At 73.0% G+C, this 57671-nt stretch carries 34 protein-coding genes, 2 pseudogenes and 2 riboswitches (1 of these 38 running past the window's edge); of the genes and pseudogenes, 21 read left to right on the top strand and 15 right to left on the bottom strand.

Translation table 11 applies throughout. The features are described from left to right. On the bottom strand, nt 1-490 hold the start of the coding sequence (locus I2W78_RS35625; protein ID WP_307784008.1) for a lysine N(6)-hydroxylase/L-ornithine N(5)-oxygenase family protein. Its footprint begins 848 nt before the window's first position; 490 of the gene's 1338 nt are visible here — the first part of the coding sequence; its start codon is at nt 488-490; its stop codon lies off the left edge, out of view. Nucleotides 491-610: 120 nt separating this feature from the next. Between I2W78_RS35625 and I2W78_RS35620 the strand changes: the two genes are divergently transcribed. Continuing rightward, entirely contained in the window at nt 611-1558 is a 948-nt protein-coding gene (locus I2W78_RS35620) for a methionyl-tRNA formyltransferase (protein WP_196464881.1), read from the top strand. A 47-nt stretch (nt 1559-1605) separates the two neighbouring features. Here the strand turns inward: I2W78_RS35620 and I2W78_RS35615 are convergent, their stop codons facing one another. From I2W78_RS35615 to I2W78_RS35605, 3 genes are read right to left on the bottom strand one after another with little or no spacing between them, the layout of a single operon-like run. Then, nucleotides 1606-2481 (bottom strand): ABC transporter ATP-binding protein, encoded by an 876-nt coding sequence (locus I2W78_RS35615; RefSeq protein ID WP_196464880.1) that lies wholly within the window; start codon nt 2479-2481, stop codon nt 1606-1608. Between the two features lie 4 nt (nt 2482-2485). Further along, nucleotides 2486-3595, bottom strand: a complete 1110-nt coding sequence (locus tag I2W78_RS35610; RefSeq protein WP_196464879.1) for a FecCD family ABC transporter permease — start codon at nt 3593-3595, stop codon at nt 2486-2488. Nucleotides 3596-3599: 4 nt separating this feature from the next. Continuing rightward, nucleotides 3600-4640, bottom strand: a complete 1041-nt coding sequence (locus I2W78_RS35605; protein ID WP_196464878.1) for a FecCD family ABC transporter permease — start codon at nt 4638-4640, stop codon at nt 3600-3602. A 171-nt stretch (nt 4641-4811) separates the two neighbouring features. Here I2W78_RS35605 and I2W78_RS35600 point away from each other — a divergent pair, with 171 nt between their 5' ends. Further along, the gene (locus I2W78_RS35600; protein WP_196464877.1) at nt 4812-23540 is read left to right on the top strand and encodes a non-ribosomal peptide synthetase; all 18729 of its coding nucleotides are present in this window, start codon (nt 4812-4814) and stop codon (nt 23538-23540) included. After that, nucleotides 23537-23749, top strand: coding sequence for an MbtH family protein (locus I2W78_RS35595; RefSeq protein WP_196464876.1), 213 nt, complete (start codon nt 23537-23539; stop codon nt 23747-23749). The genes I2W78_RS35600 and I2W78_RS35595 overlap by 4 nt, the downstream gene beginning before the upstream one ends. A gap of 50 nt (nt 23750-23799) precedes the next feature. Here I2W78_RS35595 and I2W78_RS35590 read toward each other — a convergent pair whose 3' ends face one another. The 4 genes from I2W78_RS35590 to I2W78_RS35575 form a co-directional block, all read right to left on the bottom strand. Further along, entirely contained in the window at nt 23800-24870 is a 1071-nt protein-coding gene (locus tag I2W78_RS35590) for an iron-siderophore ABC transporter substrate-binding protein (RefSeq protein ID WP_196464875.1), read from the bottom strand. A 66-nt stretch (nt 24871-24936) separates the two neighbouring features. Continuing rightward, on the bottom strand, nt 24937-26823 hold the full coding sequence (locus tag I2W78_RS35585) for an ABC transporter ATP-binding protein (protein ID WP_196464874.1): 1887 nt from the start codon (nt 26821-26823) through the stop codon (nt 24937-24939). After that, the gene (locus I2W78_RS35580; protein WP_196464873.1) at nt 26820-28529 is read right to left on the bottom strand and encodes an ABC transporter ATP-binding protein; all 1710 of its coding nucleotides are present in this window, start codon (nt 28527-28529) and stop codon (nt 26820-26822) included. Before I2W78_RS35580 ends, I2W78_RS35585 begins: the two co-directional genes overlap by 4 nt. A gap of 62 nt (nt 28530-28591) precedes the next feature. Beyond that, complete coding sequence (locus I2W78_RS35575; protein WP_196464872.1) at nt 28592-29206, bottom strand: hypothetical protein; 615 nt, start codon at nt 29204-29206, stop codon at nt 28592-28594. Between the two features lie 87 nt (nt 29207-29293). Between I2W78_RS35575 and I2W78_RS35570 the strand changes: the two genes are divergently transcribed. Further along, nucleotides 29294-30856 carry an amidohydrolase gene (locus I2W78_RS35570; RefSeq protein ID WP_196464871.1) on the top strand — a complete coding sequence of 521 codons (1563 nt, stop codon included), beginning with the start codon at nt 29294-29296 and terminating at the stop codon, nt 30854-30856. A 77-nt stretch (nt 30857-30933) separates the two neighbouring features. Beyond that, on the top strand, nt 30934-31764 hold the full coding sequence (locus tag I2W78_RS35565) for a hypothetical protein (RefSeq protein ID WP_196464870.1): 831 nt from the start codon (nt 30934-30936) through the stop codon (nt 31762-31764). 56 nt (nt 31765-31820) lie between these two features. Here I2W78_RS35565 and I2W78_RS40880 read toward each other — a convergent pair. Then, nucleotides 31821-32246 (bottom strand): annotated as a pseudogene (locus I2W78_RS40880) (carbohydrate kinase); the annotation flags it as partial. A gap of 35 nt (nt 32247-32281) precedes the next feature. Between I2W78_RS40880 and I2W78_RS41255 the strand changes: the two are divergent. Together I2W78_RS41255 and I2W78_RS35560 are read left to right on the top strand one after the other, a co-directional pair. Beyond that, a complete protein-coding gene (locus I2W78_RS41255; protein ID WP_269066968.1) occupies nt 32282-32404 on the top strand; it encodes a hypothetical protein in 123 nt (40 codons plus the stop codon). Between the two features lie 137 nt (nt 32405-32541). Next, the gene (locus I2W78_RS35560; protein WP_196464869.1) at nt 32542-33969 is read left to right on the top strand and encodes a Gfo/Idh/MocA family protein; all 1428 of its coding nucleotides are present in this window, start codon (nt 32542-32544) and stop codon (nt 33967-33969) included. 26 nt (nt 33970-33995) lie between these two features. On the opposite strand, the gene I2W78_RS35555 is transcribed toward I2W78_RS35560, so the two are convergent. Then, nucleotides 33996-35690, bottom strand: a complete 1695-nt coding sequence (locus tag I2W78_RS35555) for a BCCT family transporter (RefSeq protein ID WP_196464868.1) — start codon at nt 35688-35690, stop codon at nt 33996-33998. Between the two features lie 140 nt (nt 35691-35830). Then, a riboswitch (cobalamin riboswitch) is annotated at nt 35831-36026 on the top strand. A gap of 42 nt (nt 36027-36068) precedes the next feature. Here I2W78_RS35555 and I2W78_RS35550 point away from each other — a divergent pair. The 10 genes from I2W78_RS35550 to I2W78_RS35510 all read left to right on the top strand — a co-directional run bounded on the left by I2W78_RS35550 (nt 36069) and on the right by I2W78_RS35510 (nt 46389). Beyond that, entirely contained in the window at nt 36069-36458 is a 390-nt protein-coding gene (locus tag I2W78_RS35550) for a (2Fe-2S) ferredoxin domain-containing protein (protein WP_196464867.1), read from the top strand. A gap of 97 nt (nt 36459-36555) precedes the next feature. After that, nucleotides 36556-37548, top strand: coding sequence for an ABC transporter substrate-binding protein (locus I2W78_RS35545; RefSeq protein ID WP_196464866.1), 993 nt, complete (start codon nt 36556-36558; stop codon nt 37546-37548). A 41-nt stretch (nt 37549-37589) separates the two neighbouring features. Then, on the top strand, nt 37590-38651 hold the full coding sequence (locus I2W78_RS35540) for a FecCD family ABC transporter permease (protein WP_196465199.1): 1062 nt from the start codon (nt 37590-37592) through the stop codon (nt 38649-38651). Beyond that, nucleotides 38648-39487: an ABC transporter ATP-binding protein gene (locus tag I2W78_RS35535; RefSeq protein ID WP_196464865.1), complete on the top strand. Its 840-nt coding sequence runs from the start codon at nt 38648-38650 to the stop codon at nt 39485-39487. Before I2W78_RS35540 ends, I2W78_RS35535 begins: the two co-directional genes overlap by 4 nt. A gap of 144 nt (nt 39488-39631) precedes the next feature. Beyond that, nucleotides 39632-40321 carry a (2Fe-2S)-binding protein gene (locus I2W78_RS35530; protein WP_374222741.1) on the top strand — a complete coding sequence of 230 codons (690 nt, stop codon included), beginning with the start codon at nt 39632-39634 and terminating at the stop codon, nt 40319-40321. Between the two features lie 152 nt (nt 40322-40473). Continuing rightward, complete coding sequence (locus I2W78_RS41250) at nt 40474-40596, top strand: hypothetical protein (protein WP_260460595.1); 123 nt, start codon at nt 40474-40476, stop codon at nt 40594-40596. Between the two features lie 79 nt (nt 40597-40675). Next, nucleotides 40676-41989: a YcaO-like family protein gene (locus I2W78_RS35525; RefSeq protein WP_196464863.1), complete on the top strand. Its 1314-nt coding sequence runs from the start codon at nt 40676-40678 to the stop codon at nt 41987-41989. 50 nt (nt 41990-42039) lie between these two features. Then, the gene (locus I2W78_RS35520) at nt 42040-43062 is read left to right on the top strand and encodes an LLM class F420-dependent oxidoreductase (protein WP_196464862.1); all 1023 of its coding nucleotides are present in this window, start codon (nt 42040-42042) and stop codon (nt 43060-43062) included. A gap of 26 nt (nt 43063-43088) precedes the next feature. Next, complete coding sequence (locus I2W78_RS35515; RefSeq protein WP_196464861.1) at nt 43089-44435, top strand: MATE family efflux transporter; 1347 nt, start codon at nt 43089-43091, stop codon at nt 44433-44435. A gap of 160 nt (nt 44436-44595) precedes the next feature. Next, on the top strand, nt 44596-46389 hold the full coding sequence (locus I2W78_RS35510) for an FAD-binding dehydrogenase (protein WP_196464860.1): 1794 nt from the start codon (nt 44596-44598) through the stop codon (nt 46387-46389). A gap of 74 nt (nt 46390-46463) precedes the next feature. Here the strand turns inward: I2W78_RS35510 and metE are convergent, their stop codons facing one another. After that, a complete protein-coding gene (gene metE / locus I2W78_RS35505; protein ID WP_196464859.1) occupies nt 46464-48782 on the bottom strand; it encodes a 5-methyltetrahydropteroyltriglutamate--homocysteine S-methyltransferase in 2319 nt (772 codons plus the stop codon). Nucleotides 48783-48955: 173 nt separating this feature from the next. After that, a riboswitch (cobalamin riboswitch) is annotated at nt 48956-49179 on the bottom strand. Nucleotides 49180-49303: 124 nt separating this feature from the next. On the opposite strand from metE, the gene I2W78_RS35500 reads away from it, so the two are divergent. The 3 genes from I2W78_RS35500 to I2W78_RS35490 are packed head-to-tail and all read left to right on the top strand — an operon-like array spanning nt 49304 to nt 51575. Continuing rightward, a complete protein-coding gene (locus I2W78_RS35500; RefSeq protein WP_196464858.1) occupies nt 49304-49939 on the top strand; it encodes a metal ABC transporter ATP-binding protein in 636 nt (211 codons plus the stop codon). Continuing rightward, the gene (locus tag I2W78_RS35495; RefSeq protein WP_196464857.1) at nt 49936-50805 is read left to right on the top strand and encodes a metal ABC transporter permease; all 870 of its coding nucleotides are present in this window, start codon (nt 49936-49938) and stop codon (nt 50803-50805) included. The genes I2W78_RS35500 and I2W78_RS35495 overlap by 4 nt, the downstream gene beginning before the upstream one ends. Beyond that, the gene (locus I2W78_RS35490; protein WP_196464856.1) at nt 50763-51575 is read left to right on the top strand and encodes a metal ABC transporter solute-binding protein, Zn/Mn family; all 813 of its coding nucleotides are present in this window, start codon (nt 50763-50765) and stop codon (nt 51573-51575) included. Before I2W78_RS35495 ends, I2W78_RS35490 begins: the two co-directional genes overlap by 43 nt. A 58-nt stretch (nt 51576-51633) precedes the next feature. Here the strand turns inward: I2W78_RS35490 and I2W78_RS35485 are convergent, their stop codons facing one another. Continuing rightward, nucleotides 51634-53310 carry a class I adenylate-forming enzyme family protein gene (locus I2W78_RS35485; RefSeq protein ID WP_196464855.1) on the bottom strand — a complete coding sequence of 559 codons (1677 nt, stop codon included), beginning with the start codon at nt 53308-53310 and terminating at the stop codon, nt 51634-51636. After that, complete coding sequence (locus I2W78_RS35480; protein ID WP_196464854.1) at nt 53307-55049, bottom strand: CoA transferase; 1743 nt, start codon at nt 55047-55049, stop codon at nt 53307-53309. Before I2W78_RS35480 ends, I2W78_RS35485 begins: the two co-directional genes overlap by 4 nt. 118 nt (nt 55050-55167) lie before the next feature. Here I2W78_RS35480 and I2W78_RS35475 point away from each other — a divergent pair, with 118 nt between their 5' ends. Further along, nucleotides 55168-56331: an acyl-CoA dehydrogenase family protein gene (locus I2W78_RS35475; protein ID WP_374222740.1), complete on the top strand. Its 1164-nt coding sequence runs from the start codon at nt 55168-55170 to the stop codon at nt 56329-56331. On the opposite strand, the gene I2W78_RS35470 is transcribed toward I2W78_RS35475, so the two are convergent. Continuing rightward, entirely contained in the window at nt 56328-57302 is a 975-nt protein-coding gene (locus I2W78_RS35470; protein WP_196464852.1) for a sugar ABC transporter permease, read from the bottom strand. The two genes, I2W78_RS35475 and I2W78_RS35470, sit on opposite strands and share 4 nt — an antisense overlap. After that, nucleotides 57299-57671 (bottom strand): annotated as a pseudogene (locus I2W78_RS35465) (MFS transporter); the annotation flags it as partial. The pseudogene I2W78_RS35465 and the gene I2W78_RS35470, both read right to left, overlap by 4 nt.

Raw genomic sequence — 57671 nt, 5'->3', positions numbered from 1 at the left:
CCGTCACCCGCTCCGGGGCGGCCGGATCGCGGCTGGTGACGTCGAAGTACCGGATCTCGCCGTCCTCGGTGACGGGGCGAACGGAGACGACCTCGGCGGAGTACTCGACGAGGGGCGCGACCCGGCCGGCCGCCCACTCGAAGTAGTCGTGGAACTCGATACGCAGGGGGAACAGTGTCTTCTGGTTGAGGAAGTCGACCAGCCGTCCGCGTTCACGCAGGTAGCACAGGAAGCTGAAGTCGCTGGTGGGGTCGCGCATGGTCACCAGGTCCTTGAGGAACGACACCTGCATGGTGGCGTCGTCGATGAGCATGCCGCGATGCCAGCCGAACCGAGGCTGTTTCTCGAGGAACAGGGCCCGGAACCCGCCGTCTTCGCGTGCCGTCGCGCCGTGCTCCTGGAGCGCGATCGCCAGCGCGAGATTGGACGGTCCGAAGCCGATGCCCAGTAGGTCGTGGATGGAGTCCGGTCCGCTCTGCAGTGTCGTCACCGCTTCATCGCCTCCCATGAAGGGGGGACACAGCGTTCCCAAATCCGGAACACAGCCTCCCCCAAGCAGGCACATGCTAGATAAGGTAAGCCTTACCTAGCAATGCCTGAGGAGGCTCATATGCGGGTCGTCATGTTCGGCTATCAGACCTGGGGACACCGGACGTTGCGGGCTCTGCTCGACTCCCGGCACGAGGTGGTCCTGGTCGTCACCCACCCCAAGAGCGACCACGCGTACGAGAGGATCTGGAGCGACTCGGTCGCCGATCTCGCCGAACAGCACGGTGTGCCGGTGCTGTTGCGCAACCGGCCGGGCGACGAGGAACTCCTGCGCGCGCTCAAGGAGGCCGAGCCGGACATCATCGTGGCGAACAACTGGCGCACCTGGCTGCCCCCGGAGATCTTCGACCTGCCGCCGCACGGCACGCTCAACGTCCACGACTCGTTGCTGCCCGCCTACGCCGGTTTCTCGCCGCTGATCTGGGCGCTCATCAACGGCGAGAAGCAGGTCGGGGTCACCGCCCACCGTATGGACGCCGAGCTCGACATGGGCGACATCCTCCTCCAGCGCGCGGTGCCGGTCGGAGCCACGGACACGGCGACGGACCTGTTCCACCGCACGGTCGACCTGATCGGCCCGATCGTGACCGACGCCCTGGACCTCATCGCCTCCGGCAGGGCGGTGTGGACGCCACAGGACCGCTCCCGCTCCAGCTTCTTCCACAAGCGTTCGTCGCAGGACAGCCGGATCGACTGGACATGGCCCGCCGAGGACCTGGAGCGGTTCGTACGGGCCCAGTCCGACCCGTACCCGAACGCCTTCACCCATCACCGCGGCGAACGCATCCGGATCGTCTCGGCCGCCGTCTCCCAGGGGCGCTACGGCGGCACACCCGGGCGGATCTTCATCCGCGAGGGCGACGGGGTGGTCGTCGTCGCCGGCGCCGAGGCGCGGTCCGGGCGCCTGCCCGGTCTGGTGGTCAAGCGGGTGCGGACCGAGGACGGCACGGAGTACGCCGCCACCGACTACTTCCGCACGATGGGCGGCTATCTGACGGCCCGTCCCTGACGGGAGCCGTTGCGGGCGGACCGGTGACCTCGCCGGTCCGCACCGCGTCAGCCGGTCGTGCCCGGGACGGCGACGGCGGCCGAGTCGTCCGTACTGCCCTCGTGGTGACGGCCCATCGGAATCACCATCGGCGTCCCGCTGACGGGGTCCTCGCCGACCACGCACCGCAGCCCGAACACCTCCTGCACCATCGCCGCGGTCACGACCTCGGCCGGCGCGCCCTCGCCCACCACGCGGCCCGCCTTCATGGCGACCACGTGATCGGCGTACCGGCACGCCTGGTTGAGGTCGTGCAGCACCATCACGACCGTGCGCCCCTGATGCCGGTTCAGGTCGGTGATCAGGTCGAGGACGTCGATCTGGTGCGCGAGGTCCAGATACGTCGTCGGCTCGTCCAGCAGCATCACCGGCGTGCCCTGCGCGACCGCCATCGCGATCCAGGCCCGCTGCCGCTGCCCTCCGGAGAGTTCGTCGACGGCCCGGTGCGCGAGGTCGGCCATGGCGGTGGCCCGCAGCGCCTCGTGCACGGCCTGCTCGTCGGCGGCGGACCACTGCCGCCACCACGTCTGGTGCGGTGAACGTCCGCGTCCCACCAGGTCGACGACGGTCAGTCCCTCGGGAGCGACCGGCGTCTGCGGCAGGATGCCGAGCCGCTGGGCGAGGGCGCGGGTGGGGATCGAGTGCACCGAGCGCCCGTCGAGATACACGGCACCGGACTTGGGCGTCAGCAGCCGCGCCAGCGCCCGCAGCAGCGTCGACTTGCCGCACGCGTTCGCGCCGACGATCGCCGTGATCCGGCCGGAGGGGATCACCACGTCGAGGTCCTCGACGACGACCCGGTCGTCGTAGGCCAGGCGCAGGCCCTCGGCGCGCAGGTCGGGGCCGCCGACGGGTCCTTCGTACGCCTCGTGCTTCGATGACACCTTGTCAGCCTCCTGAACCGGCGCGGTTGGCGCGGACGAGCAGCCACAGCAGTACGGGGGCGCCGAGCACGCCCGTGACGATCCCGACCGGAAGCTCCGTGTCCGGGATCAGCTTCCGGGCGATCAGGTCGGACACGAGCACCATCACGGCGCCGGTCAGGCCGGCGGCCAGGGGCGGCGGGACGGCGGTGCCGGCCAGACGCTGGGCGACCTGGGGCGCGGCGAGCGCCACGAACGCGACCGGCCCGGCGGTCGCGGTGCCGAAGGCCACCAGCCCGACGGCGATGAGCAGGACGGCCACCCGCACGGTCTGGACGCGCGTCCCCAGGCCCCGGGCGACGTCGTCGCCGAGTTGCAGGGTGCGCATCTGCCGGCCCAGCAGCAGCGCCGCCGGCACGAGAACGGCCATCGTCAGGGCCAGCGGGCCGATCTGCTGCCAGGTGCGGCCGTTGAGGTTGCCGACCAGCCAGCCGAGCGCGGCCTGCGCCTGGAACAGTTGCCCGTGGGCGATGAGGTAGTCGGTGGCGCTGGTGCAGATCCAGGCGATGCCGACGCCGACGAGGACGATCCGGTAGCCGGTGGTGCCGCGCTTCCACGCCAGGACGTACACCAGCAACGCGGCCGTGAGCGCACCGAGCAGCCCCAGGGCCTGGGTGCCGGCGGCGGTGTCCCAGCCGAGGACGATGCCTGCGACCACCGCCGTCCCGGCGCCCTGGGTGATGCCCATCATGTCGGGGCTGGCGAGCGGGTTGAGCGTCATGGTCTGGAGCAGGGCACCCGAGACGCCGAACGCGATGCCGACGAGCAGCCCCGCCATGGCGCGCGGCAGGCGCAGTTCGTGGACGATCAGCTGCGTTCCGGGATCGCCCGCGCCGACCAGGGCCCGCATCACATCGGTCAGCGGCAGGCCGATGTCCCCGATGGCGGTCTCCACGCAGAACGCGAGGAACGCGGCGGCGGCGAGAACCAGGCACACCGCCACGAGCCGGGGCCGCAGCACGCCGGAGACGGGCGGGACGGCGAGCCGGAAGGGGACGCGGCCGGCGGAGCGGGGGACGGCAGTCCGCTCCGCTCCGTCTCTCCGGCCCGCTCCGGGCGCGAGTTCGGTCGTCATGGGCTCACAGCTCCGCGAGTCGTCGGCGGCGGACCAGGGCGATGAAGAACGGGCCTCCGATGAAGGCGACCAGGATGCCCGCCTGGATCTCGACCGGCCGGGCGATCAGCCGCCCGGCGATGTCCGCCGCCAGCAGCAGGCAGGGCGCGAGCACCGCCGACAGGGGCAGCAGCCAGCGGTGGTCCGGGCCGACACCGGCGTACTGCGCGAGGACACGCGCGATGTGCGGCACGACCAGGCCGACGAAGACGACCGGGCCGATCACGGCGACCGCTCCGCCGGTGAGCAGCGTGACGGCCACCACCCCGCAGACCCGGACCGTTCCCAGCTTCAGGCCCAGCGACTTCGCGACGTCGTCGCCGAGCGCGAGGCTGTTGAGGGCGGGCGCGCAAGCCAGCGCGAGGACCGCGCCGACGACGAGGAACGGCAGGACACGCAGGAGGACTTGGTCGTCCTGGCTGGCGAGCGAGCCCGCGGACCAGAAGCGGTAGCGGTTGAGGGCGTCCGGGTCCGTCAGCGCGACCGCGCTGGTCAGGGAGAACAGCAGGGACGTCACGGCGACGCCGGCCAGCGCCAGTTTCACCGGCGTGGAGCCGGACCGTCCCAGCCCGCCCAGGAGGTAGACCAGCACGCTCGCCGCCAGCGCACCGGCGAAGGCGAACCAGATGTAGCCGTACACCGAGCCGATGCCCACGACGCCCACCGACAGCACGACGGCGAACGCCGCGCCCGCGCTCACGCCCACGATGCCCGGATCCGCCAAGGGGTTGCGGGTGAGGGCCTGCATCAGCGCCCCCGACAGACCCAGGGCGGCTCCGGTGGCGAGGCCGAGGGCGGTGCGGGGCAGACGTACGGACCAGATCACGTTCTCGATACGGGAGTTGGGCGCGTCGCCGAGCAGCGTGTCCCAGACCTCGTCGAGGGGTACGGCGAGCGCGCCGTAGGCCATGGAGAGGGCGCACAGGGCGAGCAGTGCCACGCCGGAGAGCGCGAGCAGTACGACTGCGCGGGGGCCTTTCGCCACCCGGACCGGTGAGGTCCCCACGTCAACTTCCTTTGATGAGGCTTGCCTTAGGCAAGCGTAGAGCGAGACGGGCCGGCGTCCCACCCCTTGGTGAACCATGTGCGCACCCTGTGAATTAGGTAACCCTTACCTTAGTATGTCGCCGACCCCCGGCCCAGAGCCGGGCCCGACCCGCTGGGGAGGCACGCTGCTGTGTGCGGTTCCGAGGAAGTCCTGGCGTACTGGCGGCGGATACTCACACCGCTCCCGCCGGAGACAGCACTGCCCACCGACCGGCCCCGTCCGACGCGGCACCGCCCGGAACGGGAGACCCGCACACTAACCGGTGTCCCCAAAGCCCCCGACCTCGTGCTGCTCGCGGCGTTCGTCGCCCTGCTGCACCGCTACAGCGGCGTCTCGGACCTCACCGTCGGCCACGACGGGCTCCCGGTGCGGGTGTCCGTCGACCACGAGCCCACCTTCCAGGAGCTGGTGCGGCGGGTGACGGAGGCGTGGGAGGAGGCGGAGGCCTACCGGGTGCCCGCCGACCTCATGATCGACGAACTGCGCCCTCGGCCCATGCGCGGCGGCGGGCTGTTCTTCAACACGGCGTTGGCGACGGCGGCCCGGCCCGCCGGGGACCTGCCCGCCCCGGTCGACGTGCTGCTGGAGGTGCGCGAGGGCACCGCGCGGGCGACGTACGACCCCCGCCTGTTCGACGGCACCACCGTCGAGCGGCTGCTCGGCCACTACCGGACCCTCCTCGCAGCCGCGCTGGCCCGCCCCGACACCCCCGTCGCCCGGCTCGCCCTGATGGGCCCGGACGAGTACCGGCAGGTCGTCGTCGACTGGAACGCCACCGAGCACACCGTCCCGCCGCACACCTGGCCCGCCCTGTTCGCCGAACAGGTCCGGCTGCGTCCCGACGCCGTCGCCCTGGTCTTCGAGGACGAGGAACTCACCTACGCCGAGCTGGACGAGCGGGCCAACCGACTCGCGCACGCCCTGATCGCGCGCGGCGCCGGCCCCGAACGCATCGTCGCGCTCGCGCTGCCCCGCTCCACCGAGCTGATCGTCGCCGAGGTCGCCGTCCTCAAGTCCGGCGCCGCCTATCTGCCGATCGACCACGACTACCCCGTGGACCGCATCGCGTACATGCTCGGCGACGCCGCACCCGTCTGCATGGTGACCACCGAGGAGACCGCGCGGGAACTCCCCGAACGGGACGGCACGGCCCTGCTCGCACTCGACTCACCCGGCACGGCGGCGGAGTTGGCGCAGCGACCGGCCCACGACCCCGAGGCACCCGTCTCCGTCCTGAACGCCGCTTACGTCATCTACACCTCGGGCTCGACCGGACGCCCCAAGGGCGTCGTCCTCGCCCACAGCGGTGTGGCGAAGCTCCTCGCGACACAGAGCGAGCGGTTCGGCATCGGACCGCACAGCCGGGTGCTGCAGTTCGCCTCGCCCAGCTTCGACGTCGCCTTCTGGGACCTGTGCCTCGGCCTGCTCTCCGGCGGCCGGCTGGTCGTCGTACCGGCCGAGAGGCGGGTGCCCGGTGCGCCGCTCGCCGACTACGCGAACGCCCACGGCATCACCTTCATGATCCTGCCGCCGGCGCTGCTCGCCGCCCTGCCCGACGACGTACACCTGCCGCCCGCCGCCACGCTGCTGGCGGGCACCGAGCGGGTGTCCCCGGAGCTGGTCGGCCGCTACGCGCGCGGGCGGATGATGTTCAACGCGTACGGGCCGACCGAGGCCACCACCAACTCCACGCTCGGGCTGTGCGATCCGGACATCCCGGCCGGTTCCATCGTGCCGATCGGCGTTCCCGACCCCGGCACGCGCGCGTACGTCCTGGACGCGTTCCTCCGGCCGGTTCCCGCCGGGGTCACCGGCGAGCTGTACCTCGGGGGAGCGGGCCTCGCGCGGGGCTATCTGGGCCGTCCGGACCTGACCGCCGAGCGGTTCGTCGCCGACCCCTTCGGCGCGCCCGGCGAACGGCTCTACCGCACCGGCGACCTGGTCCGCTGGAAGGCCGACGGACGGCTGGAGTTCCTCGGCCGCGCCGACGCCCAGGTCAAGATCCGGGGCTTTCGCATCGAGCCCGGCGAGATCGAGTCCGTGCTGCGCGGCCATCCGGCCGTCGACCAGGTCACGGTCGTCGCCCGCGAGGACCGTCCCGGCGACCGGCGGCTCGCCGCGTACGTCGTGCCCGCCCTGGACCGCCCGGACGACCGGGTGGGGGAGTGGAAGCAGGTCCACGAACTCCTGTACAGCGCCGCCGGCTCGGAGGGATCGCGGGAGAACTTCGCGGGCTGGAACAGCATGTACGACGGACTCCCCATCCCCGTCGAGGAGATGCGCGAGTGGCGGGACGCCACCGTCGAACGCGTCCGGCGGACCGGCCCCCGGCGGCGGGTACTGGAGATCGGCGTCGGCAGCGGACTGATCCTTTCCCGGCTGGCGCCCGACTGCGAGGCCTACTGGGGCACCGACCTGTCGACAGAGGCGATCGCGGCGCTGCGCACCCAACTGGACGGGGAGCTGCGGGCCAGGGTCGAGTTGCGTGCCCAGCCCGCGGACGACATCTCCGCACTGCCCGCCGGGCACTTCGACGTCGTCGTCCTCAACTCCGTCGCCCAGTACTTCCCGAGCGCCGAGTACCTCACCGACGTACTCCACAAGGCCTCCGAACTGCTCGCCCCCGGCGGGCGGATCTTCGTGGGCGATGTCCGCAATCTGCGGCTGCTGCGCACCCTTCGCGCCGCCGTGGAGACACGGCGGGCCACGGCCGAGGACAAGAGCGCGCTGCGTGCGGCCGTCGAGCAGTCGGTGCGCTGGGAGGGCGAACTGCTGCTCGACCCGGACTACTTCGCCTCGCTCGACGGCTTCGACGCCGACATCCGGATCAAGCGGGCCGCCCACCACAACGAGCTGAGCCGGTACCGGTACGACGTCGTCCTGCGCCCCGGGCCGCGCGCGCCCGTCCCTGACGAGCGGGAGGTCTCCTGGGCCGAGGCCGGGGATCTCGCCGGGCTGTTGGCGCAGCGTCCACGACGGCTGCGGATCACCGGTGTGCCCAACGCCCGCCTCGTCGACGACCTGGCCGACCTGTGGCGGCTGGAGGGCAGCAGCGGGGAGACGGCCGCGGGCGCGGACCCGGAGGAGGTGTACGCCCTGGCCGCCCGGCACGGCTACCGGGCCGCGCTGACCTGGAACGGCCGTGCCGACGACGGCGCCTTCGACGCCGTACTGGCCCTCGACGAACCCCTCACTGGCCTGTACCGCACTGCCGGGGCGTACCCCCACGCCAACCGCCCCGCCCCCTTCCGCGACGTGACGGCCCTGATGCGCACCCTGCGCGCGCACGCCGCCGAGTGGCTGCCCGACTACATGGTCCCGTCGGCCTTCGTTCCGCTGCACGCCCTGCCGGTCACCCCCAGCGGCAAGATCGACGCCAAGGCGCTGCCCGTCCCGGACCGCACGGCGATGAGCTCCGGCCGCCCTCCGCGCACCGCCCGCGAGGAACTCCTCTGCGAGCTGTACGCCGGCGTCCTCGGCCTGGGCTCGGTGACGGCCGAGGACGACTTCCTCGCCCTCGGCGGCGACAGCATCACCGCCATCCAGCTGCTGGTCCGGGCACGGGAGGCGGGGCTCAGGCTCACCACCCGTGACGTGTTCCGGCACCGCACGGTCGAGGCCCTCGCGAAAGCGGCCGTCGAACGCACCGCCGAGCACGCCGCCGACCACCCCCTGGTGGAGGTCGACGCGGCCGAACTGGCCGAGATCCAGGGCGCGCGGCCACTCGACGTCGAGGAGCTGCTCCCGCTCACCCCGCTCCAGCAGGGCTTCTTCTTCCACGCGCTGAGCGGCGGACCGGACGGCGACGCCTACGTCGTGCAGCAGGTGCTCGACCTGGCCGGGCCGGTCGAGGGCCCCACCCTGCGCCGCGCCGCGCAACACCTGCTGGACCGGCACGCGCCGCTGCGGGCCGCCTTCCGCCAGGGGCCCGACGGCACGCCGGTCCAGATCATCACCCGGAGCGCGGAGCTGCCGTGGCGGGAAGTCGACCTGTCGGCACAGGACGGCGAGGCCCGTGAGTCGTCGGCCGAGGCGGTGGCGGCCGACGAGCGTGCCACCGGGTTCGACCTGGCCGCGCCGCCCCTGCTGCGCTGCGCGCTGATCCGCCTCGGCGAACACCGCGCCCGACTTGTCCTGACGTTCCATCACATCGTCGCCGACGGCTGGTCGTTGCCGGTCCTGCACCGCGAGCTGATGGCCGCCTACGGCACCGACACGCCTCCGCTCGCCGACGTCACCCCTTACCGCGCCTTCCTGCGCCGCCTCGCGGCGCAGGACCGTGACGCGGCCCGCGACGCCTGGCGCGCCGCGCTCGCCGGGTTCGACGAGCCGACCCGGCTGGTCGACACCCCGGGCACCTCAGCGCCGGTGCGGGCGGCCCACGTCCGCGTGGAACTGCCCGAGTCGACCACCGCGCGCCTCACCCAGCGGGCCCGCGAGCACGGAGTCACCCTCGGGACGGTGGTCCAGGCCGCCTGGGGGCTGCTGCTGGGCAGGCTGACGGGCCGGGGCGACGTGGTGTTCGGCACCACGGTCTCGGGCCGGGACAGCGAGGTCGAGGGCATCGCCTCGATGGTGGGCCTGTTCATCAACACCCTGCCGACCCGCTTCCGCTGGCGCCCGGGCGAGCCGCTCGGGGAGCTGCTGGTCCGCCTCCAGGAGCAGCAGGCGGGGCTGCTCGACCACCAGCACCTCGGCCTCGCGGAGATCCAGCGCATCGCCGGACACGCGGGCGAGGGCGAACTCTTCGACACACTCGTGGTGTTCGAGAACTACCCCGCCGAGACCGACCTGCGGGACGCCTCGGGCAGCATCCGGATCACCGGCGACGCGTTCCACGACGCCGTCCACTATCCCCTCGCCCTCGTCGTCAAGCCCGGCCGACGGCTGGACCTGCGACTCAAGCACCACGCGGAACGGCTGGACGCCGACGCCGTGCGCGCACTCGGTGACCGGCTGGCGCGCATCCTGGAGGCGATCGCCGCCGACCCGACGCGCCCCGCCGCCTCCGTCGAGCTGCTGTCGCCCGACGAGGCCCTGCGGGCCCACCCGGCGGGCGAGGAGCGTTCCGTCCCGGAGACCACCCTGGCCGAGGCGTTCGCGGCACAGGCCGCCCGGACACCCGACGCGACCGCTGTCGTCTTCGACGACGAGCGGCTGACGTACGCCGAACTCGACGCCCGCGCCGAGGCGTTGGCCGACCGGCTGCGCGGTCGCGGCGCGGGGCCCGGGGCGTTCGTCGCGGTCGCGGTCCCCCGTTCGGCGGAGCTGATGGTCGCGCTGGTCGGCGTGCTGAAGTCGGGCGCCGCCTATCTGCCGGTGGACCTGGACTACCCGGCGGGCCGGGTGACCCACATGCTCGCCGACTCCGGCGCCACGACCGTGGTCACGCTGTCCGCGACCGCCGGCCGACTGCCCCGGCAGGTCCCTTCGGTCCTGCTGCTCGATGCCCCGGAGGCGGACGTCGAGCCCGTCGCCCGGCGCACCGCCCGCCCCGACGACCCCGCCTACCTCATCTACACCTCCGGCTCGACCGGCCTGCCCAAGGGCGTGGTCGTCACCCACCGCGCCATCGCCAACCGGCTCGCATGGATGCAGGGCGCGTACGGGCTGCGCGCCGACGACCGGGTGCTGCAGAAGACGCCGTCCAGCTTCGACGTGTCCGTGTGGGAGTTCTTCTGGCCGCTCCTCGAAGGCGCGGCCGTGGTCCTCGCCCGGCCGGACGGCCACCGCGATCCGGCGTATCTCGCCGACCTCGTCCGCCGGCACCGCATCACCACCCTGCACTTCGTGCCGTCGATGCTGGAGGCGTTCCTGCGGTCGGACGAGGTGACCGGGGACCCCGCCTGGGCGGCGTCCCTGCGCCGCGTGCTGAGCAGCGGCGAGGCGCTGCCCGTAAACGCCGCGGGCCGCTGGCACGCGCTCACCGGCGTACCGCTGCACAACCTGTACGGCCCGACCGAGGCGGCCGTCGACGTCACCTACCACGCGTACGACGGCGACGAGGGTACGACCGTGCCCATCGGGCGGCCCGTGTGGAACACCGGCCTGCGGGTGCTGGACTCCTGCCTGCGGCCCGTTCCCGACGGGGTCCCGGGCGAGCTGTACCTCACGGGCGTGCAGCTCGCGCGCGGCTATCACGGCCGCCCCGCGCTGACCGCCGAGCGGTTCACGGCCGACCCCTACGGCCCGCCCGGCAGCCGCATGTACCGCACCGGCGACCTGGTACGGCGCCGCCCGGACGGAGTGATCGAGTACCTGGGCCGCACCGACCGGCAGGTCAAGCTGCGCGGCAACCGCATCGAACTCGGCGAGATCGAGGCGGCGTTGGCGCGCCTGCCCGAGGTGGCACAGGCCGCCGTGACCGTACGGGACGACGCGCTCGTCGCCTACCTGGTGGCACCGGCCGACGTGGACGCCACGGCGCTGCGCGACGCCCTGTCCGCCACCCTGCCCGCCCCCATGGTCCCCGCCGCCTACGTCGTCCTCGACGCCCTGCCACTCACCCCCAGCGGCAAGCTGGACCGGGCCGCGCTGCCCGCACCCCGGGCCGTACGGGCCGCCGCCCGCGCCCCGCGCAGCCCACGTGAACGGCTGCTCACGGAGATCTTCGCCGCCGTACTCAAGCTCAGGGACGTCGGTGTCGACGACGACTTCTTCCTGCTCGGCGGCGACAGCATCAGCTCCATCGCCGTCTCCAGCCGGGCCCGCCGCGCGGGCCTGGCGCTCGACCCGCGCGACGTCTTCGAGCACCGGACCCCGGCGGCCCTCGCGGCGGCCGCGACCACGGCGGACGACACGACCCTGACGGCGTCCGCGTTCGTGCTGACCGACGAGGAGCGCGCCTCGGTCGAGCGGCTGGCGCCGGGCCGCATCGAGGACGTATGGCCACTCGCCCCCCTCCAGGAGGGCCTGTACTTCCACTCCACGTACGACGACAGCTCCCTCGACGTCTACACCGTCCACGAGTCCTTCGACCTCGCCGAACGCGTGGACGCCGAGCGGCTGCGGGCCGCGACCCGCACCCTGCTGGCCCGCAACCCCAGCCTGCGTGCCGGGTTCACCAGCGCAGGGCTGCGCCAGCCCGTGCAGTTCATCGTGCGCGACGCGGAGATCCCGTTGACGGAGGTGGACCTGTCCGGGCTGCCACCGGCCGAACAGGACCGGCGCATGGGCGAGTTGCTGGACGAGGAGCGCGCCCGGCGCTTCGACCTGACCCGCCCGCTGCTGTTCCGGATGCTGCTGGTCCGGCTCGGCGAGACGCGCGGCGACCGGCTCGTCGTCGGCCGCCATCTGATCCTGTGGGACGGCTGGTCCGCCTGGCTGTTCCTGGACCAGCTGTTCGCGCTGTACGACAGCGGCGGCGACCCGGCCGGTCTGGCCCGCCCCGGCTCGTACCGCGACTACCTGACCTGGCTGGAGGGGCAGGACGACACCGACGCGACCCGCGCCTGGCGCGCCGCCCTGGCCGGTTTCGACGAGCCCACGCTGCTGGTGCCCGCCGTCGACGAACGGGGCCTGGAGCCGGTGATCCCGGAGCACCTCGACGCCGTCCTCGCCCCGGAGGCGACCGAACGACTGCGCGACACCGCCCGCCGCCACGGCCTCACCCTCAACACGGTGCTCAACGCCGCCTGGGGCCTGGTCCTCGCCAGTGCGACGGGCCGCACGGACATCGTGTTCGGTACGACGGTGGCGGGCCGGCCGAGCGAGGTGCCGGACGTCGAGAACGTCATCGGCATGTTCCTCAACACCGTGCCCGCCCGCATCGCCTTCGACCCGCGCGAGCCGGTGCTCGACCTGCTGCGCCGCATCCAGGGCGAGCGGCTGGCGCTGATGCCGCACGAGTACCTGGGCCTGGGCGTGGTGCAGGCCGAGACGGGCCACCGGCGGCTGTTCGACACACTGTTCGTGCTGCGCAACGCCGACACCGACGAGCGGCTCGCCGAGCTGCGCGACCGGCACGGGGCGACAGCCGTCGCCAACGTGGACGCCACCCACTACCCGGCCAACCTGGTCGTCACCCCGGGCGAGCGGGTCCGCGTCACCCTCGCCTACCGCCCGGACCTGCTGGACGACACGTACGCGCGCAGCCTGCTGGACCGGTTCGTGCTGCTCGTGGACCGGCTGGTGGCCGACCCGGCCGCGGCCGTCGGCTCGCTCGACCCGCTGCTGCCCGCCGAGGCCGCCGCACTGGCCCGCGAGGAGGCCGCGCAGCGGCAGCCGGTGCCGCACGAGACGGTCGCGGACATGCTGGCCGCCCAGGCCGCCCGCACCCCGGAGGCGACGGCCCTCGTCTTCGGCGCGCAGACCGTGACGTACGCCGAACTCGACACCCGCTGCGACCAAATGGCCCGGCTGCTGACCGCCCGCGGCGCCGGACCCGAGAAGGTCGTCGCGCTGGGCCTGCCGCGGTCGATCGACATGGTGGTGGCGCTGTTCGCGGTGCTGCGCACGGGGGCCGCGTACCTGCCGCTGGAACTGGACCACCCGGCCGAGCGGCTGTCGCTGACGCTGGCCGACGCCCGCCCGCTGCTCCTGCTGACGACGGAGGCGGTGTCGCGGACACTGACAGGTGACGTCCCTCGGGTCCTGCTCGACGACCCGGCCACGCTCAGGGGCCTGGCCGGCGACCCCGTCGCCCGAGTCTTCAGCCTGGACCACCCGGCCTACGTCATCTACACCTCCGGCTCCACCGGCCGCCCCAAGGGCGTGGTCACGCCGTACGTCGGCCTGACGAACATGCAGCTCAACCACCAGCGGGAGATCTTCGCCCCGGCGATCGCCTCCGCCGGCGGGCGCCGGCTGCGCATCGCGCACACCGTCTCCTTCGCCTTCGACATGTCCTGGGAGGAGCTGCTCTGGCTCGTCGAGGGACATGAGGTGCACATCTGCGACGAGGAGTTGCGCCGGGACGCCACCGCGCTGGTCGCGTACTGCGAGGAGCACCGCGTCGACGTGGTCAACGTGACCCCGACGTACGCCCACCTCCTCATCGAGGAAGGCCTGTTGGAGGGCCACCGGCCGCCGCTGGTGCTGCTCGGCGGCGAGGCGGTCACCGAGGCGGTGTGGAACACGCTGCGGGACACCGAGGGGACGTACGGCTACAACCTGTACGGGCCCACCGAGTACACGATCAACACCCTCGGCGGCGGCACCCACGACAGCGCCACCCCCACCGTGGGCCGCCCCATCCGCGCCACCCGCGCCCGCATCCTGGACACGTGGCTGCGTCCGGTGCCGGACGGTGTGGCGGGCGAGCTGTACATCGCGGGCGTGGGTCTGGCCCGCGGCTACCTCGACCGGCCCGGCCTGACCGCCGAAAGGTTCGTGGCCGACCCGTACGGGCGGCCGGGCGAGCGCATGTACCGCACCGGCGACCTGGTGCGCCGCCGCCCGGACGGCAACCTGGACTTCCTCGGCCGTACCGACGACCAGGTCAAGATCCGCGGCCACCGCGTGGAGCTGGGCGAGATCGAGACGGTGCTCGCACAGCACCCCGAGGTGTCCCAGTCGGCGGTGATCGCCCGCGACGACACGCACGCACCCGGCACCAAGCGGCTGGTGGGATACGTCGTCCCCACGGACCCCGATCCCGAGGCTCTCCGGGAGGCCGAGCGGGAGCAGATCGGCGAGTGGCGGGAGATCTACTCGGCCGAGTACACCGAGATCGGCACCGCCGTCCGCACCGAGGACTTCGCGGGCTGGGACAGCTCCTACGACGGCGAGCCCATCCCCCTGGAGCACATGCGGGAGTGGCGCGAGGCCACCGTGGAGCGCGTCCGCGAGCTGCGGCCGCGACGGATCCTGGAGATCGGCGTCGGGTCCGGACTGCTGCTGGCGCGGCTCGCCCCGGACGCCGAGTCCTACTGGGCGACGGACTTCGCCGCACCGGTGATCCGCAAGCTCGGTGAGGACCTGAAGGCCGATCCGGAGCTGGCGCGGAAGGTGGAACTGCGCTGTCAGGCGGCCGAGGTGACGGACGGTCTGCCGACCGGATTCTTCGACACGGTCGTCATCAACTCCGTCGTGCAGTACTTCCCGAGCCTGGACCATCTCCACAAGGTGATCCGGGGCGCGCTGCGGCTGCTCGCGCCGGGCGGTGCCCTGTTCCTCGGGGACGTGCGCGATCTGCGGCAGGCACGGGTGTTCCAGACCGGCGTCCAGCTGGCCCGCGCGGGCGCGGACGCCGACCCGGAGACCCTGCGCCGGGCCGTGGACCGGGGGCTCGCCCTGGAGAAGGAACTCCTCGTCGACCCCGACTGGTTCAGCACCCTCGGCGTCGGCGTCGAACTGCGCACCAAGGCCGGGCGGCACCACAACGAGCTGACGCGGTACCGGTACGACGTGGTGTTGTACGACGGGGAAGGCGCCGTGCGGGTCGACGACGCGCCCGTGCTCGACTGGTCCGGCCCGGGGGACCTCGTCGCCCGCCTGGACGGGCGGGACGCACTCCGGGTCCGCCGCATACCCGACGCGCGTACTGCGGACGATCTCGCGGCGATGCGGGCGATGGACGGCGGACGGCCACCCGGCCCCGCCCCGGCGGGCGAGGAACACGAGCACATACGGCGGCTGGGGGAGTCCCACGGCTACCAGGTCCTGACCACCTGGTCGGACGAACCGGGCTACTTCGACGCCGTGTTCGTACGCGGCACGGAACCCCGGCGCACCTCGGGCCTGCACCGCCCCCGCCCGGACCGGGGCACCACCGCGTACGCCAACACGCCCACCGCCACCCGCGGCAACGGCGAACTCGTACGACGGCTGCGTGCGGACCTGGGACAGCGGCTGCCCGGCTACATGGTCCCGGCCGCCTTCGTGGTCCTGCCACGGCTGCCGATGAACGACAACGGCAAGCTCGACGTGCGCGCGCTGCCGGACGCCGAACCCGAGGTGGCCCTGTCGGAGGGGCGCGGGCCGCGCACGCCCGTCGAGGAGGTGCTGTGCCGACTCTTCGCCGAGGTGCTCGGGCTGCCGCGCACCGGCGCGGAGGACAACTTCTTCGACCTGGGCGGCCATTCGCTGCTGGCCACCCGGCTGGTCAGCCGCGCCCGCACCGAGCTGGGCGCGGAACTCGCGATCCGGGACCTGTTCGAGGCCCCGACGCCCGAGGCGCTGGCGCTGCGCGCGGAGGCCGGACGACCCGCCCGGCCCGTGCCGGCGCCGGTGCCCGCGGCCGAGCGGCCCGCGCGGATCCCGCTGTCGGCGGCCCAGCGGCGGCTTTGGCTGGTGGAGCGGATCACCGGGGGCGGAGCCGCGTACAACTTCCCGCTGGTCTGCCGGCTGCGTGGCGCGCTCGACCTCGACGCCCTGCGCACCGCGCTCCGTGATGTGACCGACCGTCACGAGGCCCTGCGCACCAGGATTCGGGACGAGGGCGGTGAGCCCTACCAGTGGATCGCGGCGCCGGGCGAGGCCGAGCCGCAGTTCCTGGTCTCCGACTGCACCGGGGAGGAGCTGCCCGCGCGGATCGAGGCCGCCCAACGGCGCCCGTTCGAGCTGCGCACCGAACTCCCGGTGCGCGCCGAGGTGCTGCGGCTGGGCGCCGAGGACCACGTCGTGGCGCTGCTGCTGCACCACATCACCACCGACGAGTGGTCCGACCGGCCCTTCCTGACCGACCTCGGCACCGCCTACCGGGCCCGTCGCACGGGGCGCGCCCCGGACTGGGAACCACTGCCGGTCCAGTACGCCGACTACACCCTGTGGCAGGACACGCTGCTCGACCAGGTCGGCGCGGCCCAGCTCGCCCACTGGACCGACGCCCTGCGCGACCTGCCGGAGGAACTGACCCTGCCCCTCGACCGGCCCCGGCCGGCCGAGCCCACCGGGCGGGGCGGCAAGGTCCGCCTGGAGCTGAGTGCCGACACCGTCCACGCCCTGCGCGAGCTGTCCCGGGCCACCGGGACCAGCATGTTCATGCTGTTCCAGGCCGCCACCGCCGCGCTGCTGCACCGGCTCGGCGCCGGGGAGGACATACCGCTGGGCGCGCCCGTCGCCGGCCGCACCGACGACGCCCTGAACGACCTGGTCGGCTTCTTCGTCAACACCCTCGTCCTGCGCACCGACCTGGCCGGCAACCCCACGTTCCGCGAGCTGCTCGCCCGGGTCCGCGCAGCGGCCCTGGCGGCGTTCGAACACCAGGACCTGCCCTTCGACCAGGTCGTCGAGGCCGTCAACCCGCCACGCGTGGCGGGCCGCAACCCGCTGTTCCAGGTCATGCTCGGCTACCACCACCGGCCCGACGGCGACCCCGACGTGCTGGGCCTGCCGACCGAGTGGTTCGACATGGACACCGGCACGGCCAAGTTCGACCTCCACTTCACCTTCGTCGACGAGACCGGCCCGGGCCGTCTGCTGCTGCTCGTCGAGTACGCGCGGGATCTCTACGACGAGACCACCGCCGAGCGGCTGGCCCGCCGACTGACGACGCTGCTGGAACAGGCGGCCGCCGACCCGGACCGCCCCGTGCGCGACCTGGACGTCCTGGAGGCGGACGAACGCCATCTGGTCGTCGAGCGGTGGAACGACACCGCGCACGACGTCGAGCCGACGACCCTGCCGGAGCTGTTCCGCGCGCAGGCGGCCCGCACACCGGACGCCCTCGCTCTGGTCTTCGGCGAACAGCGCCTGACCTACGCCGAGTTGGACGCGCGCGTCGAGCACACGGCCCGCGTGCTGGCGGGGACGGGCGTCGGCCCCGAGCGCACGGTCGCGGTGGCGCTGCCCCGTTCGGTGGAGCTGGTGGTGGCCCTGCTGGCGGTCCACCGCGCGGGCGGGGCATACCTGCCCCTGGACGCCGACCAGCCCGCCGAGCGGCGGGCGCTGATGCTCGACGAAGCCCGGCCGGTGTGCGTCATCGAGGACACGCTGCCCGAGGGGCCGTACGGCGAGCCGCCCACCTCGTACGACCCGTCGAGCCCGGCCTACGTGATCTACACCTCCGGCTCGACGGGTCGCCCGAAGGGCGTGGTCGTGCCGCATCAGGGCATCGCCAACCGGCTGCTGTGGATGCAGGACGCCCACGGGCTCACGGCCGAGGACCGGGTGCTGCAGAAGACCCCGGCCGGGTTCGACGTGTCCGTGTGGGAGTTCTTCTGGCCGCTCATCACCGGGGCGGCGCTGGTCCTCGCCCGGCCCGACGGCCACCGGGACCCCGTCTACCTGGCCCGGCTGATCCGCGAACAGCGCGTCACCACGGCGCACTTCGTGCCCTCGATGCTCCAGGTCTTCCTGGAGGAGCCCGCCGCCGCCCGGTGTACCGGCCTGCGCCGGGTGATGTGCAGCGGCGAGGCGCTCCCGCTGCCCCTGTCACACCGCTTCCACCAGGTGCTCCCGGGCGTCGCGTTGCACAACCTGTACGGGCCGACCGAGGCGTCGGTCGACGTCACCGCGATCGAGGTGCTCCCCGGCGCCGAGCGCGTGGTCATCGGCCGCCCCGTGTGGAACACCCGCGCCTACGTCCTGGACGCCGCGCTGCGGCCGGTCCCGCCCGGCGTCGCCGGGGAGCTGTACCTGGCGGGCGTCCAGCTCGCCCGCGGCTACCTGGACCGGCCCGCACTGACCGCCGAACGGTTCGTCGCCGACCCTTACGGTGGTCCCGGCGCCCGCATGTACCGCACCGGCGACCTGGCCCGTTGGCGGCCCGACGGCACGCTCGACTTCCTCGGCCGCACCGACCACCAGGTCAAGATCCGTGGTGTGCGCATCGAGCCCGGCGAGATCGAGGCCGTACTCGCCCGGCACGCCTGCGTCGCCCACACCGTCGTCGTCCCGCACGACCAGCGGCTCGTGGCGTACGTCGTCCCGGCCGAGGGACGGCACCCCGACCCGGCGGCGCTGCGCCGCCACACCGCCGCCGCCCTGCCCGAGCACATGGTCCCCGCGGCCTTCGTCCCCCTCGACGCGCTGCCGCTGACACCCAACGGCAAACTCGACCGCAGGGCCCTGCCCGCTCCCGACTTCGCGGCGGGAACCGGCACCGGCGGCCGCCCGCGCGACGCCCGCGAGGAGATCCTGTGCGGCCTGTTCGCGGACGTCCTGGGCGTGGATCGGGTCGGCGTCGACGACGACTTCTTCACCCTGGGCGGCCACTCGCTGCTGGCCATGCGCCTGGTCGCCGCGATCCGGTCGGCGCTGGGCACCGAGGTGTCCCTGCGCACGGTGTTCGACGCGCCGAGCGTGGCCCGGCTCGCGGAACGGCTCACGGACGCGCAGACCGTTTCCCGCCCCGCGCTGACGGTCCGGCCGCGCCCCGAACGGCTGCCGCTGTCCTCCGCCCAGCAGCGCCTGTGGGTGCTGTACCAGGTGGAGGGCCCCTCCGCGACGTACAACATCCCCTCGGCCTGGCGGCTGACCGGCGCGCTGGACGTCGAGGCGCTGCGGGCCGCCGTGCACGACCTGGTCGTGCGGCACGAGACCCTGCGCACGGTGTTCCCGGACGAGGCGGGCCGCGCCTTCCAGCGGGTGCTGGGCCCCGACGAGGTCCGCATTCCCGTCACGGTCGAGGACGCCGACGAGGAGCACCTCGCCGACCGGCTCGCCGAGGCCGGGGCGTACGGCTTCCGGCTGGACCGCGAACCTCCGCTGCGGGTCCATGTGTTCCGCACCGGCGAGGAGCAGTGGACCCTGCTGTTCCTGCTGCACCACATCGCCGGTGACGAGTGGTCCCAGGATCCGCTGAATCGCGACCTGGCTCACGCCTACGCCTCCCGCACCGCCGGGCGGGCCCCGGACTGGGAGCCGCTGCCCGTCCAGTACGCCGACTACACGCTGTGGCAGCGGGACCTCCTCGGCGACGAGAAGGACCCCGACAGCCTGGTGGCCCGGCAGATCACCTACTGGCGACAGGCGTTGGCGGACCTTCCGGAGGAGCCGGCGCTGCCCTTCGACCGGCCACGCCCGCTGGAGGCGACCTACCGGGGCGGCTCCGCCGACCTGTCCCTCGACGCCGAACTGGCCGACGACCTGCACCGGTTGGCGCGGGAGAGCGGCGTCAGCGTGTTCATGGTGCTCCAGGCCGCCGTGGCCACCCTGCTCACCCGGCTGGGCGCGGGCCACGACATCCCGATCGGCAGCCCCATCTCCGGCCGGACCGACGCGGCCCTGGAGGACCTGGTCGGGTTCTTCCTCAACAACCTGGTACTGCGCACCGACACGTCCGGGAATCCGTCCTTCCGGGACCTGCTGGCCCGGGTTCGGGACACCGACCTCGCCGCCTTCGACCACCAGGACGTGCCGTTCGAGCGGTTGGTGGAGGTGCTCAACCCGGCACGGTCGCTGGCCCGGCATCCGCTGTTCCAGGTGATGGTGGTGTATCTGGCCGCCGGCGGGGATACACCGGGACTGCCCGGCCTGCGCGCCGAACGGGACGACGTGGCCTCGACGAGCGCGAAGTTCGACCTCTCCTTCGACTTCGTGGAGCGCGCCGACGGCAGCGGCATCGACGGCGTCCTGGAGTACAGCGCCGACCTGTTCGACCACGCGACCGCCCAGTCCTTCGCGGAGCGCCTGCGCCGCGTCCTGCGGGCCGTGACCGCCGACCCGGACGTCACCGTCGGGCGCGTGGACATCCTCGGCGAGGACGAGCGGGACCGCCTGGTCGGCGGCTGGCACAGCCGGCCGCTGCTCGCGGCGCCGACGACCGTCCCGGCGCTGTTCGAGTACCGGGTACGGCAGTGCCCGGAGCTGCCCGCCGTGGCCTCCGAGGGCATCGAACTCACCTTCGCCGAGCTCAACGCCGAGGCCAACCGCCTGGCCCGGCTGCTGGTCGAACGCGGGGCGGGCCCGGAGCGGTTCGTGGCGCTGGCGCTGCCCCGCACGGCGCGGTTCCTGGTGGCCGTCCTCGCGGTGCACAAGGCGGGGGCCGCCTATCTGCCGCTCGACCCCGACGCGCCGGCCGAGCGCACGGCCGACGTCCTCGACGACGCCCGTCCGGTCCTGACGCTCACCACCCGCGACCTCGCCGGAGCCCTGCCCTCGCACACCGAGCCGCTGGTGCTGGACGAGCCGTCGGTGAAGGAGCGGATCGCCGCCCACGATCCGGCCGACCTCACCGACACCGAGCGGACCGCTCCGCTGTCGCCCGGCCACCCGGCGTACGTCATCTACACCTCCGGCTCCACCGGCCGCCCCAAGGGCGTCGTGGTCACCCACCAGACCCTCGGCAACCTGTTCCAGAGCCACCGCGAGACCCTCTACTCCTCGGGGTTCCGCATCACCGGGCGGCGGCACCTGCGGGCCGGGCACGCCTGGTCCTTCTTCTTCGACGCCTCCTGGCAGCCGCAGCTGTGGCTGCTGGACGGGCACTGCGTGCACATCGTGTCGGAGGAGGTCCGGCGCGATCCCGAACTGCTCGCCGCCGCAGTGGTCGAGCACCGGTTCGACTTCCTGGAGGTCACCCCCTCGTTCCTCGCGCAGATGGCCGACAGCGGCCTGCTGGACGGCGACGACTGCCCGCTCGCGGTCGTGGGCGTCGGCGGTGAGGCGGTGCCGGTCGCGCTGTGGCGGCGGCTGGCGGCCCTCAACGGCACCGAGGCGTTCAACCTCTACGGTCCGACCGAGTCCACCGTGGACGCCCTCGTGGCGTACGTCGGCGACAGCGAACGCCCACTGGTGGGCCGGCCGGTGACCGGCACCCGCGCCTACGTGCTGGACGACCTGCTGCAGCCGGTGCCGCCCGGCGTCACCGGCGAGCTGTATCTCGCGGGCGGCGGCCTCGCCCGAGGCTATCTGGGCGCTCCCGCCCTGACGGCCGAGCGATTCGTGGCCGACCCGTTCGGCGCGCCCGGCACACGGCTGTACCGCACCGGCGACCTGGCCCGCTGGACCGCCGACGGCCGTATCGACTACCTCGGCCGCGCCGACGACCAGGTCAAGATCCGCGGATTCCGCATCGAACCGGCAGAGATCGAGTCCGCCCTCACCGGCCATCCCGCCGTCGCCCAGGCACTGGTGACGGTACGTCAGGACGGACCGCGCAGGCAGCTGGTGGCCTACGTGACCCGGGTCCCGGGCTCCGCACCGGACCCGGCGGAGCTGCGCGCCCACGTCGCCGCCCGGCTCCCGGACCATATGGTCCCGGCCGCCGTCGTCCCGCTGGAGCGATTCCCGCAGCTGTCGAACGGCAAGCTGGACCGGGCCGCGCTGCCCGCGCCCGACTTCTCCGCCCTGACCTCCGGCCGCGCCCCCAGCACCCCCGTGGAGGAACTGCTCTGCGCGGTCTTCGCCGAAGTCCTGGGCCTGGAACAGGTCGGCGTCGACGACGACTTCTTCACCCTCGGCGGCGACAGCATCGTCGCGATGCAGTTCGTCGGCCGGGCCCGCGCGGCCGGCGTCCGGATCACTCCCCGACTGGTCTTCCGGCACCGCACCGTCGCCGCGCTGGCCGCCGTGGCGGAGTCCGCCGACGCCGGCGCGCCGCGCCCCGAGGACGACGGTACGGGGACCGTGCCGCTCACCCCGGTCATGCACTGGCTGCGCGAACTGGGCGGCCCCATCGCCACGTACCACCAGTCGGCGCTCGTCCGCACCCCCGCCGATCTGGACCTGCCCGGCCTGACCGCCGTGCTCCAGGCGCTGGCCGACCGGCACGACCTGCTGCGGGCGACCCTGGTACGGCCGTCGCGTGACGACACCCGGGACTGGTCCCTGCACGTCCCGCCGCCCGGCGCCGTCGACTGGATCGACCGGGTGGACGTGGCCGGCCTCGACGCCGAGCGGCTGAGCGCGGCTGTACGGGAGCACGCGCACGCGGCCCGCGCTCGGCTGGACCCGGACGCGGGCGCCATGGTCAGGGCCGTGTGGTTCGACGCCGGCGACGCGCCCGGACGGCTGCTGCTCATGGCCCACCACCTGGTGGTGGACGGTGTGTCCTGGCGGGTGCTGCTGCCGGACCTGGCGGCGGCCTGGCGGGACGTCCTGGCCGGACGCCCGGCGCGGCTCGCCCCGGTGGAGACCTCGTTCGCCCGCTGGTCCCGGCTGCTCACCGAACTCGCCCAGGACCCGGCGCGGGAGGCCGAGCTGCCCGTGTGGACGGCCGTCCTGGACGGCGGCACGGAACCCTTCCCGCTCGCCCGCGAGCTGGACCCGGACCGTGACACCACCGCGACCCGGCGGGAGCTGAACCTGCGGATGCCCGCCGAGCACACCGGGCCGCTGCTGTCGGCGGTGCCCGCCGCGTTCGGCGCCGGGGTCAACGACGTGCTGCTCGCCGGTCTCGCCCTGGCCTTCGCCGACTGGCGGCGGCGCGCCGGCGGCACCGACACCTCCGTCCTGGTCGACCTGGAGGGCCACGGCCGTGAGGAGGAGCTGGCCGGCGACGGCGTCGACCTCTCCCGCACGGTGGGCTGGTTCACCAGCGTCTTCCCGGTCCGCCTCGATCCGGGCCCGGTCGACCTCGCCGAGGCCTTCGCGGGCGGCCCCGCCGCCGAGGAGGCCGTACGACGGGTCCGCGAGCACCTGGCCGCGCTCCCCGCGAACGGCGTCGGCTACGGCATGCTGCGCCACCTCAACCCCCGCACGCGCGAGGTGCTGGCCGGACACGAGGAAGCCAGTGTCGAGTTCAACTACCTGGGCCGGTTCGGCATCCCGGAGGAGACCGACTGGTCGTACGCGCCCGAGGAGGAGGTGGCCGACATCGGTCCGGAGGCCGCGATGCGGCAGGGCCACGCGCTGGAGATCAACGTCGTGACCGAGGACCGGGCGGACGGGCCGGTGCTGGCCGCCCACTGGTCGTATCTGGAGGGACTGCTGCCGCGCGAGACGGTCCAGGACCTGGCCCGGACATGGTTCCGGGCCCTGAAAGGGCTCATCGCGTGGGCGGAGGGCAACCCGCACAAGAGAGGACAGGCATGAGCAGCAATCCGTTCGAGGACCCCGAGGGCGTCTACCTGGTGCTCGTCAACGACGAGAACCAGCACAGCCTGTGGCCGGACTTCGTGGACGTACCGGCCGGCTGGCGGGTGGTGCACGGACCCGGGCCCAGGCAGTCCTGCCTGGAGTACGTCGAGACCCACTGGACCGACATGCGGCCGCGGAGCCTGGCCGAGGCCATGGACGGCTGAACGTGACGATGGGGGCGGCCCCGAGGGGCCGCCCCCATCACCGTGCCGGTTCAGGACGCGGGCTGCTCCACCTTCGTGTCGGTCTTGCCGTCGACGGCCGCCGCCAGCTGCGGGACCAGCCGCTCGATCACGTACCGCAGGCTGAGGACGGTGCCCATGGACAGCGCGTTGCCGTAGTCGCTGGTCTCGTTGACGTAGACCTCGCGCCCCTCCTTCACCACCTTCAGGTCCTTGTACGAGGCGTCCTTGTGCAGCTTGTCGGCGTCCTTGGTCACGTCCGCGACCTGCCACACGAGGGCGTCCTGGTCCAGCAGATCGGTGCGCTCCTTGCTGATGTTCGCGCCGAACTGGTCCCCGATCACCTTGTCCAGGTCCGCGGGCAGGGAGAACCCGAGGTCGGTGAGGAGATGCGACCGCGGGTCCTGGCTGCCGAAGACGAACATGCCCTCGTACGGAGTGGCCATCACGGCCGTCCGGCCCTTGAACTCGGGGTGTTCCCCGACGGCCGCCGCGATCTGCTCCTCGGTCTCCTCGACCGCCGCGGCGGCCTCCTCCGGCTTGCCGAGCGCCTTGCCGATCGTCTCGGTCTGCTCCTGCCACGGCACGCCGTAGTCGTTGTACTGCTTCGGCTGGGCGACCACGGGGGCGAACTTGGACAGCGACTCGTACTGTTCCTTCGTGAGCCCGCCGTAGACCGCGAGGATCAGGTCCGGCTTGAGCGAGGCGATCTTCTCCACCTGGGGGCCGGTGCCCGTGTCCTTGAGGACGGTCGGTGCCTCGGCACCGCCGAGCCTGTCCTCCGCCCAGGGGCCGACCGCGCCCTGGTAGCCGCCCAGCCATTCGGTGGTGCCGACCGGGGCTTCGCCGAGCGCGAGTACCGAGTCCTGGTCGGTGAGGCCGACGGTGACGATCCGCTTCGGCTCGGACTCGATGGTCGTACTGCCGTACTTGTGCGCGAGGGTGACCGGGAAGGCGGACTCGCCGGAGGCGCCGGCCCCCGCACCCGCGTCGGTGGCGTCGGATCCGGAGTCGTCACCGCCGCAGGCCGTGGCCGTGGCGAGGAGCAGGAGGGCTGAGGTGAACGTGGCGGCGAGCCGTGGTGCTCTGCGCGTGCGGAACATCGGTGGTCCTTCGTTCTTCGGGTTCCTGTGGAGCCGGACAGTGGGCTGGGTCTCGGGGGTTGGGGCTCACGGGCCGGTGTCGCGGGTGTCCGACCACGCCTGCCAGATCTCGGCGTAGCGTCCCTTCGCGGCGCGGAGCTCGTCGTGCGTGCCGGTCTCGACGACGCGTCCCGCGTCCATGACGACGACGCGGTCGGCGGCCGCCGCCTGGCTGAGGCGGTGGGCGACGATCAGCGCGGTGCGGCCGTCCACCGCCTGGGCCACGGCCTTCTCCAGGGCGCGCGCGCCGGCGCTGCCCGCCTCGGCGGTGGCCTCGTCGAGGATCACCAGGGGAGGATCGGCCAGGATCAGCCGGGCGAGCGCGAGAGCCTGTGTCTGTGCGCCGCTGAGCCGGTGGCCGCCGTCCCCGACGACGGTGGCGAGACCGTCGGGCAGCGCCTCGGCCCAGGCGAGGGCGCCGGTGCGGTCGAGCGCGGCGCGCAGTTCGCCGTCGGTGGCGTCGGGTTTGGCGAGGCGGAGGTCGTCGGCGAGAGGGCCCGCGAAGACGTGGGTCTCCTGGGTGATCAGGGCCACCGTGCGGGAGGCGGCCGCGCCGAGTTCGGTCGGTGGTACGCCGCCGACCCGGACGGTGCCGGTGGTGGGCGGCTGGATGCCCGCGACGAGCCGGGCCAGCGTGGTCTTGCCGGCGCCGCTGGCACCGACGAGGGCCACGCGCTCGCCGTGCCGGACCGTCAGGTCGATGTCGTGCAGGACGGGATGGCCGGGCCGGTACGCGTGACCCAGGCCCCGCACGGTGACGTCGACACCGCCCGACGGGACGGAACGGGTCCGTTCAGGGGGCGGTGGTGCGTCGGTGACTCCGACGAGCCGCGACAGACTCGCCGTGGCCGACTGGGCGTCGTCGAGGAGGACGAGCGCGGCGTTGACCGGGGTGAACAGACTGTGGAAGTACAGGGCGGCGGCGGTCGCCGTGCCGATCGACGCCGAGCCCTCGCGGACCAGCCAGTAGCCGGTGAACAGCACGGCGGCGAGTCCGATGTACTCGGCGATGTGCAGCCGGCTGTAGAAGCCCAGCACCAGCCGCACCCCGCGCATCGTCAGCGCCACCACGGACCAGGACCGCTCGGTGACCCGCTCGGTGTGCTCCCGCTCCAGCCGGAACGCCCGCACGGTGGAGCTGCCGGCGATCGTGTCGAGCAGTTGCTGCTGCTGGGCGCTCGCGGCCCTGCGCTGCTCGGCGTAGAGGGGGACGGCGCGGGCGACGTACCAGCGGGCGGTGGCCGCCTGAACGGGCACCGCCAGCAGGGCGGCCAGCAGGAAACGCCAGTCGAGCAGCGCCAGCGCGCCCAGCGTGAGGACGATGGTCAGCAGCGAACGGGCCAGTTCCGGCAAGGCGTTGCGGATGGCCTCGGCGATGAGGGAGACGTCCGCGGTGACCCGCGCGGTCAGATCACCGGCGCCGGCCTTCTCGACCCGCTCCAGCGGCAGCCCGAGCGCCCGCTCGACGAACCGCTCGCGCAGCCGGGCGAGGGTCGTCTCGCCCAGCCGGGAGACCAGCGACAGACCGAACCCGGCGGTGACGCCCTGCGCCACGGCGACGGCCAGGAGCAGCGCCGCGGTGGTGGTGAGGGCGTCGACGGAGCCGCGGTCGGCGGCCAGGTCGACGATCCGGCCCAGCAACGGCTGCACGAGCAGGCCGACGGCGGTGGAAGCGACCATCACGGCGAAGGCGGTCAGGGCCAACGGCCGCTGGGGACGCAGCAGTTCGGCGACGGCGGCGCGGGTGCGGGCGGGGGTGGCGACGGGGAGGAGAGGGGAGTCGGGGCGGGCGCCGGGCCGGGAGTCCGTCGCGTTCGGGCAGTCGGGGCGGGCGCCGGGCCGGGAGTCCGTCGCGTTCGGGCAGTCGGGGCGGGCGCCGGGCCGCGAGCCCGTCGCGTTCGGGGAGTCGCTCATGTGAGGACCGCCGTACGGTAGGCCGCGCGGTCGTGTACGAGCTGTTCGTGGGCGCCGGTCGCGGTGACCCTGCCGCCCTCGATCAGGACGACCCGGTCGGTCATGGCGAGCAGCGCGGGGCTGTTGGTCACCAGGACGGTGGTGCGGCCGCCGCGCACGTCCCTGATCCCGGCGGCGATGCCCGCCTCCGTGACGGCGTCGACGGCCGTGGTGGGCTCGTGCAGCACGAGCACCGGCGCGTCGGCGGCCAGCGCCCGGGCCAGGACCACCCGCTGCCGTTGGCCTCCGGAGAGCGAGTGGCCGCGCGCGGTGACGGCCGTGTCGGGCCCGTCGGGCAGGGCGCGTACGACCTCGTCCGTGCCCGACGCGGCGATCGCGGCGGTGACGGGAGCGGCGGCGTGGGTCCCGACCGCGGCGGTGACGTTGTCCAGGAGCGTGCCCTCGAAGAGGTCGGCGTCGTGCTCGGCGACGAGTATCGCGGCCCGCACCTCCGCGAGGCTCAGCGCGGGCAGTTCGATGCCGTCCAGCTCCACGGCGCCGCTCACCGGGTCGGCGTGCCGGCCCAGGCAGCACAGCAGGGCGGTCGCGTCGGCGGGGTCGGTGGTGACCACCCCCACCGTCTCGCCCGGGGCGATGTCGAGGTCGACCTCGCGCAGAGAGCCGTACGACAGCCCGCTCAGCCGCAGCCCGCCCTCGACCCGCCGCAGGACGGCGCCGTCGGACGGCCCTCCCGGTGACACGGCCCGGCCGGCGCCGAGCACTTCGGCGATCCGGGCGGCGGACGCACGACCCTGCGCCAACTCCGCGTAGACCCAGGAGAACTCGGAGAGCGGACCGATGAGGAACAGCGCGAGCGCGACGGACGAGACGAGCTCGCCGAGGCCGATGTCGCCGCGTGCGGTGAGCCGCCCGCCGACGAGAGCCACCAGCGCGAGGAACGCGCCGGTGAGGATGGTGACGACGCCCCTCTGCCAGGCCTCGGCACGGGCCGCGCGCAGGGTGGCGGTCAGCGACTCCTGACTGGTACGGCGGTAGCGGGCGACGGCCGCCGGCTCGGCGCCGATGCCTTTGAGCACCCGCAGCCCGGCCACGAGGTCCGCCGCGACGCCCGAGGCCCGCGCCGCGCGTTCCTGCTCGGTCGCGCTGCGCCGTTCCAGGGGTTTGCTCAGCAGGTGCACCAGCCACAGCAGCAGCGGGGTGCCCAGCAGGACGAGCAGACCGAGGGTGAGGGAGATGCGCAGCAGGACGACCGCGCCGACCGCCAGGCCGGTGGCGGCCGCGATGCCGACGACGAGGGCCATCGTGACGGCGCCGACCCGTTTGGCGTCCTCGGTGGCGGTGTTGGCCAGTTCCCCGGGCAACCGGCCGTCCTCCGCGCCGCCTTCGGGGGCGAGGACGCGTCCGATCAGCCGGGTCCTGAGCCGGTGCGCGGCGGTCACGGAGGCGCGTTCGCCGGCTCGGGCGCTGAAGCGGAAACTGAAGGACAGGCCGACGTAGACGACGGCCAGGACGCCGAGCCACAGCAGCAGCCCGCCGGCGTCGCCGTCCACGACGCCTCGTTCGACGGCCAGTCCGATGAGCACCGGCACCAGCGCCTCGCCCGTCTGGTGGCCCATGCCCAGGACCGCCCCGAGCGCGACGTCGCGGCGCTGCCCGCCGACCGCACGCCACAGGACGCTCCGCCCCGGCAGGTCCGCTTCTCTCACGCATCCCTCCGGATGGGGTCACAGCGCCCATACACCGCGCACACAAACTTAGGTAAGGCTAATCAGAACTGCCCCTCGCGGCTACCCCCTTGAAGACTCGAAGGGGCGTCGTCGATGCGGACCAGTCGGTACCCGTGTTCGTACGTCGAACTGCCGCGCCGGTCGGCCCGCTTGGGGCGGGCGCGGCGCGCCGCGAGGACCAGCGCGTCCACCTTCGGGCGTTCCTTGCGCAGCCTGTTGAGGGCCGCCCGGGGCATGCCTGCGAGCGCCGCCGCGGACGCGTGCTGGGCGCCCGTGCGAATCGCCTGGAGCAGTACGAGCAGTGCGGCGGAGGCCGGCGGGCGGGGTGCGTCGTCGCCGTCGCCGTCGGACCCGTGCGACCGGGCCAGTGCCCGCGCGCCCGACATCGCGGCGGCGAACGAGGGGTTGTGCTCCTGCCAGTTCAGCAGCAGTCGTTCCGACACCCCGGCGGCCGCGGCGCAGCCGGCCGGGCCGAAGCCGAGGGCTGCCGTACGCACGGCCTCGGCCATCCGGGCCAGTGTCTCCTCGCGCAGGCTCGGACCGCGCCCCAGTGCGGCGAGCAACTCGCCGTCGAGGCCTTGTTGCGCGTCGATCCGCGCCAGCACACCATCGGCCCAGGCCGCCAACTCGCGGTCGGGGTCGGCCGTTTCCCTCACCGGAAGCCCCCTTAGGTTAGCCTTACCTAAACACATGAGCGGGCTGTGTGCCAGTCAGTTCGCCCGGGAGAGACGGAAGGAGCCTCCTTGCTCTCGTCGAGGATCACCAACGCCCGCATCATCACCATGGATCCGGCCCGACCGACCGCCCGGGAACTCGGCATCTGGCGCGGCCGGATCGTCGGCCTGGACGAGGACGTAACGGGCCTGCCGGCGCGGCGCACCGAGGACCTGGACGGGGCCGTGGTGCTGCCGGGCTTCATCGACAGCCATGTCCACCTGGCCTGGACCGGGCTGAAGGCGGCGGTCCCCAGCGTCGCGCCGAGCACCCGGGCCGACGACGTACTCCGGGTCGTCGCCGACGCGGTCCACCGGGCACCCGCCGACGCCTGGCTGGACTTCGGCGGCTACGACCAGCGCACCCTGGACCGCCCGTTGACGGCCGCGGACCTCGACGCCGTCAGCGCCGGCCGCAAGGTGTACCTCGGCCATCTCTCCGGCCACGCCTGCCTGGTGAACACGGCGATCCTGCGAGGACTGCCCGCGGAGGCGGTCCGCGCCGACGGCTTCCTCGTCGAGGGCGCCATGGGGGCCGCCCTGCGAACCCGGCCGCCGCACTCCCTCGACGAGCTGGCCCGAGCGATCGAACACGCGGCCCGCGTCTGCCGCTCCGAAGGGGTGACGGCCTGCGCCGAAGCGGGAGTCGGCGGCCGGCTGATCGGCCGCAGCCCCATCGAGGCGGCGGCCTACCAGCTCGCCCACGACACCGGCCGGCTGCCGCTACGGGTCCAGCTCATGGTCGCCGCCGACGCCCTCGACCACGTACGCACCGCCCCGCAGGACACCACGAGCCGCGCGCTCGCCCTCGGGCTGCGCACCGGATTCGGCGCCGGCGCCCTCTCCCTGGGCGCCCTGAAGATCTTCACCGACGGCGGGATGATGGCCCGTACGGCGGCGCTGACCAGCCCCTACCTGGGAACCGACACCTGCGGACAACTCCAGGCCGACCCGGAGGAGTTGGAGAACACCATCGTGGAGGGGCACCGCGCGGGCTGGCAGCTCGCCATCCATGCCATCGGCGACCGGGCCGTCGACGTCGCCCTGGACGCCCTGGAACGGGCGCAGAGAATGCGCCCCCGCCCGGAGGCACGTCACCGCATCGAGCACGCCGGCCTGGTCCGCCCCGAGCAACTGCCCCGACTGGCCGCGCTCGGGGTCACCGTCGTCGTCCAGCCGAGCTTCCTGCACTACTACGGGGACGACTACGCCACCGTCATGGGCGAGGACAGGGCGGGCTGGCTCTACCGCGGCCGGGGCTTCCTCGACCACGGCGTGCGCTTGGCGGGCAGCTCGGACCGACCGGTCGCCGACGGCGCGCCACTGCGGGCCGTCCAGTTCATGGTCGAACGGGCCTCGGAGTCGGGCCGGGCCATCGGCCCCGACGAGTCGATCACCGTGGACGAGGCCCTGCGCGCCTACACCGTCGACGCCGCCCACGCCTGCCACTGGGAGTCCGACGCGGGCAGCCTCACACCGGGCAAGCGGGCGGACCTTGTCGTACTCGGTGACGACCCGTACCGGGTGGATCCCTCGCGGCTCGCGGACATCGAGGTGGTGAGGACGTTCCTGGAGGGCGAGGACGGGCCGTGATCGCAGGCCACCGGGCCGCGACACCACGGCGGGCCGCCCTCCGCGCCGACGTTCCGCCGACGCATTAGCCTGCGGTCATGGGACTCGGCCTGCTGTTCGCGCTGTGCGCCGCCGTCTTCATGGGAACGGCGACCGTGTTCCAGGCACTCGGCGCGCGAAGGGTGACCTCCGGAGGCGCCGGGGCGGCGGTGCGGGCCACCTGGCAGTGGCCGTTCGTCGTGGGAGTCGCCCTCGACACACTGGGATTCGGCGCCGAACTGCTCTCCTTGCGCTCTGTCCCGCTCTTCCTGGTCGAGGCGGCGGTCGCCGGGGCACTGGCGGTCACCGCGATCGTCTCGGCGCTCGTGCTGCACATCCGGCTGCGCAGGGGCGAGTGGATCGCCGTCGCATCGGTGTGCGGTGGGCTCGCGCTGATGGCGATCGCGGCGGGCCGGGAGACCGGCGGGGACGGCGACCAGAGGATGCGGGTCGCGGTGCTGGTGGGCTCGGTGGGGCTCGCCCTGGTGAGCTGGGCACTGAGTCTGCGCCTGGGGAACGTCCCCCACCGCGCGGCCGTGCTGGGCGGCCTGGCGGGGATCAGCTTCGGCGTGACGGCCGTCGGGGCCCGGCTGCTGCCGGGGCTGTCCCTGCCCGGCCTGCTCGTCGACCCTGGTGTCTACGCCGTGATCGTCTCCGGAATCACCGGCTATCTGCTCCTGATCGAGGCCCTGCAGTCCGGCTCGGTCACCTCCGCCACGGCGGCGATGGTCACCGGGGAGACGGTCTGGCCCGCGCTGTTCGGCGTCCTCTGGCTGGGCGACACCACCCGCCACGGCTTCGCGCCACTGGCGGTCGCCGGATTCGCGGCCTCCATCATCGGCGCCCTCACGCTGGCCCGCTTCGGCGACGCGGAACACCAGGAGCCGTAGCGGAACAGCAGGCGCCGTGGCGGAACACCAGACGCCGTAGCAGAGCAACAGGCGCCGCGGGCGCCGCCGCCGGTGAGGGTGAGCGGACCGTCGACGGGTGCGCCCAGGACAAAGGGCACGGCGTCGGGGGCCCGGAAGGGGAAGCGCTCGCCGCTCGTGCCGACCAGCGGGTAGGCGACGGCGGTGGAGCCGGTCGCGGCGGCCCGCTCGGTCAGCGCGTCGAGGTCGGCGCCGGGGAAACGTCGGGAGAGGGCTCCGGCCCCGCTGCTGGACGCGCCGCCGGGCAGCCAGGTGCCGCCGGGACCGCGATGGCAGTAGACCACTCCGCCGGGATCGCGGACGAGGCGGTCGGCGGCGCCCTTGAGGACCAGGGTGGTGCCGAGGACGGAGTTCCAGGCCCCGGGGGTGCGGGCCCCGGCGCCGATCTGCGCGGCGCTGCCGCCGGTCATGCCGGCCACGACCGGAGTGCCGTCGGGCCAACCTCGGCGCGAGAGCCGGCACTTTCCTCGGCCCGGCCGTGGTCGGCCTCTTCCTCGGGCCGCTCGGCGTCGAGGGTGTGATGTGGGTCTTCGCCCTGCTGTACCTCGCCAGTGCGGGGATGACGCTCTTCCTCACCCTGCCGCGCAACACCGTGGACTGATCGGCGGCGTGGCAACAGGATGCTCATTTCTGCTCGCAACAGCCTCTCTTCGAGCAGCTATTGACACCCCGTCGTCCGGTCGACAGAGTCGTTCGGCGACAAGAGCAGTCGGCCACCCACAAGGGAGCGTTCAGCGCATGCATGAAATCCCTGCCGTCTCACGCCGTACTCTCATGGGCGGAGCCCTGGCCTCCGGTGCCGTCGCCGCAGGTCTGGGCGCCGCCACCGCTCACGCGGCCCCGACCGCCGACACTTCTCCGGCCCGGCGTCGCGGCCAGAAGTCAATGATCAACGTCCCCTTCGAGGAGTACCGGACGGTCCGCGTCGCCCTCATCGGCCTCGGCAACCGGGGCCACGGCATGGCCTCGGGCTGGGCCGCCGTCCCCGGCTGCACCGTGACGGCCGTGTGCGACATCCGCGCCGAGCGCGCCAGACGAACCGCCGACAAACTGGTCGCCGAAGGCCGGCCCCGGCCCGCCGAGTACGGCGGCTCCGCCGACGCCTACGAACGCATGCTGCGCCGCGACGACATCGACCTCGTCTACGTCGCCACCCCCTGGGAGTTCCACTACGAGCAGGGCCGCGCCGCCCTGCTGTCCGGCCGCCACGCCATCGTCGAACTGCCCATCGCCACCGAACTGCGCGAGCTGTGGGACCTCGTCGACACCAGCGAGCGGATGCGCAGACACCTGTTCCTGTCCGAGAACTGCTCCTACGGCCGCAACGAACTGGCGATGCTCAAAATGGCCCACGACGGCCTCTTCGGCGACGTCACCAACGGCCACGGCGGCTATCTGCACGACCTGCGCGCGCTGCTGTTCTCCGACACGTACTACACCGACTCCTGGCGGCGGTTGTGGCACACCCGCAGTACCGCCTCGTTCTACCCCATGCACGGACTCGCCCCGATCGCCGCGGCCATGGACATCAACCGCGGCGACCGCATGACGACGCTGCGGGCCACCGCCACCGAGCCCAGGGGCCTGGCCGACTACCGCGAGCGGTTCGTCCCGCGCTCCCACCCGAGCTGGAAGGAGACCTACATCAACGGTGACTTGATCACCTGCCTGATCGACACCGCCCGGGGCCGGGTCATCCGCGCCGAGCACGAGGTCAGCTCACCCCGCCCCTACAGTCGTATCAACTCACTCGCCGGCAGCCGCGGCATCTTCGAGGACTACGCCGGAGTGACCTCCGCGAGCGGCGGCCGGGTGTACCTGGAGCCCGATCACAGCGACCACACCTGGCGGTCGTTCGACACCCACCTCAAGGAGTTCGACCACTGGCTCTGGCAGAAGATCGGTGACGACGCGGAGAACAACGGCGGGCACGGCGGAATGGACTACGTCCTGCAGTGGCGCACCGTCCAGCAGATGCGCGCCGGGCTCGCCCCCGACATGGACGTCTACGACGCCGCCGTCTGGTGCTCCCCGATCCCGCTGAGCGTCAAGTCCCTCGCGGCGGGCGGCCGTCCGGTCGCCGTCCCCGACTTCACCCGCGGCTCCTGGGTCAACCACCGCGCGGGCCTCGACTCACGGCCCAGCGAGATGCCGCCGGCCACCTGACCACACCCCGGCACCCCGCAGGGACGTCACGGCTCGTCGTCGGTCTCCCTGCGGGCCTGCGCCGCCCGCCGCAGCCGGTAGTGGCGCGCCGGAGCCTGTCCTGCGACCACGTCGCCGACCATCGTGCGTACGACGTCCTGCAGCCGGTGCAGTGCGTGGTGCCGCGTGTGTCCCGCGCCCGGGTCCTCCCGCAGCTCCTTCAGCAGCGCCCAGCACAGCAGCAGCATGACGACCACGAACGGCAGCGCCACCAGGATCGTCGCCGTCTGCAGCGAGTTCAGCCCGCCCACCACCAGCAGCACCGCCGCCACCGCCGCCATCAGCACACCCCACAGCACGACGAGCCACGACGGCGGGTGCAGCGCGCCGCGACTGGTCAGGGAGCCCATCACCAGCGACGCCGAGTCGGCGCTCGTGACGAAGTAGGTCATGACCAGGACCATCGCCGCGAACGACGTGACCGTGCCGATCGGCAGGGCGTCCAGCATCGCGAACAGCGCCGCCTCGGCGCCGTCCGCCACCTCGCCCCCGAGGTCCGCCTGACCGGTCGACTCCAGCCGCAGCGCCGTACCGCCCATCACGCAGAACCAGACGACGGTCGCACCGCTCGGCACCAGCAGCACTCCGATGAGGAACTCGCGGATGCTCCGGCCGTGCGAGATACGGGCGATGAACGTCCCCACGAACGGTGCCCACGACAGCCACCACGCCCAGTAGAAGATCGTCCAGGTGCCCAGCCACGACTGGTCGGAGAAGGCGCCGGTGCGCGTGGCCATCGGCAGCAGGTCGTTGAGATAGCCGCCGACGGACGCCGGGATCGTGTCCAGGATGTGGACGGTGGGGCCGAACAGGAAGACGAACAGCATCAGAGCGGCGGCGAGCACGATGTTCAGCGTCGACAGCCACTTGATGCCCCGGTGCAGACCGGAGAAGGCCGAGACGACGAACGCCGCCGACAGGACCGCGATGATGACCAGTTCCGTGTTCCGGGTGGCGCCGATTCCCGCCGTGAGGTCGAGCCCCTCGGCCACCTGGAGCGCGCCCAGGCCCAGACTCGTCGCCGTACCGAACACGGTCGCGAAGACGGCGAGCAGATCGATCACCTTGCCGGGCCAGGACACCGCCCGCCGCGCCCCGATGAGCGGCACGAACGCGGCGCTGAGCCGATTGCCGCGGCCCTTGCGGAAACCGGCGTACGCCAGCGCCAGCCCGGCGATCCCGTAGATGGCCCATGGGGTGAGCGTCCAGTGGAAGAACGAGTACTCCAGGGCCGTACGCGCCGCCGCGGCGGACTCGGCGGGCACTCCGCTCGCCGGGGGCGGCGCCAGATAGTGCGTGAGCGGCTCCCCGACGCCGTAGAACATCAGGCCGATGCCCATGCCCGCGCTGAACATCATCGCGATCCAGGCGAGGTTCCCGAACTCCGGCTCGGAGTCGTCCTCGCCCAGCCTGATCAGGCCGAACCGGCTGAACGCGATCACCAGGCACAGGACCAGGAACACGTCCGCGGCGACCACGAACAGCCAGCCGAAGTTGTCCAGGACCCAGGCCAGACTGGCTGAGGAGACGCTGTCGAAGGACTCGTCACCGAGCCAGGCCCACAGCACCACGGCGGCGACCGCGGCCATCCCGATCCCGACGAGGGCGCGGTCGGGCGCACCGTTGACCGGAGCGCCGGACGGAGGATCCGGCTGAGGCTGATCGATCGATTCCGTGCTCATGACGCCCAACTATGGTGCGGTATCACCCCATAACGAGGGGTGGCGCGCCGCCCGGCGGTACCGATGGGGGCGGCGCGTTCCGCATGGCGCCCGCCGGTGGTGTGCAGCACTTCACCGTGGCCGGCCGCGCTGCGGGCGTATGAGATGACGAGTCCGTCTGTCATGATGTCCCGCGAAAAGGCGACGGCGGAACGAGGAAGCCGGTGTGAATCCGGCGCGGTCCCGCCACTGTGATCGGCGAGCGGATCCCGAACAGACCACTGCCCGGACGAGGGTGGGAAGGCCGGGACGAGCACTGACCCGAGAGCCAGGAGACTCACGCGGTCGCCTCCTCGACGTGACCGGGGCGGATTTCCCCGGGGAGGAGGGCTTGTTCTGATGTCTGCCGAGACATCACGGGGCGGTTCGGTGCCGTGCCGGGTCGTCGTGTGCCGTGACTGCTGCTGCGGCAGCCCGAAGGTGACCGGCGTCGACCACGGTGAGCAGACCACGCGTCTGGCCGAGAGCGCCCCGGTCCGGATCACCGACTGTCTCGACGTGTGCGACCAGGCGAACGTGATCGTCGTACAGCCCTCGTCGCAGGGGCGCGCCGCCGGGGGCCGGCCTGTGTGGTTCGGCCTGGTCAACGATTCCGCCGCGACCGACGACATCGCCGCCTGGGTCCGGGCGGGCGGCCCGGGTCTCGCCGCGCTGCCGGAGATCCTGAGTCTCTACGTCTTCACCCCGCCACGGCGTGCCCGGTCCGGGGCGCTCGTGCCGCCGGGCTGACCACCTTCCCGACGCCACTGAACGAGCCGTATCCGGCCACTTCCGGACCACCGTCCGGATGGTTCCACGTTCCACCCCGCGGTGAGAGGACCACCACATGATGGGCAAGCGCCCGCTCTCCCTGCTGTCGGCGATCGCCGCGGCTGCCCTGCTGATATCCGGCTGTGGCGGCACCGCCACCGAGAACGACGCCGCCCAGTCGGACACCGCCGCCGAGGGCTTCCCGGTCACCGTGTCCAACTGCGGTGTGCGGACCACCTATCAGCGACCCCCGCAGCGCGCGGTGTCGCTGAACCAGCACGCGACCGAGGTCATGCTGGCCCTCGGGCTGGAGAACTCGATGGTGGGCACGGCCTACCTCGACGACAAGATCCTCCCGGAGTACCAGGACGCGTACGACGGGATCAAGGTCGTCGCCAAGGAGTACCCGTCCTTCGAGACGCTGCTGGCCGCCGAACCCGACTTCGCCTACGGCGGGTTCGCCAGCACCTTCGACGAGAAGGAGGGCCGCAGCCGCGACGCCCTGTCCAAGGCCGGGATCAACTCCTATCTGAACATCGAGGAATGCCCGTCCGGCCCCGTGACGATGACCACGATGGACCAGGAGATCCGGAACGTGGCCAAGATCTTCGGTGTACCGGACCGGGCCGAGCGGGAGTTGAAGGAACTCCACGCCACCCTGGACACGGTCGAGGAAAAGCTCGCCGGAGTCACTCCGGTCAAGCTCTTCGTCTACGACAGCGGCGACAAGACCGCCTTCACCGCGGGCGGCGCGGGCATCGGCAACGAGATGATCAAGCAGGCCGGCGGGGTGAACCTCTTCGCGGACCTGGACAAGGTGTTCGGTGACGTGTCGTTCGAGCAGGTGGCCGAGCGCGCGCCCGAGGTCGTCGTCATCTACGACTACGGCGACCAGCCGGTCGCGGACAAGAAGAAGTTCCTGCTGAACAACCCGGCGCTCAAGGACGTACCCGCCATCAAGAACAAGCGGTTCGCGGTGCTGCCGCTGTCGTCCACGGTGCTGGGCGTGCGGGTGCCCGCCGGCGTGGAGTCCCTGGCCCGGCAGCTCCACCCGGACCGCTTCAAGTGAGCGGCGCTATCGACGCCAAGGGCGTGACCGACGAGCAGGACGTGTCAGACGCGAGCGGGCCCGGGGAAACCCTCGGGCGCCGCCCCGGTGTCCCGTACGCACTCGTGCTCCTGCTGCTGACCGCTCTGGTGCTCGCCGCGGCGACCTTCGGGTTCGCCGTCGGATCCGTCGGCGTCCCGCCCGACCAGGTCTGGGGCATCCTGCTGCACCGGGTGCATCCGGCTCTGGCCGACCCGACCTGGACCGCCGTCCGCGAGACGATCGTCATCGACGTACGGCTGCCCCGGGTACTGCTGGCCGGCGTCGTGGGCGCCGGCCTTGCGGTGTGCGGGATGGCCCTGCAGGCACTCGTACGCAACCCCCTCGCGGACCCGATGCTGCTCGGGGTGTCGTCCGGCGCCTCGGTCGGCGCGGTGCTGGTCGTCGTCTTCAACCTCACCCTGTTCGGTGTGTTCTCGCTGCCGGTGGCGGCGTTCCTCGGTGCCCTCGCCGCGCTCGTCGCCGTCTACTTCCTGGCCCGGTCCGGCGGGCGAATGACCACCGTGCGGCTGGTACTGGCGGGCGTGGCGACGGCCGAGGTGCTGTCGGCGCTCGCCAGCTTCCTCGTCGTCACCTCCAACGACCCGCACAAGACGCAGTCGGCGCTGCGCTGGATGCTCGGCGGACTGGCCGGCACCACCTGGACGGTGGTGTGGATCCCCGTCGCCGCCGTCCTGCTCGGCACGGCCGTCCTGCTCGGCGTCTGCCGGTCCCTCAACCTGCTGCTCGCGGGGGAGGAGGCCGCCGCCGCGCTCGGCCTGGACGTGCACCGCTTCCGTGCCGCGCTGTTCACCCTGGTCGCCGTCATGATCGGCACGATCGTCGCCGTCAGCGGCCAGATCGGCTTCGTCGGCCTGATCATGCCCCACGTCGTACGGCTGCTCGTCGGCGCCGACCACCGCCGTGCGCTGCCCGCCGCCGCGCTGCTCGGCGCGGCCTTCCTCATCGCCGCCGATCTGGCGGCGCGCACCGTCATGAGCCCGGAGGAGATCCCCGTGGGCATCCTCACCGCCCTGGTCGGCGGCCCCTTCTTCCTGTGGCTGATGCGACGGAGGACAGCATGACGCAGACAGTCACGGCGAAGGGCGCGGCCCCGGTCACGGCGGCGCCCGGCACGCTGGTCGCGGAGGACGTCTCGGTCGTCGTCGACGGCCGGGCACTGGTGGACCGGGCCTCGCTGCACGTGGCTCCCGGCGAGGTGGTGGGGCTCGTGGGCCCCAACGGCGCGGGGAAGTCCACCCTGTTGCGCACGGTCTACCGAGCGCTGCGCCCCACCTCGGGACGGGTGCTGCTGGACGGCGAGGACATCCGGCGGATGTCCGGCAAGAGCCTGGCGCGCCGGCTGGCGGCCGTCCTGCAGGAGTCGGCGGCGGAGTTCGAGCTGTCGGTGTACGACGTGGTGGCCATGGGCCGCACCCCGCACAAGCGGGCCTTCGAGGGCGACGACGCCGACGACCGCGCCGTCATCACTGCGGCGCTAGGCGAACTCGACGCCGCCGATCTCGCACACGCCCCCTTCAGCCGGCTGTCGGGCGGCGAGAAACAGCGGGTGCTCATCGCCCGCGCGCTCGCCCAGCGCGCGGGGACCATGGTGCTGGACGAGCCGACCAACCACCTCGACCTGCGACACCAGCTCGACACCCTGCGCCTCGTCCGCCGGCTCGGCGTGACGGCGCTCGTCGCCCTGCACGACCTCAACCTGGCCGCCGCCTTCTGCGACCGCATCTGCGTGATGAACGCCGGCCGCGTGGTGACCGTCGGGCCCCCCGCGAAGGTCCTCACACCCGAACTGCTGGCCGACGTCTACCGCGTCGACGCGGAGGTGACCGAGCACCCCCGCACCGGCGCACCGCACATCACACTGCTTCCCGGCGCCGATGCCTTCGGAAAGGGGAGATGAGTCCATGGCAGCGTCATAATCCGCCGCGCGTTCACTGAAATGCGGGGAGGCTTCCTCGCCATGCCCGGAGCCTGAATTCGGTACGCCCGAATTCCGGTCCGTACGACCCGAGTTCGGTCCGTGACCAGAAATATGGGAGTCGTTGTGAATGCACTGCGGCAGGCGCCCGCCCCCGCCGTCGCCCAAGCCCTCAAGGACATCACCGCCCTCGGTTCCTTCTTCTCGATCGAGCTGGGCGGCCCGGACGAAGGATGGCACCCGGTCGAGGACGCGTACGCGCGTGGAGTCGCCGACCTGATCGCGGCGACGGCCGACCGCTACGACACCCGCGAACTGCGCATCGGCGCCTCCATCGTGCAGCTCGGCCACGCCGCGCGCCTGTGGTCACCGGTGCTGGCCTGCACCGTCGTCCACGGCATCGTCCCCGACCTGGACCGGCTGCACCGCGCCGACGACGGCCCCGCACTGCGCCTGCCCGCTGCCCCCACCGGTTGGTACGCTCCCGAGACCCCCCGCCTCCCGGACGTGCTGTACGAGGTCGTGGTGGCCCGCCACCTGGACGCGCTGGCCGCCGGACTGCGCGTCAAGGTGGCGCCCCGGCTGCTGGCCGGGAACGCCGCCTCGGCGCTGGTCGAAGCGGCCCGCGCTGTCCTGGCGGCCAGACCGGACCTGCGTGAACCCCTCACCGACCTCGTCGACGGCCTGCTGAACACCCGACGGCTGGCCGGCACCGGAAATGTCGTCGGCCCCGATCTGAGTTTCCGCAGGCGTAGTTGCTGCCTCTATTACCGGGTGCCCTCGGGAGCGAAGTGCGGGGACTGTTCGCTGGCCTGATGAGTTTTCGCAATTCCTGGCCGGAAAGCAGCATTGAGGAATCCGCGGCACGCGCTAATCTGGTGCTGAAACTAGCTCGCAACTGCACAGGATGTGCAAGTGAGTTGGCGGGTCCTGTGCTTCGATCCGAATCCGATCTGAGGAGGACGCACATGGCGCATCACGGCTGGGCCGAACCCGAGGAGCCCCAGAAGGGTCTGAAGTCCCACACCCCGGCGATCGACGCCCCGTTCGAGTGGCGTGAGGACGTCGAGGACGAGCAGACCGAAAGCTGACCACCGCGGCGGGGGGTGACGTCGTCACCTCCCGCCGCGCCGCGTCGTACCGCCCCAGCGGAGAGGAACGCGAAACGCCGTGGTGCCAGGCCTCATCGAACGGGTCACCCGCGACCGTCCCCGTGTCGAAACCGTGCCGAGCTGCGTCTCCTACAGCGCCCATCTGTCGGCCCGCCCGGAGTTCGCTCCCTGGGTGGTCGACACCGTCACCGGAGGCGCCGCCCTCGGCGACCACGACAAGGCACGCGAGGCGGCCATGGGCGAAGCCGTCGAACGCTACTGCGGCAACGCCGTTCCGCCCACCCTGCCCATCGCCTCCTACGGACAACTGGCCCGAGCGGGCAGGCCCGCGATCGACCCCCGCGAGTTCGCCCTCTACGCGCCGTCCCAGTACGCCCGTCGCGGCTTCCCCTTCGTCGCGATGACGCGCGACCTGGAGATCGCCTGGATCTCGGGCACGGACCTCACAGACGGCGCGGAGGTCCTCGTCCCCGCGTCACTGGCATACGTCAACTACTTCCGTGGCCCGCACTCCACCGAGCCGCCCACCAACTACCCCCTCCTCGCGGGCACAGCGGCCGGTACCGACCCGGAGCAGGCCCGACGCGCCGCTCTGGAAGAGGTGTTGGAGCGGGACGCCGTCACCGTGTGGTGGCTGAGCGGTGCGCAGGCCGCCGCGCTCGCTCCGGAGCCGGGCGGGCCCGTCGCAGCGGCGGTAGGCGAGGCCAGGAGCGCCGGCCTCGAGGTGACCTTCCTCCGCATCCCCTCGACGTTCGACATCACGGTCGTCGGTGCGTTCATCGAGGATCCGGGGCGGCAACTGGTCGCCTTCGGCAGCGCCTGCCGCTCCACCGCCGAGGACGCGGCGGCCAAGGCACTCACCGAGGCCGTCGGCATGCACGAGACCGGCCTGGAACTGCTCGACGGCGACGGCGACTTCTGGACCGGCGTCCGCACGGGCCGCCACGGCCACCGCCCGTACCGGCCGTACCGCGGTGACCGGGCCTACCGGGACGACTTCCGGCCCGATCTGCGCGACATCAACGACGTCCGGCTGCACGTCCAGCTCTGGCTCGACCCGCGCATGCACGACTCGCGGCTCGACCGGTTGCGGGCTCCCGGCATCCCGGGCCCCGTGCCGCCCGACGACACCACCGGCACCGGGGCGGTCTCGGGCCTGCGGGTCATCACCGTCGATCTGACGACACCGCAGGCGCGAGCCGCGGGCCTGCACGTCGCCCGGGTCCTCGTGCCCGGTCTCAGCTGCAACGCACCGGCAGCCTTCCCCTTTCTCGGCGGGCGCCGCCTGTACGAGGAACCGGCCGCCCGGGGCTGGGTCCCCGGGCCGCTCGGGGAGAGCGACCTGATGCTCGACCCCCTGCCGTTCTCCTGACGTTCCGCAGCACCGACGACCCCCTCACGACACAAGGAAGGAGCCGCCGCATGCGCCTCGGGCTGGCCCTCGGCTATGGCGGAGAACCCATCGAGCAGGTGCTGCCGATCGTCGAACGCGCCGAGCAGATCGGTGTCGACTCGGTGTGGAGCGTCGAGGAGTACGGCCCCGACGCGGTGAGCGTCCTCGGCTACCTGGCCGCCAGGACCCGGCGGATCGAACTCGGCACCGCCATCATGCAGATCCCCGCGCGCACCCCGGCCGCCACCGCCATGACCGCGATGACCCTCGACATGCTGACGGGCGGCCGCTTCCGGCTCGGACTCGGCCTGTCCGTCCCGTGGATCGTCGAGGGCTGGCACGGCCGGCCGTACGACCGACCGCTGCGGCGGACCCGCGAGTACGTCGACATCGTGCGCAAGGCCATCGCCCGCACCGAACGTGTCACGTACGACGGCGAGATCTACCAACTCCCTTACCGGGGGCCGGGATCCAGCGGCCAGGCGCGGCCGGTGAGGTCGGAGATGACACCGCTTCGCCCCGACATCCCCCTCTACCTGGGCGCGATCGGACCCCGCAGCGTGGCACTGACCGGCGAGATCGCCGACGGCTGGCTGTCGGGACTGTACGCCCCCGAGCACGAGGCGGCCCTGACCCGTCCCCTGGACGAAGGCCTCGCCCGGGCGGGCCGGTCACCGGACGACATGAGGATCTGCCCGATCCTGTACGTGGCCCGCGCCGACACGGTCGAGGAGGGCCGTGACGAACTGCGGCCCCTGTTCGCCCACCTGATCGGCGCGGTCGGTCCCGGAGTGCGCAACACCTACTTCGACGTGGCCTGCCAGATGGGCTACGAGGGACCCGCCCGCGACATACGGACGTTGCTCGCCGACGGCCGCAGGAGCGAGGCCGTCGCGGCGGTGCCCGACACACTGCTCGACCAAGCCGCCCTCGTCGGGCCCCTTCCGGCGATCATCGACCGCATCCTCGCCTGGAAGGACTCGCGCGTGGACACCCTGATCCTGCTCGACCGCGACATCGAACTCCTGGAAGCCGCCCAGGCCGCGCTGTGACCGACCCTTCCACCACCGACCCATCGGTGAGCGACCCCGCCGGTGCGGACCGGGACCGGCCGGCCCTCCGGGCCGTCTGGAGGCTGGCGTACCCGCTGCTGATCGCCGGGCTCACACAGATCGTCCTGAACATCGTGGACACGGTCATGCTCGCCCGGCTGTCCACCGACGCCCTGAGCGCGTTCGCGCTGGCCGCGCCGGTGTACCTGGTGGCGCTCATCGTCGTACGCGGCTGGGCGACCGCAGTCCAGGTGCAGGTCGCGCAACGCCACGGTGCGGGACGCCCCGAGGAGGTCACCCGGGTGGTCCGGGTCGGCCTGATCACCGCACTCGCCGCCGGCGTCGCCGTCGGGGCGCTCCTGTACGCCGTGGCCACACCGGTGCTGACCGTGCTCGGCGCGCCGCAGGACCTGATCGGGTCCGGCACCGCCTACCTGCGCGTGCTCGCCTGGGCCGTGCCCGTCGCCGCCGTCTCCTTCACCTTGCAGGGCGCCTGCGCCGGGATCGGCGCCACCCGGGTCTCCATGTACACCGCGCTGCTGGTCAACGCGGTGAACCTGCCGCTCGGCCTGCTGCTGATCTTCCGGGCCGGGCTCGGCGTCACCGGCGCCGCCGTCGCCACGCTGGTGGCCACCGCCGCAGGCACCGGCTATCTGCTGCTGTACTGCCGGACGCGGCTGCTCCGGGCGACCGGTGAACCCGCCGGGAGCACGAAGGACATCACCCGCGGCCTGTGGCGGATCGGCTGGCCGGAGATGAGCACCCTGGGCATCGGCTATGTCAACGAGGCCCTGCTCGCCGGTTTCGCCGCGCGGATGGGCACGCACGAGCTGGCGGCGTACCGCATCGTGGACAACCTGCTCCTCGTGGTCTTCACCGTCCTGGCCTCCGGAGCATCCGCGGTGATGGTCCTGGCCGGGCAGGAACTCGGCCGGGGCGACCACGACCGTGCCGATGCCTGGCACCGCGCCGGCACGAGGCTGCTGCTGCTCATGCTCGCCCTGCCGTCGGCGGCTGCCCTCGCCCTCGGTCGACCGCTGATCGGCCTGGTCACCGAGGACCCGGCAGTCGCCGAACTCGCTTGGCACGCCACGCCCCTGGCACTGCTGAGCATGGCGCCGATGGTGCTCGCGATGACCCGTGGCGCGCTGCTGCGGGCCGCGGGGGACACCCGGTCCGTCATGACCGCCTCCGTCACCTCCGACTACACGCTCCTCATCCCGCTCGGCTGGCTCCTAGGCGTCCATCTGGGCCTCGGCCTGCCCGGCCTCTACCTGGCCTGGACGGCGTTCGCCGCGCTGTACGCCCTGCTGCTCCACCTGCGCTACCGGCGCCGTTTCCGAAGCGCGGACGGCGCGGCTGCCGGGCGGTAGGGCGAAGGGGAGCCCCGGGAGAGGGAGTTGGCGGCGCTGGACTCTGGCGGCCCACCGGCCTCCTGAGCTACCGTCGGTAACGGCTACCGTCGGTAACCCCAGTTCGCGCAGCAGCACCCCCCACCTCTGCGGCCCCTCCTCACCCCTTGGAAGGCAGCCCATGGAGCACTCGTCCGTCCCTGCCGCGATCACCCGCCGCCATGCCCTCACCGTGGCAGGAGGCGTGCTCGCCGGTGCCGCCCTCGCCCAGGCTCCCCTCCCGGCGTACGCCGCCTCGGCCGCGTCGTCGGACGCGGACGCCATCGTCGTCGGACACGGTCTCGCCGGACTCGTCGCCACGGCCGAACTGGCCGCCGCGGGACGCAAGGTACTGCTGCTCGACCAGGAACCCGAGGCCAGTCTGGGCGGCCAGGCGTTCTGGTCCTTCGGCGGCCTGTTCTTCGTCGACTCCCACGAGCAGCGGCTCATGGGCATCAAGGACTCCCGCGAACTCGCCTGGCAGGACTGGCTGGGTACGGCCGGATTCGACCGCGGGACCGACGACCCGTCGGGCCAGGACTACTGGGCGTACAAGTGGGCGGAGGCGTACGTGGACTTCGCCGCCGGGGAGAAGCGGTCCTGGCTGGCGGGGCTCGGCGTGCAGTGGTTCCCGATCGTCGGCTGGGCCGAGCGGGGCGGCGGCCTGGCGGACGGGCACGGCAACTCGGTGCCGCGCTTCCACGTCACCTGGGGCACGGGCCCGGCCGTGGTGGAGCCGTTCGAGAAGAAGGTGCGGGCGGCCGTCGAGGACGGGCTGGTGACCTTCGAATTCCGTCACCGAGTGGACGAGTTGGTGGTCACGGGCGGCACCGTCACCGGTGTGCGGGGCGCGGTCCTGGAGCCGAGCGACGCCGCCCGCGGCAAGCCGAGTTCCCGCACCGTGATCGGCGACTTCGAACTCCGCGCACCCGTCGTGATCGTCACCTCCGGAGGCATCGGCGCCAACCACGACCTCGTCCGCCGGAACTGGCCCGCCCGCCTCGGCACCCCGCCGAAGTCCATGGTCACCGGAGTACCCGCGCACGTGGACGGCCGGATGCTCGCCATCACTGAGCAGGCGGGCGGACGGATCGTCAATCCCGACCGCATGTGGCACTACACCGAGGGCCTCAGGAACTACGACCCGATCTGGCCCGGCCACGGCATCCGCATCCTGCCCGGCCCGTCCTCCATGTGGTTCGACGCCACCGGCAAGCGCTTCTCCAGCCCCGACATCCCGGGATACGACACACTCCACACCCTGAAGTCGATCACCGACACCGGATACGACTACTCCTGGTTCGTCACCACGCAGAAGATCATCGCGAAGGAGTTCGCCCTCTCCGGTTCCGAACAGAACCCCGACCTGACCGAGAAGAACGTCTGGAAGCTGTTGTCGCGGATCTGGCAGACCCCGGAGCCGATCGAGCGGTTCAAGGAGAGGGGCGAGGACTTCGTCGTCGCCGAGACGCTGCCGGAACTGGTGGCGGGCATGAACAGGCTGACGGGAAAGAACCTGATCGACCTTGCCGATCTCACCCGGCAGATCGAGGCCCGCGACCGCGAGATCGCCAACCCGTACACCAAGGACGTCCAGGTCATGGGCATCCGCAACGCGCTCGCCTACCCGGGCGACACCCTCAGCCGCACCGCCTCCGCGCACCGCGTCCTGGACTCCGCCGCCGGACCGCTGATCGCCGTACGGCTGAACATCCTCACCCGCAAGACCCTCGGCGGCCTCCAGACCGACCTGTCCGGCCGCGTCCTGAACGCGTCCGGCACCCCGGTCCCCGGTCTGTACGCGGCCGGCGAGGTCGCGGGCTTCGGCGGAGGCGGCGTCCACGGATACCGCTCACTGGAGGGCACCTTCCTCGGCGGCTGCCTGTTCTCCGGCCGCGCGGCGGGACGGGCGGCGGCCGAGGCGACCGCGACCTGAACCGGCTCGGTCGGCCCCCGGAGAGGGACCGGGACACTCGCGGCGCCCCGGCCCCTCCTTCGGATTCGTCCGGGTCAGGACACGGACAACTCCCCGCGGACCGTGCGGGCCGCGGCGACCAGGTTCTCCAGGGACGCCCGGGTCTCGGGCCAACCGCGGGTCTTCAGCCCGCAGTCGGGGTTGACCCACAGCCGCTCCGCGGGGATCGCCCGCAACCCCGTGCGCAGCAGTTCGGCCGCCTCCTCGGCGCTCGGGACGCGCGGGGAGTGGATGTCGTACACGCCGGGCCCGGCCTCGCGCGGGTAGCCGTGCGCGGCCAGCTCCCGGGCCACCTGCATGTGGGAGCGGGCGGCCTCCAGGCTGATGACGTCGGCGTCGAGGTCGTCGATGGCCCGGACGATGTCGCCGAACTCGGCGTAGCACATGTGGGTGTGGATCTGGGTGTCCGGGCGCACGCCACCGGTGGTGACCCGGAACGCCTCCGTCGCCCACGCCAGATACGCGGGGCGGTCGGCGGCGCGCAGCGGCAGGGTTTCGCGCAGGGCGGGCTCGTCGACCTGGATCACCGAAGTGCCCGCCGCCTCAAGGTCGTTCACCTCGTCGCGCAGGGCGAGGGCGACCTGGCGGGCGGTGTCGCCGAGGGGCTGGTCGTCGCGCACGAAGGACCAGGCGAGCATGGTGACCGGCCCGGTGAGCATGCCCTTGACCGGGCGGGAGGTGAGGGACTGGGCGTACGTCGTCCACCGCACGGTCATCGGCTCGGGTCGGGAGATGTCGCCGGCCAGGATCGGCGGACGGACGTACCGGGTGCCGTACGACTGGACCCAGCCGTGCTGGGTGGCGAGGTAGCCGGTGAGCTGCTCGGCGAAGTACTGGACCATGTCGTTGCGCTCGGGCTCGCCGTGCACGAGGACGTCGAGGCCGGTCTTCTCCTGGAAGGAGATCACGTCCTGGATCTCGGCCCTGATGCGCTCCTCGTAGCCGGCGTCGTCGATCCGCCCCGCCCTCAGGTCGGCGCGGGCGGCGCGCAGTTCGCCGGTCTGCGGGAACGAGCCGATGGTCGTGGTCGGCAGCAGGGGCAGGCCGAGGTGGGAGCGCTGGGCGGCGGTCCGCTCGGCGTACGGCTGGGAACGGCGGGCGTCGGCCTCCGTGACGGCGGCGGCGCGGGCCCGGACGGCCGGGTCGTGGGTGATGGGCGAGCTCGCGCGGGAGGCCAGGTCGGCGCGGTTCGCGGCCAGTTCGGCGGCGATGGTGTCGGTGCCCTGGGCCAGGCCGCGCGCGAGGGTGACGATCTCGGCGGTCTTCTGCCGGGCGAAGGCGAGCCAGCGCAGGATCTGCGGCTCGATGTCCCGTTCCAGGCCGGTGTCGAGGGGCACGTGGAGGAGGGAGCAGGAGGCGGCCACGTCCACCCGGTCGGCCAGGCCCAGCAGGGTGCCGAGGGTGGTGAGCGACGCCGACAGGTCGTTGACCCAGATGTTGCGGCCGTTGACGACACCGGCGACCAGGCGCTTGCCGGGCAGCCCACCGACGGCGGCGAGGGCGTCCAGATTGGCGGCGGCCGACTCGGTGAAGTCCAGCGCGAGGCCCTCGACGGGCGACTTGGCCAGCACGGGCAGGGCGTCACCGAGCCGGTCGAAGTACGAGGCGACCAGCAGCTTGGGCCGGTCGGGCAGCGCGCCGAGGTCGCGGTAGGCGCGGGCGGCGGCGTTCAGTTCGGCGGGCGTACGGTCCTGGACGAGGGCGGGCTCGTCGAGCTGCACCCACTCGGCGCCGGCCGCACGCAGGTCGGCGAGCACCTCGGCGTACACGGGCAGCAGCCGGTCCAGCAGCGTGAGCGGTTCGAAGTCCGCGGGCACGCCCGGTGCGGGCTTGGCGAGCAGCAGGTAGGTGACGGGGCCGACGAGGACCGGCCGGGCCGTCAGGCCCAGGGCGAGGGCCTCCTTCAGCTCCGCGACCTGCTTGGTGGAGTCGGCGGCGAAGACGGTGTCCGGGCCCAACTCCGGCACGAGGTAGTGGTAGTTGGTGTCGAACCACTTGGTCATCTCCAGCGGCGCCACGTCCTGGGTGCCACGGGCCATGGCGAAATAGCCGTCGAGCGCGTCGGCGGCGACGGCTTCCCGGTGCCGTTCGGGGATCGCGCCGACCATGACGGTGGTGTCGAGCACGTGGTCGTAGTACGAGAAGTCACCGGTCGGCACCTCGTGGACACCGGCCTCGGCGAGTCGGCGCCAGTTGCCGGCGCGGAGCTCGGCGGCGGTGGTGCGGAGGGCGTCGGCGGTGACGCGGCCCTTCCAGTAGCCCTCGATCGCCTTCTTCAGTTCCCGGTTCTGTCCCTGGCGGGGGTAGCCGTACACGGTGGCCCGTGCTGCCGCGGCTGCGGACTTGCTGGTCACGGAGATCTCCTTCGCGAGATGAATCCCTGAGATCCCGGAGACGGGGACGAGAGCGCGAAGGGGTGACGAACCGGACGGAAACCACGTCGCGCGGCAGCAGGTGCTGCGCGGTCGTCCGCCTGGTATGTACGCCGACCCGCCCTCGAGGTCACCGGGATGTCCACGCACGAGGGGTCGCGCGCGGGCAGTTGGCAGGTCTTCGGACTCGCGGGCACGCCTCGTGTCGTACGAGGCACCTACTGGCCGTCGCTTCCCAGGCCCATTTCCTCGGGGCCCAGTGCGTAAGACGGCGGTCGTTCCCGCTCACCGCTGCGGGGCAGTCCCGGATTCCCACCGGGTTCCCTCTTACGACGCTCCCGCCTGGCTGACGGGGCGAACCAGCTGCGTGGGTCAGCCTACGCGGCGGCGCGGGGGAGGGGAGGGCGCGTCCGGCATTCGGATGGTGAGGTGGGACACGCGAGGACGCGCCGGGAACCAGCCGCCCCTTCCTTCCGACTGCTGTGGAGGAGTGAGGAGGTGGCATGGACGGACTGGACGTCGTGATGCGCGATGTCGCCTGCCGGCACGGCCGTGTGGAGGCCGTGCGGGACGTCGACCTCGACGTCGCGGCCGGCCGGCGGGTGGCGTTGACCGGTACCAACGGCTCGGGCAAGACCACGCTGCTGCGGGCGGTGCTCGGCCTGCACCGCCAGTGCGGCGGCCGGATCCTGGTCGGAGGCCGGGACACCCGCAGCGCGGCCGAGTGGGCGTGGCGGCGCCGGGTGTGCGCGTGGATTCCGCAGAAACCGGCGGTCGGCCGGTTTCCGCTGCTGGCCGGGGAGTTGCTGGCGAGTGGTGGCGCGCGGGCCGAGGCGGTGGAGGCGGCGGCGAAGCTCGGCGTGGGACACCTGGTGGACCGGCCGTTGCACACGCTGTCCGGGGGCCAGTTGCAGCGGATGTACCTGGCACGGGCGGTCGGCTGTGTGGCCGCCGGCGCCGGGGTGCTGCTGGCCGACGAGCCCACCGCGGCGCTCGACTTCGCCGGGCAGGAGGAGGCCGCCGACGTGCTGCTGTCCCTGCCGGTGACCGTCGTGGTCGTCACGCACGACAGGGCGCTGGCCGACCGTTGCGACCGGGTGCTGGAGATGGCCGCGGGCTGTCTGCGGGAGGTGCGGTGAACGCCCTGGCCGCGGCCGACGTCGGCCAGTTGCTGCAGCTCGTCCCGGTCCAGCGCGCGGGGGTCGCCCTGCTGCTGGCGGCCGTGGGCCTGCCCGTGATCGGTGTCGTGATCGTCGGGCTCGACATCATGCCGGTGCGGTTCGCGATGATGCACGTGGCGCTGCTCGGTATCGCGGTCGGTCTGCTGACCGGCCTCGACCCGATGCTGTGCGCGCTGCTCGCCTGCGCTCTCGCCGGGGCCGGTGTCGCGCCGCTGGCCCGCACCCCGGACGGGCTGTCCGGGGCGATGGGCCTGTTGATGAGCCTGGCGATCGCGGCCGCACTGCTCGTGCTCGCGGTCTCCGGGGTCAACGCGGCGGGCGCGTTCGCGCTGCTGTGGGGGTCGATCCTGTCGGTGGGCACCGCCGACCTGTGGGTGATCGGCGCCCTGGCCGTCGTCGTCCCGGCCCTGTTCTGGTGGCGGCGCCGCGATCTCGCCCTGCTGCTGTACGACCGTGAACTGGCCCTGTCCTCCGGCGTACGGGTCGAGCGGCTCACCCTGGTGCTGCTCGTGCTGGTCGCGGTGGCCGTCGCCGGAGCCATCAAGCTCACCGGCGCGCTGCTCGTCGACGCCCTCACCCTGTTGCCCGCGCTCGCCGCCCGCCGCCTGGGCACGTCCCTGAAATCCATCACCGCCTGGGCGGTCGGCATCGGAATCGCCGTGAACCTCACCGGGTTCCTCGTCGCGCTCCGCTTCGACTGGCCGCCCGGGCCCGTCCTCGTCCTCACCGCCGGCGTGGTCGTCCTCGCCGTCCATCTCATCCCCGAACGGAGAATCAGCTCATGGCGCGCACCCGCGTCCGTATCACTCCCGTCCTCGCACTGACCCTCACCGCGGGGCTCGCCCTGACCACCACCGGCTGCGGCGGCGAATCGGCGTCCTCCTCGTCGTCCGGAGCCAAGAACTCCTCGGACAGGCCGGTCGTCGTGGCCACCACCACCTGGGAAGGCGCCCTCGCCAAGGCCGCGGGCGCACAGGACGTCAAGGTGATCGTCCCGCAGTCGGTGCAGCACGCCCCCGACTACGACCCCAAGCCCTCCGACCTCGCGGCGGTGGCCGACGCCGACTACGTGCTCTACGCGCCCTTCGAGCCGTACGCCGCGAAGATCAAGGAGGCGGCCGGGTCCGACGCCGAGCTGGTCGAGGTGAACCTCGACAACGACGCGGACAAGGCGAAGGCCGAGGTGACCCGACTGGCCGAGATGTTCGGCACCCAGGACGCCGCCACCAAGTGGACCTCGTCCTTCGACTCCGAGTACGGCACCCTGCAAAAGGACCTGAAGGACCGGTGGCCGGACGGAAAGCGGCCCACCGTCGTCGCCCAGGTCTTCTCGACGTGGGCGGCGAAGATGGCGGGCGCGGACCTCGCCGGTACCTACGGGCCGGAGGCCGTGACGGCGAAGCAGCTGTCCGACCTGTCGAAGAAGAAACCCCAACTCGTACTCAACAACGCGCACATGACGACCGGCACGGTCCTGCCCGACTCGGGCGCCGAGCAGGTGGACATCGTCAACTACCCGGGCGAGGACCTGGATCTGCTCGCGGTCTACCGGGACGCGGCGCAGATGATGGAGACGGCGATGGCCGCGTCGTAGAGACGGTCGCGCGCGACGAGGGCCGCCCCATCCGGGCGGCCCTCAGGGCGTTGGCGGCTCAGCCGGCCGGGGCCAGCGGCTGCTCGGGGGTCGTCTGTGTGCCGAATCGTTCCCGCAGCCCGGCCCGGTCGGGCTTGCCCGCCGGGGTGAGCGGCAACTCGGCGACGACAAGCAGCCGTTCGGGGTGCTTGCGCCGCTCCAGACCACGCTTGTCGAGGTGGGCGCACAGCTCGTCGAGCGTGGGCGCCCGGCCCTCGCGCGGCACCACACAGGCCGCGAGCCGCTCGCCCATCAGCGGATCGGGGACCCCGACGCACACCACGTCCCGCACCAGCGGATGGGTCGCGAGCTCGATCTCCACCTCCGCCGGGCTGATGTTGGCCCCGCCGCGGATCACCACGTCCTTGAGCCGGCCCACGACCCGCAGGGTGCCGTCCTCCTGGAGCAGGCCGAGGTCGCCGGTGCGCACCCAGCCGTCGGCGGTGCGGTAGCGGGTGTCGAGGTCGGGGGCGGCGACGTAGCACAGCGGGGTCATCGGCCCGCGCGCCACGATCTCGCCGACCGTGCCAGGAGGCAGCTCCTGAAGTTCGCGCGTACCGGGCGCGGCGATACGGATGTCGGCGACGCGTGGGTCCGGGTGGCCCGCGAGGATCCCCGGGCCGTCACCGCCCGCGTTCTCGGGGGCCAGTCCCGTATGGCAGTTGACGCCGTCGGCCGAGCCGTACAGGTTGACGACCGGGCAGCCGAAGACGCGCCGTGCCTCCGCTGCCGTGGCCTCGTCCAGGGGCGAGCCGCCGACCACGAGGGCGGTGGGCGGGGCGAACTCCGTGTGGCCGCCCTCGGCGGCGCGGTCCAGCATCATCCGGATCATGGTCGGCACGCCGAGGACATGGGTGGGCCGGTGCGCGGCGAGAGCCTCCAGCGCCGCCTCGGGGGTGAAGTGGTCGAGGAGGACGAGGGTGCCGCCGTGCCGGGCGAGCGCCACGGCGGTGCCGTTGCTGCCGAACGCGGAGGCCAGCGGCACCAGGAACAGACACCGCGGCGGCTGCCCGTCGGCCATGAGGGAGGCGAGGAAGTTGCCGCGCCCGCCGGCCAGCGCGTTGTGCGAGTACGCCACCATCTTCGGCTCGGACTCCGAGCCGGAGGAGACGAGGATGCGGGCGGCGGAGTCGGGGTGGGGACGGGCCGGGACGAAGGCCTTGGGGTCGGTGCGCAGCAGCTCGGACAGCGCGACCGCGCCCTCGGGCGGGCTGCCGGGCCCGGCCGCGATCACGGTGCGCAGGGCGGGCAGTTCACCGGTCAGGGCCAGCAGGTCGGCCGCATGGTGGTTGCCGCGGTGCTCGGCGGCCGCGACGACCGCGACCGCCTCCGATCTGGCGAGCAGCGAGACCGCCTCCCGTCCGCCGCGGCCCACCGGGAACGGCAGCGCGACGGCACCCAGGGCGGCCAGTGCCAGGTCCGCGATCACGGCGTTACGGCCGCCCGGCAGTTGTATGCCGACCACGTCACCGGCGCGTATGCCCAGGTTCGACAGTCCCGCGGCGAGACATCGCACCTTGCGGTCCAGCGCGGTGTAACAGAGCTTGCCCTTGGCGTCGATGACCGCCGTACGGTGCGGGTCGGCGATCTGGTGGGCGCGGTAGAGGCTGTAGAGGTCCAGGTCGGGGCAGGTGCCGTCGACGGCCCAGGAGCGGCGCAGGTCGGCGGGGAGCAGGTCGTGCAGGGTGACGGTCATACGAAGCTCCAGGGGGCGGGGACGGCGGGCGCGCCGTGCGCGTCGCGGCCGATCGAGCGGGTGGAGAGCAGGTCGGCGAGATCGGCGACGACCGGAACGGCCGCGAGTCCGCGGCCGCGCAGCTGTTCCAGTGCCTGCCCGGTGGACAGTGCGCGCAGATCGTGCGGGATCGCGGCGTGGTCCGGCAGGGCGATCCAGCCGTCGGCCGTCCGCAGCGGACGGCGGAAGCCCGCCGGTTGCCGTGGGTCGAGCCCCTGCGCGGCCCGGGCGCGGGCGGGCGCGGTGAGGACGTCGGCGGCTCCCAGCAGGGACGAGTCCACCCGCACACCGCATCCCGTGCGTTCCCGCAGCAGCAGGCCCGCCAGCACCGCCTCGGCGCCGAGCAGCCCGCCCAGCACGTCGAGCAGCGTCATCAGCGAGGGCGCCGGCGGCTCGTCGGCGGGCCGGGCGGCCTCACCGACCCCGGTACGGGCCTGCACCATGAAGTCGGTGCCCATGGGCGCGCCGGGCAGCCGGCCGGCCCAGCCGCTGGTGTACGCGTAGACCAGCGCCGGGTTGGTGGCGGCCAGGTCCTCGTGGTCCAGGCCGAGCTGGGCGGCCTTGCCCGGTGCCCAGTTGTGCAGGAAGACGTCGGCCTCGGCCGCCATCTCGCGCAGCCGCTCACGGTCCGCCGCGGACTTTATGTCCACCTCGGCTGCCTTCTTGCCCCGGTTGAGCGCCAGCCAGCGTGCCGAGATCCCCGAACAGGCGGGCGGCATGCCCCGCAGCGGATCACCGCCCGGCGGCTCGATCCGGACGACCTCCGCGCCCAGCAGGCCGAGGAGATGGGCGGTGAGCGGTGCCTGGATGCGGCGGCCCGCCTCCAGGACGGTCAGTCCGGCGAGCGGGGCGTCCACCGATGCCGTCGCTCCGGCGTACGACGCCTCGTGCGGGGCGAGCTTCCAGGGCGGCGCGCCGTCGTACTCGGCGGCCCGCCGCGCCAGCGACGACAGCGGGCACACGTCCACGCCGGAGCCGTCGGCGGCCTCCCGGACCCGCTCCCAGGGACTCGCCCGCACGATCACGTGCAGTACGGGCGGGAAGGGCGCGCAGGCGGTGGCGTACCGGAACTGGAAGGGCCGCCAACCCCGTCGTATCGCCTCCTCGGGCGCGCCGAGCGCGCGCCAGAACGCGGCCCACCCGCCGGGGTCGAGCGTCTCCAGTTCGAAGTGCGTCCCGTCCGCCGTGGTGAAGGGCGGTCCACCCGGCGCCAGTTCGGCGGCCTCGCCCTCCTCGGCCCCGGCTGCGGCCAGGTACTGCGAGACGGCCAGCAACCCGGCCCGATCCGCGCTCACCTCCGCGCCGGGGACGCGTCCGCCACGGGCCTGTGCGAGCAGCCCGGCCAGCAGTGCCTGCACGGTGAGTACTCCGGTGGCGGTGGCCGCGTAGTCGACGGCGAGGCCCCGCGGACCGCCGTCGCGACGGCCGTGCACCGCCATGACGCCGGTGGCCGCCTGCACGGTCGACTCGTCGACGACGCCGTCGCCCCACGTCGTACGGGCGGTGACCGCCCCTGCCCCGGACTGCCGCCCGGACAGGGTGAACCGCCCACCAGGTCGGCCGTCGCCCGTGGCGCCCAGCAGCCGCAGATGCTCCGCAACGAGACCGTCCGCCGGACCGGGCGGACCCGAGGTCTCCATGCGCAGCCCCTCCAGCGGACGGGCTGTGCGCAGGGTGATGGGTGTGGCTGGAGTTGCCATGCCTTTCCTTCCTGACGCTCGGGAACCCGGGGGCGGTCGCCCCCGACCTGTTCCACGACAAGAGCAGTCGGACCGGCGACGGCCGGAGTTCCCACGGGAGCGGAGGAAAGTGGTGCGAGTGACGCAGGGTGAGCCGCAATGCCCGCAGGACATCGCGGAGTTGCGGCAGCGGGTGGCGGAATTCGTCCGTGGGCGGGTCATGCCCCACGAGCCGGTGCTGGACGCGGGCGGGCCGGAAGCGGGCGCCGTGCTGGCCCGGCTCCGGAAGGAGGCGAAGGACGCCGGACTGTGGGCATTGCCGCATCCCGTCGAACTCGGCGGGCAGGGGCTGCCGTTGCGGTCGTACGCGCACATCGCCGAAGCCGAGGGCGCCAGCGACCACGGCCCGGCGGCACTCGGCTCGGCGTCGCTGCTGGACGCCCTGATGCTGTGGCGGCACGGCAGTGCGCGCGTCCGCGAGACGTACGTCCCCGCTCTGGTCGCCGGCGATCTGCGGGCCTGCTACGCGATGACCGAACCCGACGTCCCCGGAACCGACCCCTTCCGCACCGCGACCCGCGCCGAACCCGCCGACGGCGGGGCGTGGCGCATCAGTGGCCGCAAGTGGTTCACCAGCGGGGGCGCGGACGCCGACCTCGTCACGGTACTGGCCCGGACGGACGGCTCGGCGCCGCACCGGGAAGGGCTGTCACTGCTGCTGGTGCCCACCGGCTCGGCCGGCTTCCGCGTGGTGCGCGACCTGCCCGTGCTCGGCGCGGCAGGTCAGGCCGAGATCGCACTCGACGAGGTGACGGTCGACGCCGACCACCTGATCGGCGAACGCGGCACCGCCCTCACCGTCGCGGGCGAACGCCTCCAACTCGGCCGTACCCTGCGCTGTCTGCGCTGGCTCGGACAGGCTCAGCGGGCCTTCGAGCTGATGCGTGAGCGCGCCCTGGCCCGCACCGGCTCACGCGGTCCGCTCGGCGACCTCCAACTGGTCCAGCGGCACATCTTCGAGTCCCTGCTGGCCCTGCGCACCACCCGGCCGCTCGTCCACGAGGCCGTCGCCCGGGTGGACGCCGGGCTCGACGCCCACGTCGAGGTCGGCCTGGCCAAGGTGGCCGCGGCCCGCACGCTGCAGCAGGTGGCCGACGCGGCGATCCAGGTCCACGGCGCGGCGGGCCTCGGCCCGGACACCCCGCTGCCCGCCCTCTTCCGCACCGGCCGCGCGGCACGCATCCTGGACGGCCCGGACGAACTGCACATCACGTCGGTGGCACGCCGAGTGCTGCGTTCCTAGGCGGGCTCGACAAGGCCGGTGAGCAGGGCGAGCGCGTACGCGAGGAAGAAGTCGCCCCAGATCAGCTCGTGTCGGACGGCCGTTGCGGAGGTGAGGTCGTAGCAGCCGTCCAACAGGCGGCCGTCGTCGGTCAGATGGGAGCGCACCAGCTCTTCGAGGACGGCGACGGCCCGGTCACGGCGACCGAGGACGAGCAGGGCGGACGCGGTGATCGCGGCGGCCGAGGTGTCGCGAGGGCCGTCGGCTTGCGCCGCGTCGGCGAGCGGGACGAGGTCGTCGGACATCAACTCGCCCGCAGCCCCGGCGGGTTCGCTCAGAAGGTGCGCGGCCTCGGCCGTCGCCAGCAGCAGCCAGGCCGGGCCCCGGCTCCAGCCCGGGGGCGGATCCTCCCGGGCGGTCCAGCCCGGGCCCGGCTCGTACTGCCACGACCAGCACCGTGGCCGCTGCCCGAGGCAGAGGTCGAGGTGGCGCCGCAGATGGGATACGGCCGCCTCCTTGTCCACCGTGGCGAGCAGCGGCACCAGCCCCGGCACACCGTCCACCCGGGCGAGCAGCCGGGGCCCGCCGAACGCCGAACCCCAGGGCACCAGCCCCAGTTCCGGGTCGAAGGAGTCCAGACAGGCCCGGGCCGCGCGCTCCCGCAGGCCGGGTTCACCGTCGGCCAGGGCGGTGCCGTACCAGAAGATGAGCCCCCGCGTGGCGGTGTCCGCCTCGGCCCAGCCCGCGAGCCGGGCCGTGCCGACCCGCGCGGCCTCCCGGTCCGCCGGATCACCGGTGTACCGGGCGCGCAGCCACAACAGCCCCGCCCAGAAGCCGCCGGTCCACGAGCCGCGCCCGGTCGTCGTCCACCTCCCGTCGGCCGGGTCCGCGAACAGCGGGAAGCGGTCGCCGACCTCGGCGCGGGTGACGGCGACTCTGCCGAGTACCGAAGCGAGGGCACGATCTGCCCACGAGGGGATCGACGCCGTCATGTCCGCACGGCCGTACGACGTTCCCGCAGCGCCCACACCACGGCGACGACTCCCGCTGCCGCGAACTCGCCCGCCACGAGCCCCCACCCGACCCCGTACCGGCCGGTTTCCGCCAGCAGACCGAACAACGGTGGCCCGATCGCGAACCCGGCGAAGAACCCGGCCGACACCAGCGCCGAGTCCTGGCCCGCCCGACCGGGCGCGGCACGCTGCATCACCAGACCATCGACACCGCGTTGGCGGCCACCGCGAACACCCCGACGGCCACCGCTGCGGCCCAGGCGAGCGGCGGGGCGTACGAGGAGACGGCGAGGAGCAGCGCCGCCCCCACCGCCCCCGGCGGCCAGCAGGCCCGGCAGCCACACCGAC

Source organism: Streptomyces spinoverrucosus (assembly GCF_015712165.1).
In the GTDB taxonomy this organism is placed as follows: Bacteria; Actinomycetota; Actinomycetes; order Streptomycetales; family Streptomycetaceae; genus Streptomyces; species Streptomyces spinoverrucosus_A.
The sequence above is the reverse complement of the archived record's forward strand: the minus strand, read 5'-3'. Positions and strand labels throughout refer to the sequence as shown.

Coding starts and splice junctions, on each gene's coding strand:
- I2W78_RS35610 (WP_196464879.1), bottom strand. CDS start 3,595: ATGACGACCGAACTCGCGCCCGGAGCGGGCCGGAGAGACGGAGCGGAG.
- I2W78_RS35595 (WP_196464876.1), top strand. CDS start 23,537: ATGAGCAGCAATCCGTTCGAGGACCCCGAGGGCGTCTACCTGGTGCTC.
- I2W78_RS35480 (WP_196464854.1), bottom strand. CDS start 55,049: ATGGCAACTCCAGCCACACCCATCACCCTGCGCACAGCCCGTCCGCTG.
- I2W78_RS35565 (WP_196464870.1), top strand. CDS start 30,934: ATGGGACTCGGCCTGCTGTTCGCGCTGTGCGCCGCCGTCTTCATGGGA.
- I2W78_RS35535 (WP_196464865.1), top strand. CDS start 38,648: ATGACGCAGACAGTCACGGCGAAGGGCGCGGCCCCGGTCACGGCGGCG.
- I2W78_RS35555 (WP_196464868.1), bottom strand. CDS start 35,690: ATGAGCACGGAATCGATCGATCAGCCTCAGCCGGATCCTCCGTCCGGC.
- I2W78_RS35550 (WP_196464867.1), top strand. CDS start 36,069: ATGTCTGCCGAGACATCACGGGGCGGTTCGGTGCCGTGCCGGGTCGTC.
- I2W78_RS41250 (WP_260460595.1), top strand. CDS start 40,474: ATGGCGCATCACGGCTGGGCCGAACCCGAGGAGCCCCAGAAGGGTCTG.
- I2W78_RS35620 (WP_196464881.1), top strand. CDS start 611: ATGCGGGTCGTCATGTTCGGCTATCAGACCTGGGGACACCGGACGTTG.
- I2W78_RS35560 (WP_196464869.1), top strand. CDS start 32,542: ATGCATGAAATCCCTGCCGTCTCACGCCGTACTCTCATGGGCGGAGCC.
- I2W78_RS35470 (WP_196464852.1), bottom strand. CDS start 57,302: ATGACGGCGTCGATCCCCTCGTGGGCAGATCGTGCCCTCGCTTCGGTA.
- I2W78_RS35490 (WP_196464856.1), top strand. CDS start 50,763: ATGGCGCGCACCCGCGTCCGTATCACTCCCGTCCTCGCACTGACCCTC.
- I2W78_RS35520 (WP_196464862.1), top strand. CDS start 42,040: ATGCGCCTCGGGCTGGCCCTCGGCTATGGCGGAGAACCCATCGAGCAG.
- I2W78_RS35545 (WP_196464866.1), top strand. CDS start 36,556: ATGATGGGCAAGCGCCCGCTCTCCCTGCTGTCGGCGATCGCCGCGGCT.
- I2W78_RS35510 (WP_196464860.1), top strand. CDS start 44,596: ATGGAGCACTCGTCCGTCCCTGCCGCGATCACCCGCCGCCATGCCCTC.
- I2W78_RS35500 (WP_196464858.1), top strand. CDS start 49,304: ATGGACGGACTGGACGTCGTGATGCGCGATGTCGCCTGCCGGCACGGC.
- I2W78_RS35585 (WP_196464874.1), bottom strand. CDS start 26,823: ATGAGCGACTCCCCGAACGCGACGGGCTCGCGGCCCGGCGCCCGCCCC.
- I2W78_RS35485 (WP_196464855.1), bottom strand. CDS start 53,310: ATGACCGTCACCCTGCACGACCTGCTCCCCGCCGACCTGCGCCGCTCC.
- I2W78_RS35590 (WP_196464875.1), bottom strand. CDS start 24,870: ATGTTCCGCACGCGCAGAGCACCACGGCTCGCCGCCACGTTCACCTCA.